The sequence below is a fragment of the Arcobacter venerupis genome (genome assembly GCF_013201665.1).
Lineage (GTDB): Bacteria > Campylobacterota > Campylobacteria > Campylobacterales > Arcobacteraceae > Aliarcobacter > Aliarcobacter venerupis.
In genome coordinates, this window is record NZ_CP053840.1 from 1,902,402 (window position 1) to 1,960,072 (window position 57,671).

Sequence of the window (57,671 nt, forward strand, 5' to 3'; positions counted from 1 at the left end):
TTAGCAAATATTGGAACTTGGTTTATAGGACGACTTCAAACAAAACAAGATAAAGAAAAAGTAATTGATGGTTTAAGCTCAGCCGTTGAGGGGAAAATTGATAAAAATGAGATAGAAAATCTTTTATCAAATCTTGAAAAAAGAACATTTATAATGAAAAATATAAATGAAGATGGAATAAAAGTTTTTCAAACAAGATGGGCTTTATCATATTTAAAAGGGCCAATCACAAAAGAGCAAATCAAGTTTTTAATGAGCAATAAAAAGGTAACCACACTAACCACTAAAGAAGAGAGTTCAACTTCTAAACAAAAAATTGAAACAACAAATAAACAAAATAGTGTAAAACCTCTAATTCCAAATATTTTAGAGCAAAAATATTTATACTTATCACAAAGTGATAGTTACTATTTACAAGCTTATTTACTTTGTAAATGTTCACTTCATTTTAGTGATACTGCAAAAAATATTGATTTAACATCTGAGTTAAATTATGGATTTTATTTACAAAAAGAGACTTCAAATATTAATTATGAAGAGTTTGAAGAAGTTAATAATTTTTCATTTGAGACAAAAGAGAGATTAAACTCAAACTATTATGAAACTCCTATTTTTATTCAAAATGAAAAAGAGTTAAAACAGATTCAAAAAGATTTTACAGATTATGTTTATAGAAATTCGAAATTAACTCTATTTAAAAATGAGGCTTTAAAAATCATCTCAAAACAAAATGAGAGTTTAACTGATTTTAAAATCAGAATTCAAGATAGATTAAATGAAAAAATAGATGAACAAGTTGAAAACTTACAAATAAAATTCAAAAAAACAAATGATTCAATTGAAGATAAACTAGATAACCTTTTTGATAAAAAAGAAAAAGAGGAACTACAAGCTAGTTCTACTACAACTGATACGATTATAGCAATAGGAACATCACTTCTAGGAGCTTTCTTTGGAAAATCAACTACTAGCTCTACTTTAGGTAAAGTGGCTTCTAGCGCAAGGGGAGCAACTAGAGTATTAAAAGAGAGAAATGATGTAAAATATGTTGAAAATGAGATTCAACAACTACAAATAGAAAAAGAAGAACTTCAAAAAATCCTTGAAGATGAAATAGAAAAAATAAATGAAGAGAATAAAATCTCAAATTTTCAAATAGAAGAGATTTTTATAAAACCAAAAAGAACAGATATTTTTAATGTAAAATTAGAACTATTATGGAAAGAAGAATAAATGGCAAAAAATTTAAACGAGTTTTTAGAAACTCTTAAGAGTCTTACAATTAGTTCACTAGATGAAAATAAAAATCCTTTTTCATCTTATGCACCTTTTGTAAAATACAATCATAAATATTATGTTTATCTATCATTGATGGCTAAACACTCGACAAATCTAACAAATAATGAAATGGCTTCAATTTTCTTTTGTGAAGATGAACAAGATTGTAAAAATATCTTTGGTAAAAAAAGAGTATCAATCCAATGTAAAACTAAAAGATTAGAACAAAATACAGAAAATGAAAAACTGATTTTAGATGAATTTAGAACTAAATTTGAAAGTGATATGGTAAATACACTTCATAAAATGGGCGATTTTTATCTTTTTGAATTTACACCTTTTTATGGTGAAGCTGTTTTTGGATTTGGAAAAGCTTATAATCTTGGTGGAGAAAACTTTGAAGAGTTTGTTGAAAGAACAACTAACTCTTCAGGTCATGGTCATGGAAGTAAAAAAGAGTAAGTTATTTACTCTTTTTTTTATTTCTTCTCTTCATATTTTTTAATTTCTGGACTCATGAATTTATTCTAACTTCTCTAACTAAAAACTAGAGAAAAATGTATATTGTAATTTTTTATATACAAGCATTTTTAAATTGTTTTCCATACTCATTAACATAAACAATACTTTCAGTTGCCTTGATTCTCAATTCTAATTGAGAGTTTACCTGTTTATATTCATCTAAAATTTTTATTAAAACTGGATGTTCTTTTAGTTGTTGATAACCATCTGTTCCAGCAGTTCTATCAAACATTAATCCAATTAATCCAAATTTACTAAGTCTTATTAAACTAGCTGAGACATCAAAATATTATACTCTTCAATAGTCCATCCTAAAAACCATTCAGGAGTCGCATTGACAAAAAATTCGTTTTTTCCCAATATTGATATATTTGGATTAATTGCTTTTTGATAACCTATTGCAATGGATAATTTATTAAATACTTTTGCATCTAAACAATTCATTTGTTTAATTAATTCAACAAATGATGGATGAACATCTTTCTCCTTATCTGTATTCATACTATTTGCTAATAAATTTAAATACATTTCTCTTAAAGTTTCATTTTGTGCAGTATAAGTTAATGCTTGCATAAGTGGAACAGCAATTTCTGGCTCTGGAGTTTTTCGCTTTTCTTCAGGTATTTTTTCAAATCTCTTTTCTACACCTTCTGTAACAACTTGCTCAATCTTTTCCCATCCCCAAAGAAAACCTCTTATTGGAACCAATAAAGCTTTAGCACTTCGACCTAAAACATTACCTATCTCTTTTGTTGCAGGCTGTGCTAAGTCTTTATAGACTTCAGGTAATAATTTTGACGCTTCTTTAATAACTTCTTCTTCCATGATTACTCCAAATCCTAAATTTAATATTTAATTATTTTATCTAAAAAGGATTTGATTGGGATTAATTGTTTATATGTATATTAGTTATTGTGAAGAGAAGAAAAACAAGGCTTAAAAGCCTTATTTTTTATTTACTTTTTTTTTGCTTTCGCATTTGGAAGGTCAGTAATACTTCCTTCATAAATTTCTGCTGCCATTCCAACTGATTCGTGTAGTGTTGGGTGAGCATGAATTGTAAGTGCAATATCTTCTGCATCACAATCCATTTCAAGAGCTAGTGTGATTTCACCTAATAACTCTCCTGCATTATCTCCAACCAAAGCTCCACCAATTAAAGTATGGTCTTTTTTATCAAAGATAAGTTTAGTCATACCATTTTGACTAACATCACTTGCTAATGCTCTTCCTGATGCAGCCCATGGGAATGTTGAAACTTCATAATCAATTCCAGCAGCGATTGCTTCTTTTTCAGTCATACCAACCCAAGCAATTTCTGGGAAAGTATATGCGATTGATGGAATAACTTTTGGTTCAAAATAGTGTTTTTTACCAGCAATTACTTCAGCTGCAACATGAGCTTCATGTACACCTTTGTGAGCTAGCATTGGTTGACCAACAATGTCTCCAACTGCAAAGATATGTTCTACATTTGTTCTCATTTGTTTATCAACTTCGATAATTCCCCAATCATTTACTTTTACACCAGCATTTTCAAGGTTAAGTAATTTACCGTTTGCAGCTCTTCCAATAGCAACTAATACAGCATCATAAACAAAAGGTTCAGCTTGAATTCCCTCACCTTCCATTGATACATGAATACCATCCTCTTTAGCTTCAACTTTTGCAACTTTTGTATTTAACATGATATTAAATCTTTTACTATTTGCTTTTGTGTACATTTTGATAACATCTTTATCAGCAACTGGCACTAATTGGTCTTGCATTTCAACAACATCAATAGATGAGCCAAGTTTTTGATAAACAGTTCCCATTTCAAGACCAATAATTCCACCACCCATAATAAGAAGTTTTTTAGGTATTTCTTTTAAATCAAGAGCGTCTGTTGAATCCCAAATTCTTGGGTCTTCATGGGGAATAAATGGTAATTTAATAGGTCTTGAACCAGCTGCAATAATTGCATTTTCAAAAGTGATTGTTACATCTTCTTTTCCAGTTACTTTAACAGTGTTTTTATCTACAAATAGAGCAGTTCCTTGAACAACTGTAACATTTCTCATTTTACTCATGGCACTTAAACCATCAGTTAATTTTTTTACAACACCATTTTTATATGCTGCAATTTTTGCTATATCAATAGTTGGTTCTGCATATGTAAGTCCATGAGCAGAAATATGCTCAGCTTCTTCTTTTACCTTTGCCACATGAAGAAGTGCTTTTGATGGAATACATCCAACATTTAAACAAACTCCACCTAAAGTGTTAAATTTTTCTACTAAAACAACATTCATTCCTAAATCTGCACTTCTAAACGCAGCTGAATATCCAGCTGGTCCAGAACCTATTACTAAAACTTGGGCTTTAATTTCTTTACTCATTCTAAAGTCCTTTATTATAGAAGTATTTTTCTAATATCGCCTAATAATGACGATAATGTCGTTACAAATCTTGCACCATCAGCACCATCAATTGCTCTGTGGTCATAAGATAATGATAATGGTAACATTAATCTTGGTACAAACTCTTTTCCATTGTATTTAGGTTTAAATTCTGATTTTGATAATCCTAAAATTGCAACTTCTGGAGCATTTACAATTGGAGTAAATGCAGTACCACCAATTCCACCTAGTGATGAAATTGTGAAACAAGCACCTTGCATATCATTTGCTGTTAATTTTCCAGCTTTTGCTTTTATAGAAAGCTCTTTTAATTCAAGTGCAATTTCTTCAAAACCTTTTTTATCAGCATCTTTAATTACAGGAACTACTAAACCATTTGGTGTGTCAACAGCAACTGCTACGTTTACATATTTTTTGAAAATCATTGATTGACCATCAGCAGATAATGACGCATTAAAGTTTGGATGTAATCTTAATGCTTTTGCAACAGCTTTAACAGCAAATACTAATGGAGATATTTTAACATCTGAATTCATTTTTGAATAAATAGTATTTTGTTCTTTTCTAAACTCTTCAAGATCAGTAATATCTGCTTCATCAAATTGCGTTACGTGAGGAATAATGATTGCATTTCTTTGAAGTGATGGACCTGAAATTTTTTGAATTTTTGATAATTCTACAACTTCAATTTCTCCAAATTTAGAGAAATCAATCTCTTTTAATGGTGCTAACTCAAATCCTAAACCACCTGCTGTATTACTTGAAGTAGTTAAATTTGCACAACTTGGATTTGATAATACAGATTTTATATATAATCTAATATCATCTTTTAAAATTCTATTTTTAGGACCTGTACCATTTACTAATGTTAAATCTACACCATATTCTCTAGCTAATCTTCTAATACTTGGTGATGCGTAAGCTTTACCAGTTGTTTTTGTAACATGAGATTCAACACTTACAGTTTCTACTTTTGATTCTACTTTAGCAGGCGTCTCATTTTTTACAATAACTTCTTCTTTAGCAACCTCTTTTGGTGTTGAAGCAACTACAGTTTTTTCAATTCTTGCAATTAAAGAACCAGTTTTTACTTTATCTCCAGCATTTACAAGAATTTCAACTAATTTACCAGAAATTGGTGTTGGAACATCCATTGTAGCTTTTTCAGTTTCTAAAGTAATTATTCCATCTTCTTCATTTAAAAAATCCCCAACTGATGCAATAATTTCAATTACATCAACTGATTCATCTCCACCTACATCTGGAACAAAAATATCTTCAATTACTAAAGTTGTCTCTTGTGAAGCTGTACTTACTTCTACAGTTTTTTCTTCAGTTTTAATTTCTTCAACTATTTTAGCAGGTGTTGCAATTGCAACTTCTTTTACAGTTTCATTAGAAGCTGATGAAGTTGTAACTAAAGTAGCGATTAAATCACCCTCTTTAATTTTATCTCCTGCTTTAACAATTAAAGATTCAATAGTTCCAGCAAATGGTGCAGGAATATCCATAGAAGCTTTTTCTGTTTCTACTACAATGATAGTATCGTCTTCACCAATACTATCACCAACTTTAACACTGATTTCAATAATTTCTACTTCTTCTCCACCAACGTCTGGCAGTTTTATTTGTTCAATACTCATAGACACACCTTATGCATATAATGGATTAATTTTATTTGGATTGATTTTAAATTTAGCAATAGCTTCATTTAATACTTTTTTATCTAATTTACCATTTTCTACTAATAAATATAGAGTTGTGTAAACAATAAAGTTAGCATCAACTTCAAAGTGTTCTCTTAAATTTGCTCTTGAATCAGATCTACCAAAACCATCTGTTCCTAAAGTTTTAAATGAACCTTTTACATAAGCTCTAATTTGTTCAGAATAAATTTTCATATAATCAGTTGCTGAAACAATGATATTATCTTTATCTTCACCTAATACAGTTGTTACATAAGGAGTTTTATCCTCTTCATCTGGATGTAATAAGTTGTATCTTTCTACATCTTGTGCTTCTCTTGCAATTTCATTATATGAAGTAACAGAATAAACATCTGATTTTACACCATATTCTGATGCTAAAATATCAGCAGCTTGTCTAACTTGCTCTAAAATTGTACCTGAACCTAATAATTTAACTTTATAATCATTAGCTGCATCAACAGTATCTAATTTATAAATACCTTTTAAAATTCCTTCTTCAACACCTTCAGGCATTGCAGGTTGTTTGTAGTTTTCATTCATTGTTGTTAAATAATAGAATACATCTTCTTGTTTTTCACCATACATTCTATTAATACCATCTTGAACAATTACTGCTAACTCATAACCATAAGTTGGGTCATAAGAGATACAACTTGGAATTGTATTAGCTAAAATATGAGAATGTCCATCTTCGTGTTGTAAACCTTCACCATTTAATGTAGTTCTACCTGCAGTTCCACCAACTAAGAATCCTCTAGCTCTTAAATCACCTGCTGCCCATGCCATATCTCCTGTTCTTTGGAATCCGAACATTGAGTAATAGATGTAAAATGGAATCATAGGAACATCATTTACAGAGTATGAAGTAGCTGCTGCTGCCCATGAACCCATTGCTCCAAGTTCATTAATACCTTCTTGAAGTACTTGACCTTCTTTATCTTCTTTATAATATGCAACTTGATCTCTATCTTGAGGAACATATTTTTGACCCTCATTTGAATAAATACCAATTTGTCTAAACATACCTTCCATACCAAAAGTTCTAGCTTCATCAGGAACAATAGGAACAATTTGTTTACCGATATTTTTATCTTTTACTAATATATTTAAGATTCTTACAAAAGCCATAGTAGTAGAGATTTCTCTATCACCACTTCCTTTTGTAATAGATTCAAATTCAGCTAAAGAAGGAATTTCTAATTTATTAGTAAATTTCTCTAATCTTTGAGGAACAAAACCATGAAGTTCAGCTCTTCTTGCTTTCATATATTTCATTTCAACAGAATCTTCATCAAAAGTATAGTATGGTAATTTTTCTAACTCAACATCTGAGAAAGGAATTCTAAATCTATCTCTAAATTGTCTTAATGAATCTAAATCAACTTTTTTAACACCATGAGCAATATTTTTACCTTCAGCTGCTTCACCCATTCCGTAACCTTTTACAGTTTTAGCTAAAATAACTGTTGGTCTATCTTTTGTTATTTCTGCTGCTTTATATGCTGCATAAACTTTTAATGGGTCATGTCCACCTCTGTTTAAAGCAAAAATATCTTCATCAGACATATTTTCAACTAATTTTGCAGTTTCAGGGTATTTATTAAAGAAATGTTCTCTTGTGTAAGCTCCACCTTTTTGTTTAAAGTTTTGGTACTCACCATCAACTGTCTCTTCCATTAATTGTAAAAGCTTACCAGATTTGTCTTTTTGTAATAAAGCATCCCAGTGTCTTCCCCAGATTACTTTAACTACTCTCCATCCATTTCCTCTAAAGTTTCCTTCTAGTTCTTGAATGATTTTTCCATTACCTCTAACTGGTCCATCAAGTCTTTGTAAGTTACAGTTAATTACAAATACTAAGTTATCTAAACCTTCTCTACCTGCTAAAGAAATTGCTCCTAAAGATTCTGGTTCATCACACTCACCATCACCCATAAAACAATATACTTTTTGCTCGCTACAATCTTTAATACCTCTATTTGTTAAGTATTTTAAGAATCTTGCTTGGTAAATTGCTTGAATTGGTCCAAGTCCCATAGATACTGTTGGGAATTGCCAATAATCTGGCATTAATTTTGGGTGAGGATAAGATGATAAACCGTGTCCATCAACTTCTTGTCTAAAGTTATCCATTTGCTCTTTTGTAATTCTTCCTTCTAAGAAAGATCTAGCATAAATACCAGGAGCAATATGCCCTTGGAAGAAAATTAAATCTCCACCATCTTTTTCATTCGGAGCTCTAAAAAAGTGATTAAATCCTACATCATATAATGTTGCAGAAGATTGAAATGATGCAATATGTCCACCAAGCTCTAAATTCTTTTTAGATGCTCTTAATACCATCATTGTTGCATTCCATCTAATTGCAGATCTGATTCTTCTTTCGATATCTCTATCACCTGGCATCTTAGGTTCATCTTCAACATCAATACTATTTAAGTATGCTGTTGTTGCTCTAAACGGTAGATACGTACCCTTTCTTCTTGCCTTATCAATTAATTTTTCTAAAATATAGTGTGCTCTTTTAGGTCCACCTTCTTCTATAATATTGTCTAAGGCTTCAAGCCATTCATTTGTTTCTTCTGGATTAATGTCTTTTAAATATTCATTTTGCATTGATATCCTTATTGTATTTATTAAAATTATTATTATTTTCTATGGAGGTAGAAAACTAATATTTATTATGATACAATTATAAACTTATACTAATTTTAATTTTTAAGATAAATATAAGAAAAATTGCTTTAAAGTGATAAAATTACACTTTAGGAATAAATTAAATGCTTGATAAAAAAGAATTTAGATTAATTTTAACAAATATTAACAATGCAAAAATGAATATGGCTATAGATAAAGCGTTAACTATTTCCTATGAAAAAGATGACATGCCAATTTTGAGATTTTATACTTGGGAAAATTCATTTACTATTGGCGCAGGTCAAGAATTTGAAAGCTATGAAAGTTTAAAAGACTTATATAAAGATAATTATTCAAAAAGAATAACTGGCGGTGGAGTTTTATTCCATGGTCATGATATATCTTATAGTTTAGTATTATCAAATACTGAATTTGGAACTTTAAGTGTAAAACAGTCATATGAAAAAATATGTCAATTTTTATTAGAATTTTATAGAAAAATAGGATTAACCCCTACTTTTGTAAAAGATTCAGAATATATTAAATTGAAAAAGAATGAATTTTGTCAAGTTGGATTTGAAGCTTATGATATTATCGTTGATGGTAATAAAATAGGTGGAAATGCCCAAAAAAGAAATAAAAAATTAATATTTCAACATGGCTCAATTCCCATTGTAAAAACAAAAGAAGATAAAAGAGTAGGAATATCTCTTGAAGATTTAGATATTCATCTAAGTTTTGAAGAAGCGCAAAATAGACTTATTGAGGCTTTTAGTGAGTGTTTTGATGCAAAATTAATATTATCAGAATTATCGCAAATTGAAAATGAAAATTTAAAAAAAATATTAGAAGGTAAGTAAAAATGACAGTACCACAAAAAATAGATTTTAATAAACCTGTTTGGTTAAGAAAAAAACTATCTAATACTGCCCAAAAAGATATGGAGCAACTTCTAAAAGATGGTGGCTTACACACTATTTGTCAAGAAGCAAAATGTCCAAATATTAGTGAATGTTTTTCTAAAAAGAATGCAACATTTTTAATATTAGGGGACACTTGCACAAGAAGATGTACATATTGTAATGTAAAAACTGGAAAACCAGATGGTGTAAATGAAGATGAAATAGAGCAAGTTACAATAGCTGTTCAAAAACTTGGTCTTAAATTTGTAGTAATTACAAGTCCTGCAAGGGATGATTTGGACGATGGTGGAGCTTTACAGTTCTACAAAGTTACAAAAAATATTTTAGAAAATACTACAGATGCACAAGTTGAGTTGTTAATTCCTGATTTTAAAGGAAAAATTGAATCTATTCAAAAAGTTGTAGATTCAGGAGCTGTAATTATTGGACACAATATTGAAACAGTTCCAAGATTATACAGAGTAAGAAGAAATGCAACTTATGAAAGATCATTAGAAGTTCTTCAAAAAATAAAAGAATTAGGTGGCGATGCTGTTAAAACAAAAAGTGCTTTAATGGTTGGACTTGGTGAAACAGAAGAAGAAATGGTTCAAGTATTTAAAGATTTAATTGCTGTTGGTTGCAAGTTTTTAAGTATAGGACAATATCTAGCACCATCAGGTGACTATGAAAAAGTAATTGAATTTGTAAAACCTGAACAGTTTGAAAGATATAAAACACTAGCTTTAGATTTAGGGTTTGAGTTTGTACACAGTACTCCTTATGCTAGAAGTTCATATTTAGCACATGAGTATTTAAGTAATAATAAAAATAATAATTTAATAAAAGGATAATTTTTGAGTAATAATAAAAAAGTTGGAATAATTGGTGCAGGAAATGTTGGAGCTACTTTAGCTTTTAGTTTAGCAAATAAAAATATTTGTACTGAAATCGTATTAAAAGATTTAAGAATGAATGTTGTTGAAGCTATGGCTTTAGATATTTCACAAGCTGCAAGAGCTGCAAAATCATCAACAAAAGTTAGTTTTGCAAGTAACACTGAAGAATTTAGTAATTGCGATGTAATTGTAATAACTGCTGGAATTCCTAGAAAACCAGGTATGAGTAGAGATGATTTATTACTTACAAATGCAAAAATTATGACATCAGTAATAAATGAAATCGCGCCATTTAATAAAGATGCAATTTATATGATCGTTTCAAATCCATTAGATGCAATGGTTTACACTGCTTTAAAAGCTACATCTTTACCAAGAAATAAAATTATTGGAATGGCAGGAGTTCTTGATAGTTCAAGAATGGCTCACTTTATAAAAGAAAAATTAACATTTACTCCAAATGAAATAAAAGCAGCTGTTATGGGTGGACATGGTGATGAAATGGTTCCACTAGCAAACTACTCTAGCGTAGATGGAAAAGCTTTAAGTGAATTCTTAACAGCTGATGAGATTGAAGAAATTATAGTAAAAACTAGAAATGGTGGAGCTCAAATCGTAAAATTACTTGAAACTGGTTCTGCATATTATGCACCTGGACACTCTACTGCTTTAATGGTTGAAGCTATTTTAACTGATTCAAAAGAGACGTATCCTTGTGCTGTAATGTTACAAGGTGAATATGGATATGAAAATATTGTAGCTGGTGTTCCTGTAGTTTTAGGAAAAGAAGGGTTTGAGAAAATTGTTGAACTTGAACTAAATGAAGAACAAAAAGCTCAATTTGCAAAATCAATTGCATCAATTAAAGAATTAGTAAATATAATAGATAATAACTTTTGATTAAAAGTCTAAACTCTTTCAAATATAACTATTTGGAAGAGTTAGATGTTCCTAAAATATTTCCATCTGCTGAAATTAAAATCGCTAATTTCTTAGTACTTTCAAACTGAGATAAAACAATCAACAAAATCATCATCATAGGAACTGATAAAAACATTCCAATTGTTCCCCACATAGCACCCCAAACAACTAATGATAAGATAACTATAAATTGAGAAATATTAAGTTTATTTCCCATCATTCTTGGTTGGATAATATTTCCCAAAACAAACTGAATGATTATCAAAAGTGTAAATAAAATTAAAACATCTGAAATCAAAGGAAACTGAATAAGTGCAAAAATTGTTGGAATTAAAACAGCAATAATACTTCCAATAGTTGGAATAAAATTTAAAACAAAAGCTATAAATCCCCATAAAACTGCACCTTGAAGTGAGAACATTTCACATATAAAATAAGTTAAAAAACCTGTTGATAAACTAATTATTGTAGTGATTGAAATATATGTTCTAATTCCTTTTGAAATTGAAGTTAAAATATGTTCAACCCTATTTTTATTCTCTTTTTTAGGGAAAAGTGCATTTAATTTTGCAGAAAAAAACTGCTGATCAATCAATAAAAAAAGCACATATAGAAAAATCTGAACAAGATTTCCAAATATTGCACTAAAGGCGCTTATAACTTTGTTTATCACACTTGAAAGACTAAACTCTTCAAAAAACTTTTGTAAAGGTGTAGCTAAATCAAAAGAAGTAAGTAAAGATAATTTATCTATTAATTCATATACTTTACTATCAAGTTGTGATATTGTGGAACTCAATTCCATCATACTTGAAGCTATAAAACTTCCTATTTCAACCATTGAATAAACAATAAAAATCAAAGATAAAGGAATAGCTATATAATCCCCTACTTTTGCATTTAAAAAAGGTAATTTTTTTATCTGATTTGCAAAGGCATTTATTAAAAACCAGATTAAAACTGCTATTGCAATTGGAGTTAAAATATTACTTAGACTATTTAAAGAAAAAATAAATAAAAACATAAAAGCAAAAAAATAAAAAGCATTTGCAAAATTTGTATTTCCTAAATTTGAGAAGGCTTCTTTATTACTATTTTTTTCCATCTTTAATCCTTTTTTTAAATAATTCAATTTCATTTTTCATTGTATTTGAGTAACCTTTTAGACTTGTATATAAATAAAAAGCTGATTGCACCATAAAGAAATAAAAGGCATTTGTATAACCAATATATACAAAAATTACATCCGCCACAAAAAAACAAATAAACGCATATGATCTTATTACATGATTATGACTTGAAAGTAAAAAACTTCCAGTAATAGCAATTAATGAAGCTATAAAATCAACTAGCAATATCTTAAAATCAGTTTGAGCCATATTTGGAACAACTGTAAAAATAAAGATTAAGATATAAATTACCAATACAAAACTTATAATTTGAACATCTCTTTTTCTATTTTGTGTTAATTTATAAATTCCTATTATTGCTGTTACAAAAAATAGAATCATTTGAATAATTACTGGAATTTTTCCTGTTAATGTGAAAAATGTCAAAAGTGCAAGGTTTGAAACAAAAAAACAGATAAATCCCAAATAGAGTGGTTTTGTATTTCCTTTGCCACTCAAAGACATCAAATATGCACCTAATATTGAAAAAATTGCCCCTATTGCTTCTAAAATAATCATCATTTCTCTTATATAAATTTTATGCAATTATAATCATATAATCAAAATTATTAATAAATATAATGAGTATTTCACTATAATTGCCAAAAATAAAAAAGTAGAAGAATTGCAAGAGTTTGAAAATAGAGAAGTATGTTATAAATGTTATAGACCAAAAAGTTCATGTGTTTGCGAATACATAATAAATCCAATACAAACTAATACAAAGTTTGTTATTTTGATGCATCCAAAAGAGTATAGAAAAACAAAAAATGGAACTGGTCATATGACTAATAATTCCCTAAAAAATTCCGAGTTATATGTGGGCGTTGATTTTACAAACCACAAAAAAGTAAATGAGCTCTTAAATGACAAAACCTATGAAGCTTATATCTTATATCCTGGAATTGATAGTATAAAATTAAATACTCAAAAACTTCCAAGTGAAAAAAAAGCACTTATTTTTATAATAGATTCAACGTGGCCTTGTTCAAAAAAAATGCTAAGACTTAGTTCAAATTTACATGGTTTGAATAAAGTTAGTTTTGAACATGATAAATCATCACAATTTAAAATAAAAACTCAACCAAATCAATATTGTCTTTCTACAATAGAATCAACTTTATGTATACTTGAACTCTTAAATTTACAAAATGTAGAAAATATTTCATCAGAATCTTTAGAAAACTTTTTAAATCCTTTTGAAAAAATGGTAGATTATCAAGTAAAATGCGCCTTTAATGAAAATGATATTAGATATAAAATTCCCTATAAAAAACCTATTTAGTGTATTAACTCTACTATTTTAAAAATTTTATTTTCAAGAATATTATTTGTTCAAGTTTTTAATGGAAATTTGGGTATTTTAAAATCTTTAATTAGATTACTACTACGGAGATTGTGCATATGCTAAATTTAAAATTTATTATTTTATTAATAATAATTAACTGTTCCTTATCTGCTAATAATTCAAAACTACCTTTTGAACTAGAAGTTAAAAAAGATATAAAATCACTTTTAAACAATAATTATGAAGATTTACTAATAAGTAAAAAAAATCTTAATGACTACTATGTTAAAAATGATTATTCTGCTTATTGGATAGATAAAAATGGTATAAAAAGCATTGGACTTTCTCTTATAAATAGAATCAAAAATGACCCTGTATTAAAACCACATATAAATAAAATATTCAGATTAGATGAAGTTGAAAAAAATTTAAATTCATTGGATAAATCTGATAGTAAATATCTTGAAAAAATAGTAAAAATTGATTTTATGTTAACTGAATTATTTGATAGATATGTTACATATATTTCAAAAGGCTCTATAAAATGGAATGAATTTGAAGAAAAATTAGCAGAACGTGAAAAACAAACAGAAATAAAAGCTACTTGGGATAAATATAGTTTAAAAGAAGACCCAAAACAATTACTAAAAAAAGTTGTTGAAAAAAATGATTTACTTGATGTTTTAAACGGACTTGATTTTAATTATCCTCAAGTAAAAGAGTTGATTTCTGCAATTGATGAACTAGAAAAAATCTCTGCAAATGGTGGATATACAAAAGTTCCAGAATCTAAATCTTTAAGAATTGGTGATGTTTCAGAGGTTCTTCCAATTTTACGAAAAAGATTAGCACAGAGTAAAGATTTAAATACACAATGTGAAAATACTCAAAATGAACAAAGTATTATTAATGATAATACAAATACAATAAATACATCAACAGAGCAAGAAAATAGTGAAAATGTAAAATTAAGAGCAAATTGTGAAAATATTTTTGATGAAGATTTAAAAAATGCCGTTATCTCTTTTCAGAAAAAACATGGTTTATTTGCAGATGGAATAGTTGGAACTCAAACTCAAAGATTTATAAATATCTCTGCAAGTAAAAAAATTGCAATTATAAGACTAAATCTTGAAAGAATGAGATGGCTTCCTAGAAATTTAGGTGAGAAATATCTACTTGTTAATATTCCTGAGTATAGATTAAAACTATACGAAAATGATGAAGTAAAATTAAATATGGCAGTTATTGTAGGTGATGCAAAATTCCCAACACCAATTTTCTCAGATAAAATGTCTTATGTTGTTTTAAATCCAAACTGGAATATTCCTGATAGTATTGCAAAAAATGAACTTATTCCTAAGCTTTTAAAAGATCCAAACTACTTAGCCGATAAAGGAATAGATATTTATGCTGGATGGAATGGAGGCACTGAAAAAATAGATTCAAAAGATGTTTTAGATAGTGCAATATTACAAGATGAAGAGTATTTGAAAAGTTTTAGATTCTCTCAAAATTCAAATAAAGATAATCCACTTGGGAAAATGAAATTTATGTTTCCAAATAAACATGCTGTTTATCTTCATGATACACCAGCAAAGTATTTATTTGCAAATGCTAGAAGAGCTTTTTCTCATGGCTGTATTAGACTTTCTAAACCTCAAGATCTGCTAACAACTATTGCAGATGAAGATTCTAATTTAGATATAGATAAAGCAAATGATATTTTAGCAAATGTAACAAGTGAAAAAGCTATTGGATTAAATAAAAAGATTCCTATTCATATAGTTTATCTAACTTCTTGGGTTGATGAAAATGGAGTTTTACAATTTAGGGAAGATATTTATAACTTTGATAAGCTTCAAAAAGAGTTTTTGTTATAACTCTTTTTGATTAAAGGATAGATTAGATTTGTTTAGACAAATCTAATTTTTGTAATCTCTTTTTTTCTACTAATAATTTATCTTGGAATTGTTTATTTTTATCTTTTGCAAATGCTTGCATATCTTCAACTTCATCCATTTCATCAACTATTTCAACACCTAATAGCGTTTCAATTGCATCTTCTAGTGTTACAACACCACTTGTTTGTCCATAATTATCATGAACAATAAATAGATGTGTTTTTCGTTTTACAAATAAATCTATTAACAAAGAAACTGGTACATTCTCTGAAATCTTATGAACTGGAACAGTAATGTCTTTTAATAAAGTATTATCTCGTTCTTCAACACTCTCTTCTAAAATAGTTTGATTAAATACTATTCCTATAATATCATCTATTGATTCATTATAAATTGGTATTCTTGAGTGAATATACATTTTATCATTTTCAATAGCTTCTTCAACTGTAACATTTTCATTAAGTGCAAACACTACACTTCGAGGAGTCATTATCTCTTTTGTTTTAATGTTTTTTAATTTGAAAAGGTTCTCAATTAAAACACTCTCTTTTGAGTGAATTGAACCCTCTTTTTCACTTAATGAAACAACTGCCATAATTTCATCTCTTGAAAAGTTAATCTCATCTTTTCTGCCTTTTGAAATATAGTTTGTTATAAGACTTGAAAACCAAACTAAAGGATAAGTTACTTTTATCATAAATGATATTATATAAGCAGCTGGAATTAATAAGCCTTTCCAATAAATAGCACCAATTGTTTTTGGGATTATTTCAGATACATAAAGAATCAATAAAGTTAAAATAAAAGCAATAGCAGTTTGCCATTCATCCCCAAATAATATTTGAGCTTGCGCACCAACACCTGCTGCTCCCATTGTATGAGCAAAAGTATTAAGTGTTAAAATTGAAGATATTGGTTTATCTATATTTGATTTTAACTCTTTTAACAATCTAACAGCTTTTAAACTATCACCATTTTTTGACAATGTTTCTATATAAGAAGAAGTACTTGATAATAAAACAGCTTCTAAAACAGAACACATGAAAGAAATTAATAACGCTATTGAGAGATAAGTAAGAAGAAGGGTCATTTTGAACACCCCATATGAGAAAAGTTTAAAGTACGCCTATAATAGGAGTCATTTGAGTTCATTTTTTTTGTCCTTTTTAAATTTTGAGCGATATTATAGCATAAGTTTAGATAAAGTTTTCACTTAATTAAAGAAATATTATTTAAAACATGGTTTATATTTTCTACACTTAAGTGATGTTTATCTTCGAGTATTTTCATAAAAAATCTAACTTCTGCATTAGTAAAACCATCTAATTCTTTATCTTTTATTGAAATACCGTTTTCTTCAAGTCTCACTCTTTTTAGTTTTCCATTTGTCTCTTTTGCATAATAAACAATATCAAGTTGAGTTTGATTTACTTTTTCTATAGTTACAATTATCCTATCAAATCTAATTTTTAGTTCAAATTCTGGATATAAAACTAAAAACTCATCTGTGTTTATAAAACCAATATAAAGTTTGGTAAAAATATCAAAATAAAGTCCAAGTTTTGGCGAAGAAAAGAATTTTAAATCCACAGGAAATTTTGGATTTTCTCTTGATTTATTTAAAATCCATTCTAATGTAGGAAAATATTGGAACTTCTTATATTTTACTTTATAAGCTTCAATATATTTAGAATTTCTTGGAGCTTTTAGAGTCTGAACATCATTTTTTACTTTTTTAGCAAAAATGATTTTTTCGATTAACTCTTCATCTTCTAAATCATTTGTAATCCAAATAGTTGCATATTCAGGGAAGTTTTTAAGTCCAGTTGACCCAACTGTTACAACTATTAATGCTTTGATTATTAAAGTTGGGAAAATCATTTTTAAAAGAGCATATTTTTTTGTAAGTCTTTTATTTAAACTTGAAGTTTTTTTTGAAGTACTCATCTCAACAAAGTAAACACTATCTTTTGTAAAAAACATAGCATCAAACTCACTAATATCTTTATAAGCTGATTTATAAACTATTTGAGAACTTCTATCTATTAAAAGTCCACTTTTAATAAAAAGATTTTCTTTATCTTGATAAGGCCCTTTTAGTACAAATCTTGTGATTTCATCTTGGGTAAGTGTATATTGAAGTAAAAGTTCGTAAACTATGTTTTCGTAAACTTCGCCTTTGAAGCTGCTGTATGCTGAAATATATGATAAATCTTCTTTTGAAGTATTGTTTTTAACTAAGGCTTTTAAGCTTTTACTATCGTATGAATAATGGAAAAGATTTTCTTTTATATCTTCTATATTTAATTGTTTTATTTTTTCGTTTATTGTAAATTGCAAGTGTTCTCTTCTATTTCTATAATAGCTTAGATTATAGCCAAAAAAATTTTAAATAGCTTAGATATTATCTTTAGTTTTGAAAAAACTTATCTTCCCCATATCATCAAACTTCATAAAAAGTTTTAAATCAGAGATAAACTCTTCATCTAAACTATCAAAACTTCTTTTCATACGACTATATCTTCCCATATGATTTTTCTCTTGTGCTTTTTGCATACCTCTAAAAAGATAGTGATAACGCACTAATTTTTTTGTATATTCAGAAAGTTTCCAATTTTTAATAATGTGATAACTCATCTCTTCGTGATTATGAAAAGAATATTCATTGGTAATTTTGTCCTTTTCATTTTGAAAAGCAACATAAGGTTTTCCAACATCGTGTAAAAATGCAGCAGGAATCATCTTGTATTCTTTTGCTTTTAAAACCTGCACTACAACTGCTAAAGTGTGAACTAAAACACCAAATCTATGCCACTTATTTTGTTTGATAAATAGAGTTATGAAAAACTCTTTTTTAAATACTCTTTTTAATTTCATGTGCAATGATAGCATTAAGTTGTTTTTATATCATTTAGATAGAATATTTTGTTTAAAATTATTTTTCTATATGTTTCAGAGATTATTTATTACACTATCTAATAAAATAAAAATTTAATGGCTAATTCAAAATTTTTAAGCTAATACTTATGAATTATTTTGAGATTTTAGAAATATTAAAATACTATTTTATTTCTTCCTGTCTGTTTTGCTTCATATAGATTTATATCTGCTTGTTTAATAAGTTCCAAAAGAGTTTTTGTGTTTTCATTTTTCAATGAAATACCAATACTTATGGTGATATTTATAGAATTTACATTATGAATTATTGTTGTTTCTTGAATCTTATCTTTTATTCTTTGTGCGATTTTTAAAATTTCTTCCAAAGTGCTATTTAATAAAAAAATACCAAATTCTTCGCCACCTAATCTTCCTAAAATATCTTTATCTCTAGTTTGTTCAACTAAAATATTTGATACTTCTTTTATAACAACATCTCCTGTATCATGTCCATAAGTATCATTTATTTTTTTGAAAAAATCAATATCCAACATAATAAATGAAATATTGTCCATTTTTTGAAAAAAGAATTCGCATTTTTCATACCAAGTTCTACGATTTAAAAGACCTGATAAACCGTCTGTAGAAGAAATAATATACATACGATGGGCATTTGCATATGATTCTTCACCATTTTTTCTATTTAATGCAACCACAGCATAAACATAAAAAACTAAAGAAAAAGAGACCATACAATACAAAAAAATATCTTCAGAACTTTTTGAAAAATATAACATCAATAAAATCACAATTGATATTTGAAAGCTTTCCATTATGATAAAAATCTTTTTTGTCATTAAAGCACCCAACATCATGGTAGCAACCAAATAAAAAAACCAATTATACATAACAAAAAAAGATGGTGCATCATAACTTACATAACTAATTGTTAAAACTGCATATCCTAAAGTCCCAAAAGTTGTAACAGCGATTACTCTTTTATTTGCAAAAGAATCTAATTTTACAGCTAAGACAACCATTATTGCAAAAAATATTGCAATACATCTTAATACTAAAGCACCAACTAAATAAGGAGTATTTTTATAAAAAGAATAATCAAAAGGTAAATATAAAACTGCTAAAAAAAGACCTAAATAGCTAAATATAAGAAATCTTGGAAAAATTCTTTTCTCAAAGAAAATATCAAAAGTATCAAATTTTTGTATATTCAAATTAGTCATATTTATTTCTTTTTTCTAAGGTAATTTATTATTACAAATTTTTACTATATTTATCCTATAGAAAATCAGAGAAAATATATAACAATATTCTTTATTATTAATCAAACCTTTTAAAATCATCATCTTGGCTTCCATCTTTTTTTCTATTTTTAAATTTCCACATAGTTATAAAATACTTTACACTTGCAAAACTTAGGACAAATGCTATAAGAAACATTACAAGATAGATAAAAAAAGTTACTATTTCCATGGAAAATCCTTTTTTTACAGTATAACTTAATTTTAAAATTTAAGTAAAAAATCTATCAAAGATAATCTGCTATAATCAATACTATGAAAACATTTATTATACAAAACTGGAACAAACTTTTATTAGTTACTCTTACCCTATTCGCCCTTTGTTTTGCTTTGACTTTTACTATTGATGACAATGCAAAAAGACTTGTTGATGATTCATTCAAACAATCTGTTATTGTATTTGGAAGTGCAAAAGCTTTAAATGCTGTGATTTCACTAGCGCAAGGAACGGAGTTAAATCTGCCTTTTGTAATAGTTGCAGTTGGAGAAATACTTGACCCTATAAATGACTTAGTTGAGCAATTTTCCCTTGTGATGTTAGCAAGTATGGTTTCACTTGGTATTCAAAAAATCTTGCTAAATTTTGTGACAAATGATATTTATAACTACATTTTATTTACTTTTATTATAGTTTTTAACATTTGGCTTTTTAAGCGATTTACAAATGATGAAAGATTAAGAGATCTGTTTTTTAAAATTACTTTTATTCTTCTATTTTTAAGATTTGCAATTCCAATGATTGGTTATGTAAACGAAGTTTCTTACAACTATTTTGTAAAACCTCAATACAACATTGATGAGTTAAATCAAGATATTTTAAATGTAAAAGATGATGTTATTAAAATAAATCAAGAGACAATAACTCAAAAAGAAGAGAGTTCATTTTTCAATAAAGTTATGGAAAAATTTGACAGCAGTTATTATGAAAAAAAGGTTAATGACTACAAAGAAGCAGTTGATAATTCAAGCCAATATATTATTGATTTAATCATAGTTTTTATTTTTCAAACTATACTTTTACCTATAATATTTTTGTATCTACTATACGCTTTTGTAAAATCAATATTTAATATGAGGAAAAACTAATGAAAAAAAATATTTTAATCACAGGTTGTAGTTCTGGACTGGGACTTGCACTTACAAACTACTATTTAGAAAAAGGTTTTAGAGTTTATGGTATTAGTAGAACTAAATTAAACATTGAAAATATAAATTTCACTCATATTGTTTTTGATTTATCAGAAGTTTCAAAAATAAAAGAAATTTTAAGCCCAATTATTCAAGATATTTCGCAAATTGAAACCGTTTTCCTAAATGCTGGAATGTTGGGAAAGATTAGAGTTTTAGATGAGTTATCAACAAGTGAAATGCAAGAAGTATATAATGTAAATGTTTATGCAAACAAAGAACTTCTTGATATCTTAGAAAAAACAAAAGTAAAAAATATTTTAGCTATCTCTTCGGGAGCTTCAATAACTGGTTATAAAGGTTGGGGTTCATACTCTTTGTCAAAAGCAGGAGTAAATATGCTAATAAATCTTTACTCATATGAGATGTTAAATACAAAACTTCTAGCAGTAGCTCCTGGGGTTATAAAAACAGCTATGACTGATTATATAAGATTTGAATTAGATGAAAATATTTTTCCATCTGCAAAAAAATTAAATGAAGGAGTTGTTCAAACTCCTGAAGAAACGGTTATTAAACTAGATAATTTAATAGATAGAATAGATGAATTTGAATCTGGCTCTTACGTGGATGTAAGAAAAATCTAAATATCAATGATGGGTTACTTCAGCTCTTCCAGCTTTTAATCCAAATAAGATTAATAATATAATAGCTACTATTAAAACTATTATTGAACTTGTCCATGATTTTGTTATATCGAACATAAAACCCAATAAAATTGGTCCAACAGCTGCTAATAAATATCCAGCTGATTGGGACATTCCAGAAAGTTCTGCTGCTTTTTTTGCATGGGGAGTTCTTTGTGTAATAAATCCTATTGCAAGACTTATAGCTCCACCCATTCCAATTCCTATAAATACCATTGAAATAATTATTCCAAATGAAGATGTTACAAATAAAAATATTACCATTCCAGCTAAATAATTTAAAGAAATAATCGTAGCAATTAACTTTTGATGTTTGATTTTATTTGCAATTATAGGGACTAAAAGAGTTGCAGGTAAAGCTACTAATTGAAATAATAATGCCATCATTCCAGCAAAATGACTATCTAACCCTTTAAAAATTATAATAGAAGGAATCCATGCAATTAATGTATAAAATAAGAATGATTGAGTTCCCATATATAAAGTCACCCACCAAGCAAGTGGTGATTTCCATATTGTTTTACTTTGAATTCTTTTTTCTATTGCTAAGTCATCATTATTGTTATATTCTTCACTTTTTTTAAGTTGTGGTAACCATATTAATAAAGCAATAAAAGCTAGAATTCCCCACATAGCTAATGAAGTATTCCAACCTAAAACATTTGTTGCAGGAATACTAATTCCTGCTCCTAAGGCTGCAAATATACACATACTTGTTATATAAATACTTATAATATTTCCAACATTTTTCTTAAATTTATGTTTTATTACACTAGGAATTAAAACATTACCAATGGCAATACCAAGTCCAATAAACATAGTACCTATAAATAATCCATAAACATTTGTATAAGAACGAACTAGCTCTCCTATGATTATTAAAATAAGCCCACCTAACATGGTTAAACCATGTCCAAATTTATGATTCATTTTTGCAACAAAAGGAGAAAATATTGCAAAAGCTAATAAAGGAAGTGTAGTAATAAGACCTGCCACACTATTACTTAAAGAGTATTCATTTTGTATCAAATCTGTAATAGGCCCAACTGAAGTAATAGGCGCTCTTAGATTAAATGAAACAAGAAGTATTCCTAAAAAAACCATAAATAAATGTGAATTAAATTTCATATAGTTTCCTTTATTAAATTTCAAAAATTTTATTTATTACTTCTTCTGCTTTTTTACTATCTTGTGAAGAAATAGCTTCATAAAGGTCTTTATGTAATTGGAAGATTAACTCTTCTTCCATTTGAGTTAACTGCAATTTTTCTTCAATTGAAGTACAAATATATGAAGATATAGATTTATACAAATCATAAAAAATAGAATTATGAGAAGCTTTTGCAATACTTAAGTGAAACTCAATATCAGCTTCACTATTTTCTTTGAAAGAACCATTTGTTAAACTCTTATTTTCTAGTGTTTTTTTAATCTCTATTAAATCACTTTGAGTTCTTCTTAAAGCTGCTAATTTAACAATTTCTCTCTCTAAATAAAATCTTACTTCATCTACTTCTGAAATTTTTGAATTACTTAAACGATTTAAAATATTTGCTTCAAATCTGCTAGTTGCTAAAACGTAAGTTCCATCACCTTGTCGTGATTCTAAAACTCCTGCTTGAATTAAAGATTGAACTGCTTCACGAATTGTGTTTCTGCTAACTTCAAAGGCCTTAACTAAATCAGGCTCTGAGGGAATTTTTTCTCCTATTTTAAAAGTGCCTTTTTTAATAGCTTTTTCTATTTCAATTGATATTTGTTTTGGTAGTGATACTTTTATTGGTTTATTAATTTCCATAATTTTGCCTAATATTCATAATTCATCCAATCATTGGACAAGTTGAATAATAATAGAAATTTGCAGAAAAGTCAAATGAATGTAAAAAGCAGGAGTTACCCTGCTTTTTTTAGTGATTATGATGTTTTAATTTTTTCTTTTGAATTGATTTGATGTTTATAATCATAGCAATTGAAACTATAAATGCAAGGATAAAGAATCCTGCAAATACGTAAAGTGTTTGAGAGTATGAACCAGTTGCATCTTTTACCATTGAGATAATTAGTGGTCCAACAAGCCCAGCTGCTGCCCATGCTGTTAAAATATATCCATGAATTGCACCAAGTTCTTTTGTTCCAAAAATATCTCCGATATAGGCAGGAATTGAAGCAAATCCTCCACCATAACAAGTCATAATAAAGTATAAAACTACTTGAAATACAACTATCTCTTTAATTGATGGCAACATATAAAATGCCACAATTTGAGTTGCAAAAAATATTACATATACAATTGGTCTTGTTAAATAATCACTTAATGATGCCCAAATAAGTCGCCCTGCTCCATTAAAAATTCCCATTAAACCAACGGCTGCAGCTGCAGCGATTGCAGTCATTCCTAAAACCTCTTGTAAAAGTGGAGAAGCAACTCCAATAATTGCAATACCACAAGTGATATTTATAAATAACATTATCCAAAGACCATAAAATCTAGGAGTTTTAACAGCTTCATTTAAACCAATGAAAGCTAAATCTTCTTTAATTTTCTTTTTACCCTCTTTGATTTTTTGCTCAAATCTTTTTGGTAAATACTCATCATGTGGTTTTTCAAGATATAAAGCAGAAGCAAACATTATCACAAAATAAGTTGCTCCCAGAATAAAAAATGTTCCAGAAATTCCAACAGCTTCAATCAAAATCTTAATCGTTGGTCCCCAAACAGCAGAAGCAAAACCAAATCCCATGATTGCAAGTCCTGTTGCCATTCCTCTTTTATCAGGAAACCATTTTACAAGTGTTGAAACTGGCGAAATATATCCAATTCCCAAACCACAACCACCTAAAACTCCATAGAAAAAGTATAACAACAGTTTTGATTCCATCATTATTGCTAGTCCTGAACCCATAGTTCCAAGACCAAAAAGTGAAGCTGCAATTATTGCAGAAACTCTTGGACCATTTTTTTCAACAAATTTTCCCATTAACGCAGCTGATAGTCCCAAAAAGAAAATGGCAACACTAAAAGCAATAGTAACATCTGTTAAATCCCAGTTCATTTGAGCTTGGATAGGTTTTACATAAACACTCCAAGCATAAACAGAACCAATACATATATGAACACCAACAGCACTTAAAGCCATTAGCCAACGATTTTTTTCTACCATTAATTAATCCCTAAATATAATATAGTTAGGATTTTAACGATTTTTTTTTATAACTAGATAAAAGTATTAAATTAATTTACCTTTTATTCATTCTTATTAAAAAAGATTCAAATATCTGAATCTTTTTTATGACAAGCAGCTGTAAAAATTACATCAGTTGAAGAATTAAGTGCTGTTTCCATAGAATCTTGAAGAACACTAATTACAAATCCTATTGCCACAACTTGAAGGGCAACATCATTTGAGATACCAAATAAAGAACAAGCAAGAGGAATTAAAAGTAAAGAACCACCAGCAACTCCTGAAACTCCACAAGCAGCAATAGAAGCGATAATACTTAATAAAAGTGCCGTTCCAATATCAATACTAATTCCTAAAGTATGTACAGTAGCCAAAGTTAATACAGTAATTGTAACAGCTGCTCCAGCCATATTTATTGTTGCACCCAATGGAATAGAAATAGAATATGTATCTTCATTTAAGTTGAGTTTTTTACATAAACTTAAATTTACAGGGATATTTGCAGCACTACTTCTAGTGAAAAAAGCTGTGATTCCACTTTCTTTAATACAAGTAAAAATCAAAGGAAATGGGTTTGATTTTGTTTTTAAATATACAATAATTGGATTAATAACAAAAGCTACAAATAGCATTGTTCCAACTAATACTAGTAACAATTTAGAATAACTTAAAAGTGAAGTAAAACCTGTTTGGGCAAAGGTATCAGCAACAAGTCCAAAGATACCAAAAGGAGCAAGTTTTATTATGAAACCAACAATTTTTGTAATACCTATTGATACATCTTCAAATACTTTTTTTGTTTCATTTGAACTATAATGCATTGCAAAACCAATTGCAATTGCCCATGCTAATATACCTATAAAATTTCCACTTTGAAGTGCATTTATTGGATTATCAACAATATTAAATAAAACTGTTTTTAATACTTCTATAATATTTGTTGGATGAGTTAATGACTCAGTAGTCCCTTCTAATAATACAAGATTAATAGGAAATAAGAAACTTACAACAACAGCAGTTAATGCAGATAAAAATGTTCCAATAAAATACAAAGTTAAAATTGGTTTCATACCAGTTTTTACACCAACTTCTTTTTTAATAATTGCAGAAGCAACTAAAATAAAAACCAAAATTGGAGCAATAGCCTTTAATGCTTTTACAAAAAGTGTTCCTAAAATTGAAAAAGACATAGCTAAATCTTTTGAAATCATGGCAACAACAACACCCAATACTATACCAACCAATATTTGTAATACTAAATTACCATTTACATATCTTTCGATAATCCCATTTTTACGTTCCATAAAAAAATCCCCTACTTAATAATTTCTAAAAGTTTCTAAGTATAGCTAAGATATTTTTTAATATTGATTATCTGTTAATTATTTATTAATTATCTATTAATTTCATTTTAAACACTAAATTTTTCAAGCTTTTTTCTTCATCTATTGCTACAAATTCTTCTACATTTTCAAGTCTTTTTACAAATTTAAAAGATGGTGCAAACTCTGAGAATTTATTTTTTATAAAATCAGAATCAAGTTCAGGAGCATTTAAACACGATAAAATTGTACAGTCTGGAGCTGCTAATTCGTTTAATCTTCTGATTATTTTTTCATAATCTTTGCTAGCTTCAAAACTTCCCTTTTGAAAAGATGGTGGATCAATTACGATAATCTCATAAGGCCCTTCTTTTTTGATTCTATTCCATGATTTTAAAATATCATAGGGTAAAAATTTTACTTTTTTTGTGTCTAAATTATTTAGATGATGATTTATTCTTCCCGTTGTTAGTGCATTTTTAGCCATATCAACATTTACAACTTTTAAAGCTCCACCACTTATAGCACTTACTGAAAAAGCGCAAGTATAAGAGAAAAGATTTAACACATTTTTATCTTTTGAAATCTCTTTTATAAAACTTCTTCCATTTTTCATATCTGGAAAAATTCCTATATTTTGATTTGAAAAATTCAGCGCATATTTTAAACCATTTTCATAGGCAATGGGATTTTCAGGGATTTTTCCCCTTAGAATTTCATAAAGATTATCTTTTTTATATCTTCTTTGAATTATAAAAGTTTTAAAACCTTTTGTTGCATAAACCTCATCAAGTATTTTTGTTATCTCTTTTTGAGTATCAACATCAACTTCTTCAAAAAAAGTAGCCATTAAAATATCATTTATACTATCAACCACTAAGTAATTAAAATCATCATAAAAGTTCCCACGACCGTGAAAAACTCTCTTAAAATCTACACTTTTATTTTCAAGATTTTTAAGAATTATCTCTTTTAATTTTTCTATATTTATACTATTCAAACTTATACTCTTTTATTGAAATTATTTTGTATTCGAAGAAGTTATCATTTATAGAAAATTCAAACTCTTCATTTAAAGTTTTATTTAACAAAGCTCTACCAACTGGAGATTTATTTGATATTTTATTTTCATTTGGATTTGTTTCGTGTGTTCCTAGAATTATAAAAGTTTTCTCTTTTTGAGTATTCAAATTTTCAACCACAACAACTGATCCAAAATTCACTCTTGTATGTGGAATCAAAGATATATCAATAACTTCACTATTATTTATAATCCTATCTAAAAAACCAAGTCTTTTATCGGTATTTCGTATCTGTTCTTTTGCAGATATATATTCAGCATTTTCACTTCTATCGCCAAGTTGAGCGGCGATTTCTTTCTCTTTCACCCAATAGGTTTTCTCTTTGAGTAAACCTTTGAACTCTTTTACTATTTTTTCGAAACCATGTTTTGTAATTAAATCTTTTTGCATGGCGCAATTATATTAAGTTTTTATATATTTCTTTGTTAATCTTGCATAATCGTAAAAATCACTTAACATTAAATATCTCATTTGAACATCTTGGAACTTTTGAACAAGCATAAAATTTCCCTCATTAAACAAACTTACATCATGGATAAACTCTTTTGGATATTTTAATTTTTCCTCTTTTATTGAGGGAAAGCACTCCATAAAATCTAAAAAAAGAGCATTTATTATCTCTTCTTTCTGTGAAGTAGTATCTGTTAGAAAATCTTTTACAGTTTCAAACTCTTGGCAAATTTCAATTAAACATTTGTGCATGAGTCACTACTTGAACAGGTATTTAGTTTTTTGTTTGTATCTATATTTGTATTTAATAACTCGTTTATTTTTTCAATATCAAATCCACAAACTTTAACTCCATTTATATCTAACAATGGTCTTTTTATTAAAATTGGATTTTTTATCATAAGAGTTATAGCTTCATCTTTTGACAAAGTGTTTATATCTATCTCTTTATCTCTTATTTGTGGAGCAAATGGATTAAATATATCAATTACATCTAAACCTTTGAAAAACTCACTTAGAGTCTCTTTTGACCATGAAGTATCAAGCAGACTTTTTACACTAAAAGATATGTTATGACTTTTTAATAACTCTTTTTGTTTAGCATTACCGCTACAACCAGTTTTTTCGTAAAACGTAAAATTATAGAATGTGAAATTGCTCATAATCTCTCTTTTTTACAGACTTATATGCAAATTCTATACCTTATTATATTATTCATATTTTGTACCTTTTAAATTATTAATAATTAAATTTATATATTTTAAAATCTTAATTGCATTCTCACACTCTGCTTTATAGATTTCTGCATTACTATCATCATGAGAAGTTGAATTAAGAATAAAGTTTTTATAAAATTCACCTCGCTTTATTATAGATTGAATATTATCTTTAGATATTGTTCCATCTTCATTTTCAATTTTATCTATAAAACTAATCTCTGTTTGATTAAGTGGCTTAAATGCAGACTTAATTCTATTTAATTTAATTTCATCAGATTGATTATTATCTAAAATTTCTTCTATCTTCTTATAAAATGAATTTATTAATTTGTGCGAATAAATATAATGTTTATCTGTAGATTTTAAAGCATCAATCATATTTTGTAAATCTTCTACTCTTCCTAATTCTAAAAGTTGCTCAAATTCAGTAACAATTCTTTCAAATTCTTTTCTTATAAAATTACCTGCAGAATGTTCATCTCCTCTCTTCAAACTATCATTTGCATCTTTTAGATAACTAACATCTTTATCATATAAAAAAGCTTGATTATTATATACAAAAAGTTTTTTTACTTCCCATTGTTCTTTCTCTTCATTATCTAAATTAATCATCTTCCTAGTCATATTAAAGAATTGTAAATTATGGGTCAAAATCAGTTTTTGATAATCTTTAAACTCTTCTAAAATGTATTTCATAATCAACTTTCGATTTGACATATCCAAAGATGTCAAAAAATCATCTAAAACCAAAAGTTTAAAATTATCACTTTTATCTTCATATTTTTTAGCAAGAGCAAAATAAATAGCTACACCAATGAGCTTTAATTTTGCTTCATTATAATGTTGAGAAAGTTTTCCATTACAATTTATATCATCAATTTTTATTTTTATAATTGGTGGATAAAATTCTAAAACTTCACTATTTCCAGATTGGGCAGGAGTAATTTCAAATGAAATTTTTAAATTCTCACTAAAATACCCATTTATTATTTTATTGATTTCATTGGTTGGAAACTCCGTATCAAATACAAATTGTAATAATTCATTCTCTGACTTGATTATTTTTTCAAATTCATCCCTAATTTTATGGGCATCATCACCACTTTTTTCAATTATCTTTTTCTTTAATATTTCGAGATTGTTAAATTGGCTATAACGCTTAAAATGATGATTTTCATTTTCACTTGTGTATTTGCTTTTCATTTGTGGAAAATGTTCAAATAATGTCTCATTTAATGCAATATAAAAATTTTCTTTTACTATACGATTTAAAATCTTTTCATTTGCGAAATATATACTTGGCTCAATAAGCATATATTTTGATAAAGGTGTTTTTCCAGATAAATTTTCAACATTTAGAATATCAAAAGGTGATAATTCTTGAGAATTTCGATTCAAAAATTTTTCATTATCAAAATCTATATTTATTTCTAAATCATTTGTAATAAAATTTCTATTACGATAAGTTTCTTGTATATCTATACCCTTATCTAACCTTTTTTGATGATAAAAATTTGAATATAGAGCTTCATAAATAGAACTTTTACCTGTTCCATTTTCTCCATAAATAAGAACATTTTTACCATTAAAATTGATAGTTAAATCTTGATGAAATTTAAAATACTTAAGTTCTACTTTTTTAATTTTCATTTCTCACCTTTGAAAAATTGTTCATATCGTGCTGTTAAATCTTGAATTCTTTGAATATTCAAATTTTCACTTAATTTATCATCATTATTTCTATTATTTAACAATAAATTCACATCAAGAAAATTTGAACTTTTATTATCTATTTCTTTTTTTGTTAAATCTATAGGTAATATCTTACCAATATCATAATCTGATTCATCAGAACAATAAATAATATCTTTTGTTTTTATAAAATTAAATGGATAAACAGATAACTGTTTAGGATTAAGATATACACCTAAAAGTCCAAAACCTTTATCTAATTTTCCAAATAAATTTGGTAAATTAAAATTTATTTCAAAAGAATTATCCAATTCTTTATGAACAATTTTTACTATTAAATCATACATATCATATTTAATTTGTGCAGTAGAACCTTTAGAATAAGATTGTCGGACAAGAAATTTTGAAAAATTTATTGTCATTAATTCATCATTTAAATCATTTTCTACAAGATATATTATTATTGTATCTTTAGGATAAGAATTTGTATATAAATCTATAAGCTGAAACCATTTTGCAAGTTCATCTCCTGCTTGTTTTTTTCTTTTTTCAAAAAATTCAACTGCATCAACAATACTATTTAAATCTTCCATTATTTCATAATAAGATTTATTTTTAAATTGTGAATATTCCATTTTTTCAAAAAAATCACGAAGTCCTATTTCAGAACCTCTAATGCCTTTTAAACCTCTTGCCAAATGTGAATAAATCCTAAAAACTCTCAATTTCAATTTATTTTCTTTTGACTCATCAAGTGCATCACATCTTTCATCAAAAGTTTTCCATAATTCTATAAATTTATCTGTATCATTTTTACGATTTGCCATATAGTAAAGATTTGATTTAAAAATATCAGTATCATCAAGAGGAATACCTCTATTATTCATCGTTTCAAATATTTTTAATGCTTTATCTCTTGCTTTTGCTGTATCTTCACCTTCTGTAAATATTGGTAATAAAGAAACATCATAAAGAATAAAATCAATAAAATCTTTTATGTCATTTCCATCTTGATAAACAAATTCTTTTATTTTTTTATAAAAAAACTGAATATTAGTTTTAAATTTATCTTTCTTTTCATTTTTATTTAGTAGCTTTTCATATTCATAATTTTCATTAAGAACTTCATTGAAAGATAAAGAATCTTTTTCAATGAAAATATTTGTTTTAACCCTTTGTTCTATAACAGCATCGGTTCTATCATCAAGTATCCAAATAGTATTTTTTAATTTTCTATTATTTTGATCAAACGCAAACAAAACTTTTAAAAACATGATTAAAGTTGTAAGTCTTTGTTGTCCATCTATTACTTCATACTCATCTCTAACAGATGTAGTTAAAATAATATTACCCAGAAAACACCCTTCAGTTTTATTTATATAAAAAGCTGTTTTTAAATCTTCAAATAATTTATCGCATTCACTTTCTGTCCAAGAATAAGCTCTTTGATAAGGAGGAATAATATATTTAGTTCTATCTCCAAAAATTTTTAATATATATTTTTGTTCTGCATTTAATTGTAAAGCCATTTTTAACCTTTAAAATTTATATTAATTATTTTAACTAAATTGTTATAAATAAGGTATTTATAACTATTCACTTTAAAATATAATTTTAAAACAACTCACTTAAAAGCTTTTTTATAGCCATCTTTTGTAAGAGATGAAGAGAGCTTTTATCACTCCATTTCTGTACTTCTTTTTTATAGTGTTCAAGTATTAAAATATCTATTTGCTCTTTTTTTTCTATTAGATACTCTAAATGTTCTTTTAACTCATCTTGGCTTAATTCACTTACATCTTTTAGTTTATAAAACAGAGCCTCTTTAAAGTCTTCATCTATATACTCTTTTGCTCTTTGCAAAAATATTGTAGCTTCTATTTCATCAGCAAAAATGTCATTCCATTTTCTTCCATTTTTTAACTGATCCACTGCTACATCTAAAAAAACTGGAACTATTTGTAATACTTTATTTAACTCTTTAAAATCATCATCAATTAAAGACCTAAAAAGCATTCTAGTTCTATTTTTTATTTTTACTCGTAAATCAACTTTTTCTACAACATCTCTATGTAAAAGTGAAAATCTTTTAAAAGCATTTAATTTTGAGTGGTTAAAAGCCATAATAGATACAAGAGGTTCAACATCTTCTATTTGTGCTTCACAAGAACCATTTGGTCTACAAAAAGCCCAATAGAGTCTTGCTTCCATATCTGGATGATTTAGATACTTTTCATCCCCTAAGGCTTCAAAGTCATCTTCTTCTTTTAACTCTTCAACTTCTTCTTTATATGTTAAATTGAATAACTCTTCCATATTGCTCAAACTTTCTTAGATTTTTTTTATTGCTTATTATAAAAAGCGTATTACATAGTAGTGACTCACTTATATCAAACTCTCCATCTGTTAGAGCAATAAGTAAACTATCATTTCTTACTTCACTAGATTTTTTTAAATAATTTAATAGCTCATCAAAGTTTGTTCCACCATTTGATTTGGGAATTAATAACTCTTTACTACTCAATGGATTAAAGCTATCAAAACTAATGATATATTCATTTCTAACTTTTAAATCAAAGGGTAAAATATCTATTTTATACTCATAAAAACTCTCAGCAATTTCACTTATGATTCCCAAAAACTTTTTATACTCATCAAGGCTAACACTAGATGAACTATCAAGTGCTACAAAAATATTAAGGTTATCATTTAATTTTTTAGTTCCTGGCATATAAATGCCTCTATCTATAAATCTTTTATTGGGTCTTTCATAAGAGATTTGTTTTTCAAAAAATGAACTTATTAAATACTCTTTTAACACATCATGTAAATCTATCTCTGGTTTTATTAATGTATCTATTTCTATACTCATTCCCTCATATAAATTTGATGATTTTTTTGCAAGACTTAAAGCTTGGATTATTATTCCATCTAGTTTCTCTTGGTTTACTTTTTCGCTTTTTGTTAAAACCTCATCTAAATCCAGTTTTGATTTATCATAAGTATTTGATTCTATCTTTCCATTTTTATCAGGAGTTGTTTTACTTAACTCCTCTTTTTTCTTTTTATATAAAATCTCATAAACCTCTTCAACACACTTATCTTTTAAAGTTACATCAAGTATCTCATCAGCTGGTCTTGTTCCCACATTTTCAAAAGTAGTTAAGATATTGTTTATTACCACATCACAAGCTTGATTCCAAGTATGTCTATCTCTTGTTTTTTGTCTATATGGATGTTTTAAAACAATATGAAGCAAAGTGTGAGCATATAAATATGTAATCTCATCCCTCGAATATTTTGTTAATTTTTCTGTATCAATTGTGATTTTAAAACCATCTGTTAAAAAAGCACTATTCATATTCCCTTTAAACTCACTATTTATACTTAAAGCTAAAACTGATAAAAAAGGATGGTTAAATAAAAAACTTATCCTAATTTTCTCAAAAATATCTTTATAATATGTAGTCTCCATACTTCTCCATCCATTTATCAAACTCATCTAAGAGTGCTATGTTTTCGTCTTTTACTATTAAATCTTTTATTAGCATAACAGCAAACTCTACTGGTAAACTTTTACTATAAGCAAAGATATTTATAGCTTGATTTGTATTTTCATATTTTTCAATTACCGCTGAACATAAAGCGTATAAAGCACTTGGTTCACTAGGAATAATTTCACAAGTACCATTTAAAATATCATCAATATTTGGCAGAGTCTTATAAACTTTTATAAATGAAATAAATTCAACAGCAGCTGCATACCCCACAGTTCCATAAATAATTGGAGAAATAAGATTAACATTACTCTCTGTTTTTAGAATATTTGACATCATACTCCAAGCCCTTGGTGTGCAAAAAGCTGGATTTGTTTCAGTTGCATTTGGAACTTCACTACTTAATAAATCTGGTCTAAATCCTAAAAATCCTAAAATATATGAATGAATCCCATTTAAAATAGCCCAATTTTTAAAATCATCATATTTTGCTTCTAAAAGCAAATGAACCATTCTATTTACAAGTGGACTAGGAAGTTTAAAAACAATTCCTTTATCATTTATCTTATTTCCAGCACACACTATTTTCCAATTTCGAGGAAGTGAATACTCCCCTATTTTTCTATCAAGAACAAGCTGATATATTGCTGCTTGAACAGACAAAGAAGCTGAGTTTAACTCATCTAAAAAAAGAATACCCGATGAATTTTGGTCTAAAGGCAAAAAAACTGGTGGCATCCAAACTGTTTGATTATTTGTAATTGTAGGAATTCCTCTTAAATCAACCGCATCAAGTTGAGAAAGTCTTACATCTACTAACTCTAAATTATTCTTTTTTGCAATATCATTTACAATATAAGATTTTCCAATTCCTGGACTTCCATGAATAAAAACTGGCATATCACTTTTTAGTAATATTTGAAGTTGTTTGTATAGTTCTATTGTTCCAATTGAAGGAGTTACCATTTTATAACCTATTTTTTAGACTTTGTATGCAATTTTTATGCCTTTACAGTAATAGCTTTCATATTGTATACTTGTGCAAAAATTTAGGAATTTAATTTGCCATATATAAAAAAAGAGTTTAAAACAATAAAAGGGAAAAAAATTGAGGAGTTTTTGCAAACTCTAGCTATTGATTTAAAACTTTGTTTGACTCTTTTAGAAAAAGGCAAAATCACAGATGAAAACAATAAACGCCTACAAAAAAATCAAATTATAAAATCAGATTTTATTTATATAGTTATATTTGAGCCCCAAACAAAAGGTTTAAAACCGATTTTCGACTCTTTTCATTTTGCTATTTTTGATAAACCAAGTGGAATAATGGTTCATCCCTCTTCTCACCAACTAAATATTTATACCCTTTTAGATGAAATAAAATATCATTTTGGTGAAAAAGCCTCTTTGGTTCACCGAATCGATGCTGAAACTTCTGGTTTAGTATTGGTAGCTAAAAATGCCTTTAGTGATATGGTTTTAAAATCTATGTTTGAAGAAAAACTCTATACTAAAAAATATAAAGCTTTAGTAGATGGAGAAATAAAAGAAGAATTGACAATAAACACTGCAATCACAAATGATACTGGTTTAATAAAACTAAAAATGAAAACAGATATTAATGGAAAAGAGTCAACAACAATCATAAAACCAATCCTTTATGACGAAATAAATAATCAAACTTTAATAGAAGCGATTCCCTTAACAGGAAGACAACATCAAATTAGAGTTCATTTGGATTCTATTGGTCATACAATAATTGGAGATCCACTTTATGGAGTAAATGAAAAGTTTGCTGATGATTTTTTGAAAAATAACATTTCTTTAGAAAAAAGAGTAAAAATAACAAAAGCTCCAAGACTGATGCTTCAAGCCGATTATTTAGAATTTGAATTTTTAGATGTTATTTACAAATTTTCTTCAAAACAAAAATTTATCACTATTTAAATAATAATTTCTATTTAATAAAAAAATTTATCCTTTTTATCCAAAATAAAAAATCCTTAGTTATAATCAACTATTAAATAAATATTAGGTTATAGATTATGAATACACTATCAAATGAAAATTTAAAAGAAAAAAATATAAAAGGTGCTTTTTTTGCAGCAATAGTAGGTGATGCTTTATGTTTAGGAACACACTACGAATATGATGCTAAAAAAATCTATGAAGCTTATGGACAAAAACCAATAGAAAAGTTTATGAGTCCAGGTGAAAAAATGGGTGGACAAACCCACGGTATTGGTTGGGGTGAGAGAAACTATCATCCAGGAAAAAGTGCTGGTGGAACTACTGATTATGGTGATTACAATATAGTAATTCTTGAACACTTAGTTGCTACTTCAAATCCGCCTAGAGCTTTTAGCGTACAAGATTTAATTCCCCATTGGATGAATAGACTTGAAAATGGTTGGGGTTCTTGGATTTGTACTATGACAAAAGAAACATACTCACAAGTAAAACATGGAACAAAAATCGAAAACTTAGGTGGAATATCAAATGCCATGGCAATACGTCATGTTGCAGCTCATGCTTATTATGAAAATGAAGATGAGTTAGTTGATGTTGCAAGAAAAGCTATGTTTACACACAAGGACTTTTCAGCTCTTGGTGGTGGTGAGTTTTTTGCAAGGGTTACCCACAGAGTTTTGAGAGGTGAAAGTCCAAGAGATGCTATTGAAGAAGTTGCTGTTTTAATGGGTGGATTTTTTGAAGATAAAACAAAACAAGCAATAGCAAAATATGAAGAAGAAGCAAATCCTCAATCACAGCTTTCAAAAGAGCAATTTTCTGATGATTTAGCACTTACATCAATGGCTAGACTTTGGGATATTGGAAGAAGTGAACCAATAAAAGTAGGAAAAGCAAGTCCAACTGAAGGCACACTTCCAGGAAGTATTTATTTCATACTAAAATATGCAAACAAAGAAGATGGACTAAAAAAAGCCCTACAAGCAAATGCAATGGTTGGAGGTGATAATGCCTCAAGAGCAATTGCCATTGGTATGGTTTTAGGAGCATATTTTGGAGTTGATGCAATTCCACAAGAGTGGAAAGAAACATTAACTCAATGGGAATATTGTGAAGATTTATTGGATAAACTTCCTTTGATTAAGAAGTTGAAAGAAGCGTAATTTTTAATTAAATTTATTCTCAAACGCTTTTGTTTGAGAATAAATAATATAAAGAAAGTTCCTAAGAAAAAAAATCTACCAACTCACAACATACATCATTAAAATAGTTCTTTGATTTATTTAAAAATAATACTTTTAATTTACTTCTTGTTTTAATTTTTTTGTTCTGAGATTATAGTTATTTAAATATGCTACTAAATCACTATCCATACTTGCTAAATGGTAATCAAACCAATAAGGGATTTTTTCTATGTAATATGATTTTAAAATATTCATACCAAATGCACTATGAGATTTATCAATAAAAAATTGTAGCTCAGCTAAAACTTTATTGTGCTCATTTTTATGTTCCATACTTCTTGAATAATTATATCTATCCATTAGTTTTTCTTCTTCCATGAAGTGTCTTTTTGTATGAGCAAGTAGTTCTGTAGCTTTTGATTTAATACTTGCGTTTGATGTAACTTCTACACTATTATAAATTTCTAAGAATTCTTTATGTAGGACATCTATCACTTTATTGTTCAACACATGTTTACTTTTGTCAAATGCTTTTAGCTTGCTCATAATTAACTCCTATGATTTTGGAATATACAATGCAATAGCCATTCCCTTAATAAAAATTATTGACTATTTTTTCCTAGAATATAACCAAGAGAGAGATTTAATTGTAGATAAAGTAACAAAATAAATAACAATACCAGTTTATCAACTATTTCTCTTTTAATATCATATAAGATTATGGTTACTTTTTAAACTCTTTTTGCATTTGACATAAAAATTGCAGCTAATATAAGTAAAGTTCCCGTAATTCTATTTTGTATTTTTATTGCTTTTACATCTTTTAGTAAAAATCTCAACTTTGAAGCAAGTGAAGAATAGCCTGTCATTACAAATATATCTACAGCACATAAAGTTGCAGAAATAATTAAAAATTGTAAAAATATTGATTCATTTGGATTTATAAATTGAGGAATAAATGCTACAAGAAAAATCGTTGCCTTAATATTTGTTAGATTAATTAAACTTGAATTCAAAAAAGCTTTTTTTGCATTATATGAATTTAGATGTTCTTTTTCATCCACTATTTCAACTTTTTCAAAAATTTTGCTTAATCCAAAATAGACTAAATATGCAACACCTATCCATTTTATAATAGTAAAAATCATAACTGATTTAGCAATAATCGCTCCTAATCCAATAACTACTATAAAAGCTTGTGTTAGGTATCCAACTTGTAATCCTAAAATTGCTGGATAAGATTTTTTAAGACCATATTTTAATCCATAATTCATAGAAACAACTGCACCAGCTCCAGGTGAAACAGAAATTGCAATTGCTGCTAAAAACATAGTTAACCAAACATTAAATTCCATATAAATTCCTTAATTGATACTCGAAAAAAGAAGATTACAATATTATTGATAAATTTATAATTTTGAAGTCTAAATCATATTTATATTAAAATTTTCTAATATAATAGTAAATAATGAATATATTTAAAAGGTTAATAAATGCAATTTGAGAAATTAATAAAAGGTAAATTAGTAAAAAGATATAAAAGATTTTTAGCAGATATTATTTTAGATAATGGTGATGAAATTACAGCTCATGTTCCAAATAGTGGAGCGATGACTTCTTGTATAGAAGAAAATTGTGATGTTTGGGTTACTTTTCATGATAACCCAAAAAGAAAACTAAAATATACTTTGGAACTCACAAAAATGAGTGAAAATCTAATCTGCACAAATACAGGAGTTGCGAATAAAATAGCAATTGAAGCTATCCAAAATGGCGTGATAAAAGAACTTCAAGATTATGAAAGTTTAAAACCAGAACAAAAATATGGACAAAATAGCAGAATTGATATTTTATTAGAAAATGAAAATGAAAAATGTTATGTAGAAGTAAAAAGTGTAAGTTTAAAAATAGACGATTATTTAGCTTTTCCAGATGCTGTAACTTCAAGGGGAACAAAACACTTAAATGAATTAGCTCAAATGGTAAAAGATGGTCATCGAGCTGTGATGTTATATGTTATTCAAAGAAGTGATAATTTACCTTTTAGATTAGCTTGTGAAATTGATAAAAAATATTGTGAAGCCTTTAAAGAAGTGATTAAATTTGGAGTTGAAGTATTAGTTTATCACTCATACATAAATTTAGAACAAATTTATATAGAAAAAGCCACAACTATCAAATCATTTTGATACAATTGCAAAAATAAAAATAGGACGATTTTGAACTTAAAACAAATTAGCATTGCAATATATGCAACTTACTTAACAAACAAATATGGCTTTAAATTAAAAAAAGCCAAATCTTCGGAAGAAAAAAAAGCCTTAAGAATTGAATATTCTCAAGTACTTTTATCAAAATTAAATATCAGCGTTGAAGTTTTAAATAAAGAAAAACTTCCAAAAGATGGAAACTATTTACTAATATCAAATCATAGAAGTATTATTGATCCACTTATTGTTGAACTTGCTTTAAAAGAGTCTTTGATTCATGGTTTCTGGGTATCAAAAAAAGAACTTTTTAACTCTTTTTTCTTTGGTACTTTTACAAGAAATGCAGATGCAATTTTATTAGATAGAGAAGCTTCTAATATGAGCTCTTTTTTCAAAGAGACAAAAGAAGTAGTAAAAAAAGGCTATTCAATCTTTGTTTTTCCAGAAGGAACAAGAAATAAAACCTCTAATCCTATCAGTACTTTTAAAGAAGGTGCAAAACTAATGGCATTAAAAAATAGAATTGATATTTTGCCAGTTTTTATAAAAACTAATGCAAATCAAGTTTTAAAAGAAGCAATAGAAAAAAGAACAAAAAATTTAAAAATTGAGATTGAAATTGGCGATATAATTGATTATAAAGATAAAGAACCACTTGAAGAGATTTATAAAAAACAATTTATAAAATAACTTATTCTTATTTTATTAAAATAAGTTTTTCTTATTTATATAATATTAAGTTTACTTATATGATAATGATTTTACATAAAAAAATCATAGGAATTAAGAATGAACATATTTGATAAAATAAGAAGTTTTTGTAGACCATTTAGAGTTGTTATAGGTTTAATATTAATTATAATTGGATTTATAACAGGAAATGCTTGGTTTTATTTAGGAGTAATTCCACTTGTAATTGGAATTGTAGGTTTTTGTCCTGTGTGTATTATTAGTAAAAAGTGTACGCCAAAAGTAAAATAATCATAAATAAAAAAGGAACTTTTCCTTTTTTATTTATTTCTTATCTGCTATAAAATTTAAAATAATCATTCCATAAAATTTACCATCTTTATAAAACTCTACTCTATATTTATTATTACTATTATCTATTGAATAATTGTCTTGAATATCACTTTTTTTGATTAAAATATCATCTTCACTATCAACACCATTTTTACTAAAGCCAATAATATTTACTCTAAAATCTGATTTAAGAATTTTAAAATCATTTTTTATATCTACTATATTTGCAAATGAAGTTTCAAGCTCTTTTCCATCAATTAATATTTTTATTTTTTCTTTTGTAGTTGATAAATCAAATATTTGAGGATATAAATCACAAACTTTTATGTTTCCTATATAAATCTCATATTTATTATCACTATTTTTAACTCTTGCTAAACTATGTGTAAAATCAAATTTATTATCATTTTTTTTCAAAGGAACAAATCTCATATTACTTTTAATATCTGTTAAATCAAAAGATATATTATTATTTATTGTAACTTTTCCAAAATCATAGATTTTGTTTTTTACTTGTTCATAATTATTTATGTCAAAATCTCTTTCAAATTTAATATCCATAATTTTCATAAACTCTTCAATAGATTTTAACTGATAGATTACTTTATATGTTAATTCCGTTATGTTTTTGCTAGTTTCTATAGCCATTGCTGGTTTATTATTTGTTACTGCAAAATATGTTAAAGATAGTTGCATTTGCTCATCTTTAAATTTTGTTTCAGTATTTTTTACCCCAAAAGAGTGATATTCTTGAAATAGACTATCGTTATTTAATATAGAAGTTACTTTATTTGCAAGTTCATCTAAATTACCAAACTTTTCAAGTCCATTTATTTTTTCTTGGTCAATGATAGTTGCTTGTCCCCAAGCATTTGGATTAAAAATAGCATTTTCATATTTATTTCTATAAAAACCATGTCCATCATGTAGATTTAATATCAAATCTACTTTTTTATCGAGAATTATTTTTTTTATTTTTGTTACAGTTTCAAAATCATTATCATTTTTATCAACAGAACTAAATTTTCGGTTCATATCACCATAAATCCCTCTGTTATCTGCCATAATACTATCAGTATTTAAATTTGGAATTATCCATAAATTCCCTGATTTAATTTTGTAATATTTTTCTAAAAATGCAGGTGCAAAATATCCACCTGGTTCATCACCATGAATTCCACCAATAATTAAAAGCGTATGACCTTTAATCTCTCCTTCTTTTTTATATAAATCAAAAGGTGTATTTGAAGCAAAAAGTTCAACAATAAAAATAAAAAAAACAATAATAGTTCTCATAATTCTCCTAAAATAATTTGCGCCGAATCATAACATATAGCTATTTAGACTAGTGTTAAAAGGAGAAAGGGAAATAAAATAAGAATTATGATGTAAAATTTATAATCTTTTTATAAATCCAATAACTTTATTTGCACTCTCTTTTGAACCATATAATGAACTATCAATTGTAAAATGATAATTTTTAGCATCTCTCCAATTTTTGTTTGTAAAATGTACACAATAATTAGCTCTTTCTTCATCTGATTTTTCTAAGTCATAATTAGTAACAGGTGGATTTGCACCATAATCTTTATTAATTTTTTCTATTCTATACTCATCATTTGCATGAATAAAAATATTAATACAATTTGGGTGATCTTTTAAAATAAAATTAGCACAACGCCCTACAATTACACAAGATTTTTGTGCACAAATATCTCTTATTATTTTACTTTGGACTAAAAAAAGTGCATCTTTTGGTGGTAATTCATCATTTACATAAGCATAATTTTGTTCATACAAATCATATATCAGTGAATTACTAAGTTTTTGTTCATTTTCTTGAATATAATCCAAAGTATAACCTGTTTGTATTGCAGTTAAACGAACCAATTCGCTATCAATAAATGAAATACCTAACTGCTTAGCTATGATTTTCCCTATTTCATGTCCACCACTTCCAAACTCTCTTGAAATAGTTATAACAAAAGTATTATTATATTTATCAACTATATCTTCAGTAGAAATATCTTTTACAGTTTCTTGTAAAAGCCATTTTTCAATATTAGGCATTTTAATACTATAAAATTTAATAAGAGTTCCAATTAATAAAGCAGCAATAATACTACCTTCTCTTATTCCTTCAATCTTAGATATAAAAGCATAAGAACTAATTAAACCTATAACTACCATCAAACTATCCATAGAAATTTTTATTTTACCAAACTCTTTTTTGAAAGTTTGAGAAATAACAATAACTAAACCTTCCAAAGGAAGATATGTTAATCTAGTTTTAATAACAAGAAATATTCCAAAAGCTAAAATAACACAAGCTAATAAACATAAAAAAAGTTGTTCTATATAATTGCTAGGTTGTAAATTTTTACTTAAAGTCATTGCAATATCAATACAATAGCCAAATAATATAACAGCAGGAAGTTGTACTAATTGAAAAATATTGTACTTTTTACGCAATATTATTATTTGTATTAAAATAAATAAACTATTTAAAATAATTGTCAATTCACCTATTGTTAGAGAAAATCTCAAACTATATATGTAAGGAACACAAGAAATTGGAGATACACCAATATCTGCTTTTACAGATAGGGAAACACCTAAAGCCATTATAAAAAGTCCTATTATAAAAACAAGAACTCTCTTTACAAAATTTATATTAATAATCTTTTCTTTTTGCAATACCAATTTATCTTCTTTCAATCTTTTAATAATAATTCAATATGACTTGTAATATAAACGAGAAGTTAAAACAAAGGCTTATTTATCAAGCTTTTTTTAAATTAAAATGAGTTAATTAGAGGGGATTGTACTACTAATTAGCTTCAATTTAAAAAAGAGTAAATATAATTACTCTTTTTTGTTGTTAGTGTCCAGATATTCCTTTAGGAACTTTTATAGGCTTTGGAGCTGCCCAAATTATAAATGCTGCAAAAAGAAATACAACTGAAAGTGTTATCATCACTTGATTAGTTGCTAACATAACACTTTGTTTATCAATCATTGAATTTATGGTTTGATTAATCAAATCTGTACTCATTCCTGAGTGTTCCATTGATATTCTAATACTATTATCACTATCTGTAATGGCTACTAAATCTGCATGATTTTCAATGGTTTTATTACTCCATGCAGTTGATACAAAGGATGTTGCAAAAGCACCTGCTAAGGTTCTTACAAAATTCAATAACCCTGCTGCTGAATCTACTTCATTTTTATCTACACTTGAAAGGGATAAACCCATTGAAGGAATAAAAAAGAAAGGTAATCCAAATCCCATAAAAAATAGAGGTAACATAACATCTATAAAAGCCATATCGGTATTTGCAATACCTCTCCAAAAAGTCATAAGACCAAGCCATAAAACACCCACAAAAACCAATTTTCTTGCATCTGTAGTGGTTGCAGCTTTTGCAACAAAAGGAGCTACCATTAAACCTGCAATTCCTGTCCAACAAGCAGCAAGCCCAGCTTGAGTTCCTGTATATCCCATCAAAGTTTGAAGCCAAAGAGGTGTTAAAACATTTGCACCAAAATATGCACCAAAAGCTAAACTTACAGTTAAAACACTTATGGTAAAACCCCTATGACGAAAAACTTTTAAATCAACAATTGGATGTTCTTCATAAAATTCCCAAATTATAAAAGAGACAAAACAAACAAAAGAGATTATTGATAAGATTATGATTTTAGAGGAACTAAACCAATCAAGATCTTTTCCCTCATCTAATACTAATTGTAAACATACAATCCAAACAATCAATAATGTTAAGCCAGTCACATCAATTGGTTTTTTAATTAAAGGCTCAACAAAATCTTTTAGTATTTTCCAAGCAAAAAATCCACAAATAATAACAATAGGAGAATTTAAGAAAAATACCCAAGGCCAACTATACTCATCACAAACATATCCTCCCACAATTGGTCCAAGAACTGGTGCAACAAGTGTAGTCATAGACCACATTCCAATAGCAACTCCTGCTTTTTCTTTTGGGAAAAGTCGCAAAAGTAAAGTCTGAGAAAGTGGCATTAAAGGTCCACCAGAAAAGCCTTGAAATACCCGAGCAACAACTAATAAACCCAAAGAATCTGCAAGTCCACAAACTATTGAAAACAATCCAAACATAATCATGGATACTACAAATACTTTAACTGCTCCAAACCTAGCTGCAAACCAACCTGTAAGTGGCACAGTTATAGCTTCACCAATTGCGTAAGCTGTGATTACCCAAGTACCTTGAGATGCTGTAGCACCAAGATTTCCTGCAATATGTGGAACTGATACATTTGCAATGGTCATATTTAAAACTGCAATAAAATTTGCAGTTGTAAGCATAAGAGCTGCAACCCAAAACATTGTAGGAGATAAATTAAATGCTCCATCTACTTTAGCAGATGAAGTTTCATCTTTTTTCATAATAAATTCTCATTTTATTTTTGTGTAAAAGTATCTATTTCTACATCCATTGAAAGACCTACTTTTAAAGGATGAGTTTTTAACTCTTCAGGAAGTAGTTCAATACGAACTGGCACTCTTTGAACAACTTTTATCCAATTTCCTGTAGCATTTTGCGCAGGAATTAATGAAAATGCAGCACCTGTTCCACCAGAAAAACCTTTTACAACTCCATGGTAAGTAACTGAATCACCATAAATATCCGCATGAACCTCAGCTTGTTGTCCAATTTTTACATTTTTTAATTGACCCTCTTTGAAGTTTGCATTTACATAAATATTATGTGTAGGTACAATTGATAATAATGGTGTTCCCTCTTGAACTCTTTGACCTAACTCAACTTGTCTTTTAGCAATTATTCCATCTATTGGGGCTTTTATAATTGTACGATTAAAATCTACCATTGCTTTGTCTAGTTTAGCTTGAGCCAAAAGAACTTCTGGATTTTCTTCTACACTTACATCATCAATTTTTGTAGCATTTTCATTTCTTGAACCAATTGCTGAATTGATATTTGCTTTTGATTGGTTTACTTCTGCAATTGTTGATTCCAAACTTGCTTTTGCATTTTCATAGGCATTTTTAGCCTGAGTTAATTCTTCTGCTGAAATAGCACCTGCTGAGATTAAAGCTTCTCGTCTTTTTAAATCAATTTTAGCTTTTTCAAAATCAGCTTTTACAGAACTTAGTTTTGCATTCATTTTAACTTCATCTGCTTCTCGCGCAACAATTAGTGCATTTAAACCATTATTATTAGCCACATAACCTTTTACTCTACGAATTGCTAAACTTAAATTTGCTTTTGCTTCTTCTAATGCTAAAGAAGTATCTGTTTGGTCGATTTTTACTAAAATATCGCCTTTTTTTACAACTTGCGTATCTTTTACTAAAACTTCACTAATTGTTCCACCAATAGAGGGAGTTACTTGTGCAATTTCAACATCTGTATATGCATTATCAGTTGATACAAAATGAGAAGCATATAAATACCAATATGCACTAAAAGATGCTCCCACAATAATTATTAATGCAAAGAAAATAAAAAGTACTTTTTTTCGTTTACTTTTGTTTGTTTCATTTGCTTTATTATTTTTTTCCATCATTATTTCCTTTTTCAATAATAGGTAATTTTGTGGCATATCCACCTCCAAGTGCATACTTAAGTGCAATATCTAAGCTTAATGCCCTACTTTTTTGATTTATTAAATTTCTTTTTACATCTATTAGAGTCTCTTGAGAATATAAAACATCTAAATAATTACTAAGTCCACCTTCGTACCGTTTTGTTTTAATATCATATGCCTCTTGTGAAGAATTAAGTTCTTCAAAAGATTTTAAAAGTTGTTTTGCTAGTGATTTTTGGCTAGTTCCTGCATCTGCCACTTCTTTTAAAGCTTGAGTTATTACTCCATTATAATTAGCAACAGCTTCTTCGTATTTACTTATATTTGAACGCAACTCACCTTGTAATCTTCCTGCACTAAAAATTGGTAAAGAAATAGCAGGCCCAACTGATCCTCTATATGAATCTTTTTCATTAAGTAGATTTAATCCCAAAGATTGAAGTCCAATAAATGCAGAAAGATTTACATTTGGATAAAACTCAGCTTTTTTCTCTTTTATCAGATATTCTTGTGATTCAACTTGCATACGAGCAGCAATAATATCTGGTCGTCTTCCCAATAAATCAACTGCAATTTCATTTGGCAATCCAAAATCACTTTGATTAAAGTTAATACTTGGACGAGTTATTTTAAGACCTCTATCAGGTCCAGCTCCCATTAAAGCAGCTATTTTATTTTTTTGTAAAGAAATTTGTTCATCTAAAGATAAAATTTCACCCTCAGTTTTTGCTAATACACTTTTAGAATCTTCCACCGTAGCTTTGTTTTCAAGTCCATTTTCAAACCTAAGATTTAACAACACAAACAATTTATTTTGAACTAATAAATACTCTTTTAATTCATCCCTATCAGAAAATAATCGTGCCAATTCGGCATAATCACTTGCAATTGCAGATGAAAGTGTTAATCTTGTTTGTGCAAGTTCAGCTTTCATAGCTTCAACATCTGAAATACTTGAAGCTATTGCAGCACGATTTTTACCCCAAAAATCCAATTCCCAAGAAAAATCCAAAGTCACTTGCCCATAATCATTCCAACCTACTGGTGTAGATGAACGGGGAGTTATATAGTTATAACTATGTTTTTCTTCTGTCACTTGTGCATTTGCACTTACTTGTGGAAGATTTGATGATTTATTAACTTGTGTAAAAGCATCTGCTTGTTTTAATCTTGCTTGTGCTGAAATAATATTTGGGGCATCAGCTAATGCTTCTTTTATCAATTCATTTAATTGTAAATCATCATATATTGTCCACCAATCTTCTTTTGGCCATAAAATACTGTTTTTATTTTCAAAAGAATTTTTTGTTTCATATTGTGATAATGTTTTTGGTTTTACTAATTCTTCATTTGATGGAAACATTGCACAGCCGCTCATAAAAAAGCTCAAAGTTGCTAAAGTTGTGGTTGTTTTTAAATACTTAGATAATAAATTAATTTTAATATTTTTATTCATTTATTCCTCATTTTTCTAAACAATACTGTACTGTACAGTACATTTAAAGGAATATTATCAATTTTAATGTTAATATTGCTTTAAATATTTAAATGGGACAAACTTTAATGAGAATAAAAACAGAAGCAAAAAGACAAGAAATCATTCAATCAGCAGCAGAAATCTTTGAAGAATTTGGATTTGAACGAGCTTCAATGTCAAAAATTTGTTCTAAAGTTGGTGGGTCTAAAACGACTCTTTATAACTATTTTTCTTCAAAAGAAGAACTATTTTTTGAAGTTGTATCAATTTCAAATTCAGATGATTTTGACTTTGCATTTGAAGTATTAAATAGTTCAAAAAACATAGAAAATGTACATGATCAATTGTGTGAATTTGGGAAAAGGTTTCTATCTTTTTTATATTCTCCAAAACTTATCAAACTAAGAAGACTTACTATAAGCCAATCTGGAATAACAGATTTAGGTAAAATTACCTATAACAATAGAATATTAAAAAGTCGAGATTTAGTTTCAAAATATTTAGCAAAAGCCATGGAAGCAAAAAAAATAAAGCAAACAGATACTGTTGTTGCAGCAAGACATTTATATGGACTTTTGGAATCAGAATTAATGTATCAATTTCTTTTTCAAATTGATGTAGAACATTCAAAACAAGATATGAATGATATGGTGGATAGAGCAGTTGATGTTTTTATGTCTGCTTATGGTATTTAAAATTTAGAAAAAATTCCAAAAGATAAGATATAAATATTGGACATTTTAAGATATCAACTGCCCTTTTTCATGATTTTGGAAAAAAGATATAAGGTCATCTTTCAGTAATGGTTTTGAAAAGTAATACCCTTGAAATCTATCACATCCAAATGCCTTTAGTAAAGCGCTTTGCTCTTTTGTTTCAACACCTTCAGCTAAAATATGCATATTCAAGTTTTTACCAATAGCAATAATATTTTGAACCATCTTTTGAGCAGCAATCTCTTCAACGATAGTATCTACAAAACTTTTATCAATTTTAAGCTCATCAATAGGAAGTCTTCTTAGCATACTTAAAGAAGAGTAACCTGTTCCAAAATCATCCATAGAAATTTGAATTCCATAACCTCTAATTTCCTCCAAAAGGGGTAAAATATACTGAATATCTTCTATTAAAAGATTTTCTGTAATCTCGATTGTAATAGAGACTTGATACAGTTCAGCCGATTCAATTGCATTTAAAAAATGTGTTAAAAACCCTACTTCCATAAACTGACGAACAGAAATGTTAATAGAAGTTTGAAAAGTAATATTCAATATTTTTTGAACTTCTTTAATCTCTCGTAAAGTATAATCAATAATAAAATGCCCTATTTTTAGCATTTGTCCTGAAGTTTCAGCAACAGGGATAAACTTATCAGGAGGAACGCTTCCTAAAATTGCATTATTCCATCGTACAAGTGCTTCAATACCATGAATATATCCTGATGCATCTATTTGAGGTTGATATACCATAAATAACTCATGATTATCAACAGCTTTTTTAAGCTCTTGTTCAATGATTATATTCATTAAATAACTCTCTTCCATAGAATTGACAAAAAGTTTAGCATTGCTTTTTATCTTCTTTGACTCATACATCGCAATATCTGATGCACGCAGAAGCATATCTAGAGTTTCTCCATGATCTGGATATTTTGCAATACCGATACTTGCACCAACACTCAAAATCAAGTTATTAATTTTATAAGGTTTAGAAATAGCCTCTATAATATTATTTCCAAGAGTTAAAAGAGCATTGTCATTTGTTAAGCGAGTAAAAAGAACAAACTCATCGCCACCATATCGGATTATAACTCCATTTTCAGGGATGAGCATTTTAAGTCGTTTTGAAAGCTCCACTAAAAGAAAATCACCGTATTGGTGACCAAAATTGTCATTAATATTTTTGAAACGATCCATATCAATATAAAGAATACTAAAAGCAGGAGCCTCTTTAAAAAGCCAATGATTAATATTTTTTTGAAGGTACATTCTATTTGGAAGAGAAGTAAGCGGATCATGAGTTGCTTGAAATATTAAATCTTCACTACGTTTAACCTCTGCTTTATCAATAATTCTAAAAAGAAAAAAGAATATACTTTCAATCAAAATAAAGATACTAAAAAAGATACCTACCCTTATAAAAAAGTCATTTTGAAGCAACGAATAAGGTATACGAGCACTAATCCAAAGTTTATGCATTACATCATATTGCATAGATGTAAAATATTTATTTGAATCTGAATCTTTATGAACAAAAGAAACTAAAGTCTCTTTTTGTCTCAAATCATCCATTGTAAGATGATGAGTATCAAGAATTGATTGACGAATACTCTCTATTACTTTATTAGAAATAGGAGATGAATATATTGTATGATTATCTGTTTTATTATTAGATATATATTGAAAATAATAATCTCCATCTCGAATAATAGAAATTTGATGATTATGATCTTTATCAAAATTAATACTAAGCTTTCCAAATGAATCATTAACTCTTAGCGCTGCGGTAATAATTGTTATAATAGTACCATTTTCATCTCGAATTGCTTTTCGAATAGGTGTTATCCACTGCTTGATTGCAGCAAAGTAATAGGTACGACCAAAAACCATTTTATGGCTTTTAAGTGTCTCTTCAAATGATTTTCTACTTTCTTCTTGTTGTAAAAGATTAGGAAATGTTGATACATCATACCCACCATTTACAAATGTCATCTCACCAGTAGGAGATACTAATGCAATTGAAAACATAGAGGGATTGTCTTTAAGTGTAGCATTAAGAGTTGATATAGCTTTGGGATTATCTTTGTAATGACTATCTTCTAAAAAACGATTACCAACAATATTAAGAATAGTTTCTTGTGTTTTAAATAAAGAATTAGTTGAATCTATTATAAGCTTAACCATATTTTCTTGTGTTGTTTGATACCTATTATGAATAGTTTTCCAACTTGAATAACATAAAATGGTAAATAGAAGAAGAAAAAATAATGTCAATACATAAAAAATAAGCCAAACATTCTTCTTTAATATTGCCATGCTATGCCTTTTAGTAAAATTCTACTTACATATAATTTTATCATATATGAATTCAAAATGATAATTTTTTTAATACAATTTGTATCATCAAGTAGAATTTTTTTGTATTTACTAAATTACCAATTTCAAGTATTTCACATTTGATTCAAAAAAAATTTCTATTATTATAAAAAATAAAAAGTTATTCTTCATGCTTTTTATCAGTAGATATAGAAATTTCTTCTACTATTTCATTATTATTTAAAGCTTCTTTTTTCTTTCGTTTTTCTTCTTTTTTTTTCTCTTTTTCTATCTCTCTAGCTCGTTTTTCAAAATTGTAATTTATTTTAGCCATTTATTATCCTCTTTTTTATATTGATTTATTTTCCCATACAATAATGCTATTTGCTGATTGCGAAGTTAAAGAAATTATCTTTGTATATTATTTCTTTATGGGTTAAGAGTTCCATTCTAGCAGAATTTTTAGATTTTAACTTGAGAGAGGAATTTTTTATCTTATTAATTTAATTCTATTTTGTAAGAGAATCCCATGTTCCAGCATTATGAACATTTTTAAATCCATTTGCCATTAAAATACGCTTTGCGAAACTACTTCTACTTCCACTGGCACAACAAAGAATTACGGGTTTAGTATTATCTAGTTCACTCATTCTACTTTTTAGTAAATCTAATGGGATATTTATACTTCCTACTTTATGGGCAAAGGCGAACTCTGATTCACTTCTAACATCAACAATTTGACCACCTTGAGAAAGTAGAGTTGGTACAAGTTTTAATACCTTATGTTGACTATATTTTTTATAAGCTATATAAGCCACTAATATAATAAACGCATAAATTATGTTTTCGTTCAAATTTTTTCCTTATTCTAATTCATCTTTATAAACGATAGAGTTATACTCTTTTGAGTAAACAAGTTCACCTGAATATAACTGTTTTACATACTCTTCAAACCATAAAGAGAAACTTTGAGATACGATTTCTCGCTCATCTAATTCATACCATAAAGTAATAATTTGCCCTTTTGTACCAGTTTCTGTAGGACTTAAATCAAGACAATAATGATCTCCACAACCATCACTCGTAAATGGTATCCAGTTTACATTCCACCACTCATTTTTAACTCCATCATCAGGAGTTGATATTTTGCCTTGAAGTTCATTTTCCAATAAGTTTTTCCAAATATTAAACTCTTCAATGATACGGTGCGTTGATAAAAACTCCTGAGAATCAAAAAGCCAAGCAGCTTCACCTTTTTGACCATTATGTATTTTTAATACACTTATAAAATCATCTGGTAAATCAACACCAATAGTAGTTGTAAGTTCTTCTATTTCATCATCAGTAGCAGGTGGATTTAAATCTAATAAACCATCACAATAGTTGTCAGCAAGCCATTGTTTAAACTTGTCAAATTCTTTTTTCATTTAAATCCTTTAAATATTTTCGTATTCTAATGGAATTTGACTTATATCCTTTAATAAGGGTAACTTTTATAATTTTTACACATCATAATTTAAAAGTTGCCAGTACTTATTTTATCTTTTATTTTAAATTATAATTAGTTAAGTATACTGTCCTTAAATTTAAGAAAAACAACCTAAGGAAAATAAATGAAGAGATCTATTGGAATGAAAAGTTCTTATGCTTTAATAGCTAGAAGTGTAGATTCTGAAATCACAAAAATATCAGCTGGTAATTTTGCTTTAGGATATGAAAGTAAAAGTGGACTATTTGTAGTTCAATATTATGGTCGTTGCGATACTGATTTAAATCACGAAATTAAAAATTGGATTGGAAAATATAAAAGATTTAAATTTTTCTATGCTTCAAGCCCAAAAAGTGCTTTTGAGAAAGAGTGCAAAAATTATCATACTTTTGATAAAAATAAAATAGATAATAAAATCCACCCCGAAAAACCTGAAAATACAGATTATACTTGTCCTTATTGTCACTAATAAAAATAAAAAAGAGCAGTAGTTTAAAGTTGCCTGTCCCCTTTATTTTTAAGTCTGAGTTAAGAAAAATTACTAATTGATTCCTGACATAAATTCTATTTTAAATAAGTCAAAATCTCTTCATTAATATTAAGTGATTTTGGTTTAATATCTTTCATTAAATTTTTAAAATTTAACACTACTTCATCTTTATTTTGGAAAGTTGCTTTTTGATTAGATTTAATTAAATAAACAGAAAAATCACTTAGAAATGAATTGATAAACGACATCCATTGGGCTATTAACTCTGTAAAAGTTAAAGATTTTATATTTATATCAACTTTATAACCAATAACAGTTTTATATTCTTCTAATTCTAAGTAAGATCTTAAAAAACTTGAAGCTCTGTTTTTAAGTTTATTTTTTAAATTTTTGTTATTTGAAATTTCTGCTAAAACTAAAAAATAACCCATATGATAAAGAGGAGTTAAAAATGAAACTAGATTTACAGGGTACTCTTCCCACGCTTTAAATATATCTTCTATGCTTGAAAACTTATCTGATTCTTTAATCTCTTTTTCTGCCACCTCAAGGTTAAATTCTTGAGCTTCTGTGTTGAAAAAAGACGACCTTGATGACATATCAGTTATATTTTTAATAGAACGCTCAGAAAAATATAATTCTTTCATTTTGTCAAAAAAGGAAATTATATTAATAGAATTTCCATTGAGAACTATCTGGGGCATATATCTTGTTGAGAGGGATATAAGTGCAAATTTTTCTGCTGATTCCTTCATTACACTCTCTTTAAATTCAGAAGATTTAAATAAAACACTAGTGTTAATTTCTTGATGATTTTTTTTTGAATAAATTGTTTCCATTTTAATATTTCCTTAGTATTTATATTTGCTAATATATTTTTTGATTTTCTTTTGAAGTATATTATCCAAATTCACTTCTTAATAGTCTCAGGATGGCAATACAAGACTCTTTAGAGTACAAAAAGGTAAAAGGTTGATTGAAAATTCTGGGGATGTTAAATTCACTTATTTTAAAGCACAGCTTTTTCTTTCGATAATAAAGGTGCCTGTCCCCTTTATTCTGTCGCTTTTATTACCTGTCCTTTATTAACATTTACTTTTCTAACTTGTTATTCATAGCTTCAGATATTTCTATTTCAATTTGATTTACAGAATTTAATCTATCTTCAGATACTTTATATAATCTATCAAACTCGAATCTTCCAAGATAATCTGGACTATCTAGTTCTTCATAACATATTTTCCAAAATTCTAATCCTACTTGAATTGATAACTTTGCAAATTCATTTGCATTTTTTACCCAGTCTTTAGGCTTCATCCATATAGCTTCTTTTGAAGGAGAATAATGTACTGATGCATTTCTAATTTCTTCATATTTATTGAAAAAAGAGAGAAATGGCTCTTTAATTTGATGTTTATCAGATGTTATAATTTTAATTGTTTTATCTTTTCTTATAACTTTTTGATATTTTTCTATTTTAGATTTTAAAGATAAATAACTATTTTTCTTTAATCCTTTTAAAATATCAACTTCTATATCTTCTAATACTTCTATATTTCTTTCTAAATAACTAAAACCAATACTATTAACAAAACATTCTATAAAAGAATAAAAAGAAATAATTGTCAATCGACTACATGAGCATATTTCAAATTTCAAATCAGAAATTTTTGTATATATTACTTTATCAATTTCTTTATTTTTATCATTTAAAATATTTTTATATCGTTCAAGAATATTATAATTATAATTTGTTTTTATAAGAGTACTGAATGCATCTTGAAGCAAAAAAGTTTCTTCAACTGATCCAAATCCTGAATGGCAATATAATCCAATATTAAAATGATAAGGAACATAATTATAGTTATAAAGTTTTGAACAATCCATTTGTTTTTCAAGCCAACCAAATGTAATTCCATAAGTAAATGGGTCATTACCCTCTTTAAATAATTTATTCCAATTAAATGCAATTTCATCAATTGTTTTTTTTAGAGGAAATCTTTTTATAAAATTTTCTGTCATTTGATGCAAAATCATTTCCATTTGTGGTAATTTTAATGCAATTTCTTCTTTAGATGATACCTTTAAAAATTCATGAGTTGAAAATACAACATCTTTTATTTTTTCAATATCAGAATTTGGAACTAATACACCCATTAATTGTAAATAGATGGCAAGATTAAAAACTTCATTTATTTTTTCTTCACTTAAATTCATTTTATGTGGTAATGTCCTCTATATAGTCTAACTATTATTGATACTAAATTTAATATTTTTTATTCTTGAGAATATTGTGCTTGAAAAAACATCGGCATCATTTTCATAGCAAAAGGGTATTGTTCTAGGATTTTATTCATTACATCATATACGACAGTTGCATCCTCTGAAGCGTATTTGATTTGTCCAGAAGTTAGCTCTTCATTTTCCCAATTTGATCTTGACATATTTTTTGATTTTTGTAATTTTTCATTTAAAATTATTGAAGCTGCTTTTCTAGCTCCTATTTGGTTTTTTGATGAGAGTTTTTTGAATATATCTTCAAGGTCGATTGTTGATTTTAGTCTTAGGTTAAATTGTCTAAAAAGTGCTACATTATCGCCTTTTAATCCAGTGCCTATTTTTATTATTTTGTCATCTTCCAAAAAGTTTATAAGTGGTTTTAGATTTTTAATTTGTTTAGTTTGAATAAGATAACATTTATCTTTTGTAGCTAATTGAATAAGGCAAACACCATTATCTGCTTGACCTTTTTTAAATGTTGGTTTTTGTTCACTATCAAAGCCAATAAAAGGAGCTAACTCGATTGTGTTCATTGCCTCTTGCAGTTGTTCGCAAGTGTTAATAACTTCGATTGTTCTATTTCCAATTGTATAAGGAGCTTGTAAATCACTATCAAGTGAATTATCCATTAAATCAAAAAGTTTTATCATTGATTTTAATTCATAAGAGCCATTTTCTAAAATATTTTTCAAAACATTTTCAACTTCATTTTCTAAATCATCATCACAAAAAGTTCGAATTAGATTTAATCTATCTTGATTAGAAATCACATTTATTATTTTAATTTTAAACTCCTATTTAATTACAACCATTTTTAAAAAAGTATTGTAACATAAAGAGCTTAGACGACTTGTATTGCTTCTAATTTTTAATTAGCATTTTCTCTTCATCAATTGAAAGATAACGCCATTTGCCTATTTCAATATTAGGCTTAAAACTGCCAATACTAACTCGATTCAAATCCAAAACTTTTAATGGTGTTCCAAATTTGGGGTCTTTTAATGCTCCAAAAAGTCTGCGAATATGGCGATTTTTGCCCTCTTCTAGTTCAACTCTAAGTTTTGTTTTTGCTCCGCCATTTCCTATTTTTTCTACTTTTGCTTTCAGTATTCCATGAATACTTTCAACACCATTTTTAGCTTCCAAAATATGTTCATCTGTTACATAACCTCTAACCCAAACTTCATATATTTTAATGCAATTTCCCGGTTTTGTTAAAGCATCATTTATTTTTCCATCTCTTGTGAATAACAAAAGCCCTTTAGATTCTAAATCAAGGCGTCCAATAGGCATCCAGCCATCTTGAAAAAGCCAATCAGGTAAAAGATTGTAAACAGTTTTTCGCCCAAGGTCATCAGATCTTGTGACTAAATAACCTTTAGGTTTATTGAGTGCTAAGAGTATTTGAGAATCGTTTGTTATTATATTCATGGGCTACATTCCTTAAGTATGTTTGATAAGCCCGTAGTTTCAGGGACAGGATACTTGTAAAGTATCCCCGCAATTTCTTAAGTTGTAGTTAAAAGAAAGATGATAATTATTGTAAATAGTTTAGATAAACCGTTCACATTATATGATAAAAATTGAGGAATTCAAGTGAAAGCTATTTTATTATGCTATTTATCTATCCTATTTAAAATAGATTTTACATAAGGTGATTTTTGTTTACCATAAGATTCTTGATCAGTAAAACCACTGGCTAAAATCTGTTTTTTAGAAAACTCTTACTCTTCTCTAGCAAGAGGATTGTTTAACATATAATTTTTGTATTCAATCTGTTTTTTATGTTCATCACTTCCTTTTTGAATAACATGAACATGTAAAAAGTATTCTTTATCATTTACAATAATCATACCATCTTTTCGTGGTCGCTCAGCAGGAAAAGGTTTTTCACTGATTTGATTTTGAAAGCCAAGTTGTAACAAATGATTAACTGCTTTTTCTAAATCATCATTTTCATATAAAATAGATAAATCTATTATTCCTTTACCACCAACTTTAAATGAGGTAGAACCTATATGAATAACTTCAAATTGTTCTATACAAATAAAGTCAATAACACTTTGAGCTACTTCAAAATATTTAACCGACCAAGGATTAAAATCAGCTTTTATTTTTTTATATTTTAAGATTTTCATATATTATTTATCACTCCAAAAATTGTATTTTCACTAAATCTTATAAAAAAACTAATATCAAGCTTTTTCCACAATTAAGTATGTATGTAATTCTGGATATTGATCAAATTCTAAATGTCTTATGATACAACTTAAATCTAAAAAACATTTTAGAAAACCATTTATTCCAAGAGAAGAATAATAAACTTCTGGCCCCATATAATCATTTACATGTTCACCAGAATCAATTGTACCACCAAAAGAGAATATAAAAATACCGCCAACATTTAAGCTATCAACTATTTTTGCGATTACTTTTTTTTGTTTTGATAAAGGAATATGCCAAATACTATCCCACGCTGTAATAAAATCATACTTATCAGACAATTCATATTCGCAAATATCTCCATAATAAAAAGCAATAGAAGGATGACGTTCTTTTGCTAATTCTACCATCTTACTAGAAATATCTATTCCACTAGGAGTGAAGCCTTCATCTATTAGTAAATCTATAAATCTTCCAGTACAACCACAACCGATATCTAGTGCTTTACCTCGATTTTTTGCAAAATCTATTGCTTTTTTATGCTGAATAATTCCATTTATTTTATCAAATTTTTCATTTTCCCATATATGTGTAATTTGATTGTAAGAATTACCAATATCCAAAGGCTCCATATTATTGAAACTTCTCACCAGCAGCTGCTGTGAATGTCATTTCAACTAACAAAGTTGGGTCAACTAATTCAGCTTTTACACAAGCTCTACTTGGCGCACAATTTTCAGGAAACCATAAATCCCAAATTTCATTTAAACCATCAAAATTTGCAAAATCTGTTATATAAATAGTAACCGCTAAAATTCGTGATTTATCACTATCAATCAAAGCTAAACTAGCTTCAGCTTGGTCAAATATTTGTTGAACTTGTCCTTTAATATCTACATTTGTATCTGTGTCTGCTACTTCTGTAAAAGTTGCAATTCCATTAAAAACAGTCACATCTGACCATCTTTTGCAGGGGTTGATTCTGTGTATTTTCATTTGTTATTTTCCTTGATAGATAAAATTTATATAATTTATTAATATTAGATTTTATCTATTAATTGCTTTAAGTGCTGCAAGTAAATATTTTGGATTGTGTGTTGCTTCATACATTGGATGCACTTCTTTATTTGTATCAAATAAACCATAAA

General features: G+C 27.5%; 60 protein-coding genes (2 of these 60 cut by a window edge). 16 read left to right on the plus strand and 44 right to left on the minus strand.

Translation table 11 applies throughout. The features are described 5' to 3' along the window. Both AVENP_RS09515 and AVENP_RS09520 read left to right on the plus strand, forming a co-directional pair. Window positions 1-1,233: the 3' portion of an ATP-binding protein gene (locus tag AVENP_RS09515; protein ID WP_128357998.1), read on the plus strand. The gene continues 1,134 nt to the left of window position 1, outside the view; 1,233 of the gene's 2,367 nt are visible here — the last part of the coding sequence; its start codon lies beyond the left edge, outside the window; its stop codon occupies window positions 1,231-1,233. After that, on the plus strand, window positions 1,234-1,740 hold the full coding sequence (locus AVENP_RS09520) for a pyridoxamine 5'-phosphate oxidase family protein (protein WP_128357997.1): 507 nt from the start codon (window positions 1,234-1,236) through the stop codon (window positions 1,738-1,740). 112 nt (window positions 1,741-1,852) lie between these two features. Here the strand turns inward: AVENP_RS09520 and AVENP_RS09525 are convergent, their stop codons facing one another. The 5 genes from AVENP_RS09525 to aceE all read right to left on the minus strand — a co-directional run bounded on the left by AVENP_RS09525 (window position 1,853) and on the right by aceE (window position 8,527). Next, window positions 1,853-2,032 carry a hypothetical protein gene (locus tag AVENP_RS09525; RefSeq protein WP_128357996.1) on the minus strand — a complete coding sequence of 60 codons (180 nt, stop codon included), beginning with the start codon at window positions 2,030-2,032 and terminating at the stop codon, window positions 1,853-1,855. Between the two features lie 32 nt (window positions 2,033-2,064). Further along, on the minus strand, window positions 2,065-2,625 hold the full coding sequence (locus tag AVENP_RS09530; protein WP_128357995.1) for a DUF4393 domain-containing protein: 561 nt from the start codon (window positions 2,623-2,625) through the stop codon (window positions 2,065-2,067). A gap of 131 nt (window positions 2,626-2,756) precedes the next feature. Further along, the gene (gene lpdA, locus AVENP_RS09535) at window positions 2,757-4,181 is read right to left on the minus strand and encodes a dihydrolipoyl dehydrogenase (protein ID WP_128357994.1); all 1,425 of its coding nucleotides are present in this window, start codon (window positions 4,179-4,181) and stop codon (window positions 2,757-2,759) included. A gap of 14 nt (window positions 4,182-4,195) precedes the next feature. Further along, the gene (locus tag AVENP_RS09540; protein WP_128357993.1) at window positions 4,196-5,845 is read right to left on the minus strand and encodes a 2-oxo acid dehydrogenase subunit E2; all 1,650 of its coding nucleotides are present in this window, start codon (window positions 5,843-5,845) and stop codon (window positions 4,196-4,198) included. A gap of 9 nt (window positions 5,846-5,854) precedes the next feature. Beyond that, on the minus strand, window positions 5,855-8,527 hold the full coding sequence (gene aceE, locus AVENP_RS09545; protein WP_172664277.1) for a pyruvate dehydrogenase (acetyl-transferring), homodimeric type: 2,673 nt from the start codon (window positions 8,525-8,527) through the stop codon (window positions 5,855-5,857). A gap of 164 nt (window positions 8,528-8,691) precedes the next feature. Here aceE and AVENP_RS09550 point away from each other — a divergent pair, with 164 nt between their 5' ends. The 3 genes from AVENP_RS09550 to AVENP_RS09560 are packed head-to-tail and all read left to right on the plus strand — an operon-like array spanning window position 8,692 to window position 11,249. Then, complete coding sequence (locus AVENP_RS09550; RefSeq protein ID WP_128357991.1) at window positions 8,692-9,408, plus strand: lipoate--protein ligase family protein; 717 nt, start codon at window positions 8,692-8,694, stop codon at window positions 9,406-9,408. 2 nt (window positions 9,409-9,410) lie between these two features. Next, entirely contained in the window at window positions 9,411-10,304 is an 894-nt protein-coding gene (gene lipA / locus AVENP_RS09555; RefSeq protein ID WP_128357990.1) for a lipoyl synthase, read from the plus strand. A 3-nt stretch (window positions 10,305-10,307) separates the two neighbouring features. Next, window positions 10,308-11,249 carry a malate dehydrogenase gene (locus AVENP_RS09560; protein ID WP_128357989.1) on the plus strand — a complete coding sequence of 314 codons (942 nt, stop codon included), beginning with the start codon at window positions 10,308-10,310 and terminating at the stop codon, window positions 11,247-11,249. 28 nt (window positions 11,250-11,277) lie between these two features. On the opposite strand, the gene AVENP_RS09565 is transcribed toward AVENP_RS09560, so the two are convergent. Both AVENP_RS09565 and AVENP_RS09570 read right to left on the minus strand, forming a co-directional pair. Next, on the minus strand, window positions 11,278-12,375 hold the full coding sequence (locus AVENP_RS09565; protein ID WP_128357988.1) for an AI-2E family transporter: 1,098 nt from the start codon (window positions 12,373-12,375) through the stop codon (window positions 11,278-11,280). Beyond that, complete coding sequence (locus AVENP_RS09570) at window positions 12,362-12,958, minus strand: hypothetical protein (RefSeq protein WP_128357987.1); 597 nt, start codon at window positions 12,956-12,958, stop codon at window positions 12,362-12,364. Before AVENP_RS09570 ends, AVENP_RS09565 begins: the two co-directional genes overlap by 14 nt. A gap of 106 nt (window positions 12,959-13,064) precedes the next feature. Between AVENP_RS09570 and AVENP_RS09575 the strand changes: the two genes are divergently transcribed. Both AVENP_RS09575 and AVENP_RS09580 read left to right on the plus strand, forming a co-directional pair. Then, window positions 13,065-13,724, plus strand: coding sequence for a tRNA-uridine aminocarboxypropyltransferase (locus AVENP_RS09575; protein WP_128357986.1), 660 nt, complete (start codon window positions 13,065-13,067; stop codon window positions 13,722-13,724). Window positions 13,725-13,843: 119 nt separating this feature from the next. After that, window positions 13,844-15,610 carry a L,D-transpeptidase family protein gene (locus tag AVENP_RS09580; RefSeq protein WP_128357985.1) on the plus strand — a complete coding sequence of 589 codons (1,767 nt, stop codon included), beginning with the start codon at window positions 13,844-13,846 and terminating at the stop codon, window positions 15,608-15,610. A gap of 22 nt (window positions 15,611-15,632) precedes the next feature. On the opposite strand, the gene AVENP_RS09585 is transcribed toward AVENP_RS09580, so the two are convergent. The 5 genes from AVENP_RS09585 to AVENP_RS09605 all read right to left on the minus strand — a co-directional run bounded on the left by AVENP_RS09585 (window position 15,633) and on the right by AVENP_RS09605 (window position 19,999). After that, the gene (locus tag AVENP_RS09585) at window positions 15,633-16,721 is read right to left on the minus strand and encodes a CNNM domain-containing protein (RefSeq protein WP_128357984.1); all 1,089 of its coding nucleotides are present in this window, start codon (window positions 16,719-16,721) and stop codon (window positions 15,633-15,635) included. 119 nt (window positions 16,722-16,840) lie between these two features. Beyond that, window positions 16,841-17,971 (minus strand): hypothetical protein, encoded by a 1,131-nt coding sequence (locus tag AVENP_RS09590; protein ID WP_128357983.1) that lies wholly within the window; start codon window positions 17,969-17,971, stop codon window positions 16,841-16,843. A 57-nt stretch (window positions 17,972-18,028) separates the two neighbouring features. Beyond that, complete coding sequence (locus tag AVENP_RS09595; RefSeq protein WP_128357982.1) at window positions 18,029-18,508, minus strand: HD domain-containing protein; 480 nt, start codon at window positions 18,506-18,508, stop codon at window positions 18,029-18,031. Between the two features lie 176 nt (window positions 18,509-18,684). Continuing rightward, the gene (locus AVENP_RS09600; RefSeq protein WP_128357981.1) at window positions 18,685-19,749 is read right to left on the minus strand and encodes a GGDEF domain-containing protein; all 1,065 of its coding nucleotides are present in this window, start codon (window positions 19,747-19,749) and stop codon (window positions 18,685-18,687) included. A 97-nt stretch (window positions 19,750-19,846) separates the two neighbouring features. Continuing rightward, window positions 19,847-19,999, minus strand: a complete 153-nt coding sequence (locus tag AVENP_RS09605) for a hypothetical protein (protein ID WP_172664278.1) — start codon at window positions 19,997-19,999, stop codon at window positions 19,847-19,849. Window positions 20,000-20,082: 83 nt separating this feature from the next. On the opposite strand from AVENP_RS09605, the gene AVENP_RS09610 reads away from it, so the two are divergent. Together AVENP_RS09610 and AVENP_RS09615 are read left to right on the plus strand one after the other, a co-directional pair. Further along, window positions 20,083-20,913 carry a hypothetical protein gene (locus AVENP_RS09610; RefSeq protein WP_128357980.1) on the plus strand — a complete coding sequence of 277 codons (831 nt, stop codon included), beginning with the start codon at window positions 20,083-20,085 and terminating at the stop codon, window positions 20,911-20,913. Beyond that, entirely contained in the window at window positions 20,913-21,602 is a 690-nt protein-coding gene (locus AVENP_RS09615; RefSeq protein WP_118886621.1) for an SDR family NAD(P)-dependent oxidoreductase, read from the plus strand. The genes AVENP_RS09610 and AVENP_RS09615 overlap by 1 nt, the downstream gene beginning before the upstream one ends. A gap of 3 nt (window positions 21,603-21,605) precedes the next feature. On the opposite strand, the gene AVENP_RS09620 is transcribed toward AVENP_RS09615, so the two are convergent. The 13 genes from AVENP_RS09620 to AVENP_RS09680 form a co-directional block, all read right to left on the minus strand. After that, window positions 21,606-22,790, minus strand: coding sequence for a CynX/NimT family MFS transporter (locus AVENP_RS09620; protein ID WP_128357979.1), 1,185 nt, complete (start codon window positions 22,788-22,790; stop codon window positions 21,606-21,608). Between the two features lie 13 nt (window positions 22,791-22,803). Further along, window positions 22,804-23,460, minus strand: a complete 657-nt coding sequence (locus AVENP_RS09625; RefSeq protein WP_128357978.1) for a FadR/GntR family transcriptional regulator — start codon at window positions 23,458-23,460, stop codon at window positions 22,804-22,806. A gap of 109 nt (window positions 23,461-23,569) precedes the next feature. After that, window positions 23,570-24,823, minus strand: a complete 1,254-nt coding sequence (locus AVENP_RS09630; protein WP_128357977.1) for an L-lactate MFS transporter — start codon at window positions 24,821-24,823, stop codon at window positions 23,570-23,572. 107 nt (window positions 24,824-24,930) lie between these two features. After that, complete coding sequence (sstT, locus tag AVENP_RS09635; protein ID WP_128357976.1) at window positions 24,931-26,148, minus strand: serine/threonine transporter SstT; 1,218 nt, start codon at window positions 26,146-26,148, stop codon at window positions 24,931-24,933. An 85-nt stretch (window positions 26,149-26,233) separates the two neighbouring features. Then, on the minus strand, window positions 26,234-27,157 hold the full coding sequence (locus AVENP_RS09640; RefSeq protein ID WP_128358192.1) for a class I SAM-dependent methyltransferase: 924 nt from the start codon (window positions 27,155-27,157) through the stop codon (window positions 26,234-26,236). Window position 27,158: 1 nt separating this feature from the next. Further along, window positions 27,159-27,638 carry a GreA/GreB family elongation factor gene (locus AVENP_RS09645; RefSeq protein WP_128357975.1) on the minus strand — a complete coding sequence of 160 codons (480 nt, stop codon included), beginning with the start codon at window positions 27,636-27,638 and terminating at the stop codon, window positions 27,159-27,161. A 12-nt stretch (window positions 27,639-27,650) separates the two neighbouring features. Then, on the minus strand, window positions 27,651-27,950 hold the full coding sequence (locus tag AVENP_RS09650) for a hypothetical protein (RefSeq protein ID WP_128357974.1): 300 nt from the start codon (window positions 27,948-27,950) through the stop codon (window positions 27,651-27,653). Then, complete coding sequence (locus AVENP_RS09655; protein WP_128357973.1) at window positions 27,935-28,360, minus strand: ArsC/Spx/MgsR family protein; 426 nt, start codon at window positions 28,358-28,360, stop codon at window positions 27,935-27,937. The genes AVENP_RS09650 and AVENP_RS09655 overlap by 16 nt, the downstream gene beginning before the upstream one ends. A 48-nt stretch (window positions 28,361-28,408) precedes the next feature. Further along, window positions 28,409-30,067 (minus strand): ATP-binding protein, encoded by a 1,659-nt coding sequence (locus AVENP_RS09660; RefSeq protein ID WP_128357972.1) that lies wholly within the window; start codon window positions 30,065-30,067, stop codon window positions 28,409-28,411. Next, window positions 30,064-31,638 (minus strand): DUF262 domain-containing protein, encoded by a 1,575-nt coding sequence (locus AVENP_RS09665; protein ID WP_128357971.1) that lies wholly within the window; start codon window positions 31,636-31,638, stop codon window positions 30,064-30,066. The genes AVENP_RS09660 and AVENP_RS09665 overlap by 4 nt, the downstream gene beginning before the upstream one ends. Window positions 31,639-31,723: 85 nt before the next feature. After that, window positions 31,724-32,425, minus strand: a complete 702-nt coding sequence (locus AVENP_RS09670) for a hypothetical protein (protein ID WP_128357970.1) — start codon at window positions 32,423-32,425, stop codon at window positions 31,724-31,726. Next, window positions 32,397-33,584 (minus strand): vWA domain-containing protein, encoded by a 1,188-nt coding sequence (locus AVENP_RS09675; protein ID WP_172664280.1) that lies wholly within the window; start codon window positions 33,582-33,584, stop codon window positions 32,397-32,399. Before AVENP_RS09675 ends, AVENP_RS09670 begins: the two co-directional genes overlap by 29 nt. Further along, window positions 33,565-34,572: an ATP-binding protein gene (locus AVENP_RS09680; protein WP_128357968.1), complete on the minus strand. Its 1,008-nt coding sequence runs from the start codon at window positions 34,570-34,572 to the stop codon at window positions 33,565-33,567. The genes AVENP_RS09675 and AVENP_RS09680 overlap by 20 nt, the downstream gene beginning before the upstream one ends. Before the next feature lie 96 nt (window positions 34,573-34,668). Between AVENP_RS09680 and AVENP_RS09685 the strand changes: the two genes are divergently transcribed. Together AVENP_RS09685 and AVENP_RS09690 are read left to right on the plus strand one after the other, a co-directional pair. Next, the gene (locus tag AVENP_RS09685) at window positions 34,669-35,553 is read left to right on the plus strand and encodes an RluA family pseudouridine synthase (RefSeq protein ID WP_128357967.1); all 885 of its coding nucleotides are present in this window, start codon (window positions 34,669-34,671) and stop codon (window positions 35,551-35,553) included. A gap of 98 nt (window positions 35,554-35,651) precedes the next feature. Beyond that, on the plus strand, window positions 35,652-36,740 hold the full coding sequence (locus tag AVENP_RS09690) for an ADP-ribosylglycohydrolase family protein (protein WP_128357966.1): 1,089 nt from the start codon (window positions 35,652-35,654) through the stop codon (window positions 36,738-36,740). Window positions 36,741-36,875: 135 nt separating this feature from the next. Here AVENP_RS09690 and AVENP_RS09695 read toward each other — a convergent pair whose 3' ends face one another. Both AVENP_RS09695 and AVENP_RS09700 read right to left on the minus strand, forming a co-directional pair. After that, entirely contained in the window at window positions 36,876-37,307 is a 432-nt protein-coding gene (locus tag AVENP_RS09695; protein ID WP_128357965.1) for a hemerythrin domain-containing protein, read from the minus strand. 185 nt (window positions 37,308-37,492) lie between these two features. Beyond that, window positions 37,493-38,116, minus strand: a complete 624-nt coding sequence (locus AVENP_RS09700; protein WP_128357964.1) for a LysE family transporter — start codon at window positions 38,114-38,116, stop codon at window positions 37,493-37,495. Between the two features lie 138 nt (window positions 38,117-38,254). Between AVENP_RS09700 and sfsA the strand changes: the two genes are divergently transcribed. The 3 genes from sfsA to AVENP_RS09715 all read left to right on the plus strand — a co-directional run bounded on the left by sfsA (window position 38,255) and on the right by AVENP_RS09715 (window position 39,952). Next, a complete protein-coding gene (gene sfsA, locus AVENP_RS09705; RefSeq protein WP_128357963.1) occupies window positions 38,255-38,950 on the plus strand; it encodes a DNA/RNA nuclease SfsA in 696 nt (231 codons plus the stop codon). 30 nt (window positions 38,951-38,980) lie between these two features. Further along, entirely contained in the window at window positions 38,981-39,661 is a 681-nt protein-coding gene (locus tag AVENP_RS09710; protein WP_128357962.1) for a lysophospholipid acyltransferase family protein, read from the plus strand. Between the two features lie 99 nt (window positions 39,662-39,760). Beyond that, window positions 39,761-39,952 (plus strand): YgaP-like transmembrane domain, encoded by a 192-nt coding sequence (locus AVENP_RS09715; protein ID WP_128357961.1) that lies wholly within the window; start codon window positions 39,761-39,763, stop codon window positions 39,950-39,952. 33 nt (window positions 39,953-39,985) lie between these two features. Here the strand turns inward: AVENP_RS09715 and AVENP_RS09720 are convergent, their stop codons facing one another. The 5 genes from AVENP_RS09720 to AVENP_RS09740 all read right to left on the minus strand — a co-directional run bounded on the left by AVENP_RS09720 (window position 39,986) and on the right by AVENP_RS09740 (window position 47,045). Further along, window positions 39,986-41,290 carry a M99 family carboxypeptidase catalytic domain-containing protein gene (locus tag AVENP_RS09720; protein ID WP_128357960.1) on the minus strand — a complete coding sequence of 435 codons (1,305 nt, stop codon included), beginning with the start codon at window positions 41,288-41,290 and terminating at the stop codon, window positions 39,986-39,988. Window positions 41,291-41,389: 99 nt separating this feature from the next. After that, window positions 41,390-42,712, minus strand: coding sequence for a DUF6198 family protein (locus AVENP_RS09725; protein ID WP_346726419.1), 1,323 nt, complete (start codon window positions 42,710-42,712; stop codon window positions 41,390-41,392). A gap of 163 nt (window positions 42,713-42,875) precedes the next feature. Beyond that, the gene (locus tag AVENP_RS09730; RefSeq protein WP_128357958.1) at window positions 42,876-44,426 is read right to left on the minus strand and encodes a DHA2 family efflux MFS transporter permease subunit; all 1,551 of its coding nucleotides are present in this window, start codon (window positions 44,424-44,426) and stop codon (window positions 42,876-42,878) included. A gap of 14 nt (window positions 44,427-44,440) precedes the next feature. Next, a complete protein-coding gene (locus AVENP_RS09735) occupies window positions 44,441-45,565 on the minus strand; it encodes an HlyD family secretion protein (protein ID WP_128357957.1) in 1,125 nt (374 codons plus the stop codon). Beyond that, window positions 45,552-47,045, minus strand: coding sequence for an efflux transporter outer membrane subunit (locus AVENP_RS09740; protein WP_128357956.1), 1,494 nt, complete (start codon window positions 47,043-47,045; stop codon window positions 45,552-45,554). Before AVENP_RS09740 ends, AVENP_RS09735 begins: the two co-directional genes overlap by 14 nt. Before the next feature lie 107 nt (window positions 47,046-47,152). Here AVENP_RS09740 and AVENP_RS09745 point away from each other — a divergent pair, with 107 nt between their 5' ends. Further along, a complete protein-coding gene (locus tag AVENP_RS09745) occupies window positions 47,153-47,761 on the plus strand; it encodes a TetR/AcrR family transcriptional regulator (RefSeq protein ID WP_172664281.1) in 609 nt (202 codons plus the stop codon). A gap of 45 nt (window positions 47,762-47,806) precedes the next feature. Here AVENP_RS09745 and AVENP_RS09750 read toward each other — a convergent pair whose 3' ends face one another. The 4 genes from AVENP_RS09750 to AVENP_RS09765 form a co-directional block, all read right to left on the minus strand. Further along, on the minus strand, window positions 47,807-50,101 hold the full coding sequence (locus tag AVENP_RS09750) for a bifunctional diguanylate cyclase/phosphodiesterase (protein ID WP_128357954.1): 2,295 nt from the start codon (window positions 50,099-50,101) through the stop codon (window positions 47,807-47,809). 181 nt (window positions 50,102-50,282) lie between these two features. Further along, window positions 50,283-50,435: a hypothetical protein gene (locus tag AVENP_RS09755; RefSeq protein ID WP_172664283.1), complete on the minus strand. Its 153-nt coding sequence runs from the start codon at window positions 50,433-50,435 to the stop codon at window positions 50,283-50,285. Window positions 50,436-50,610: 175 nt separating this feature from the next. Then, window positions 50,611-50,955: a rhodanese-like domain-containing protein gene (locus AVENP_RS09760; RefSeq protein ID WP_204514118.1), complete on the minus strand. Its 345-nt coding sequence runs from the start codon at window positions 50,953-50,955 to the stop codon at window positions 50,611-50,613. Window positions 50,956-50,964: 9 nt separating this feature from the next. Beyond that, on the minus strand, window positions 50,965-51,528 hold the full coding sequence (locus AVENP_RS09765; protein ID WP_128357953.1) for an SMI1/KNR4 family protein: 564 nt from the start codon (window positions 51,526-51,528) through the stop codon (window positions 50,965-50,967). Window positions 51,529-51,714: 186 nt separating this feature from the next. Here AVENP_RS09765 and AVENP_RS09770 point away from each other — a divergent pair, with 186 nt between their 5' ends. Next, entirely contained in the window at window positions 51,715-52,059 is a 345-nt protein-coding gene (locus AVENP_RS09770; RefSeq protein ID WP_128357952.1) for a hypothetical protein, read from the plus strand. 95 nt (window positions 52,060-52,154) lie between these two features. Here the strand turns inward: AVENP_RS09770 and AVENP_RS09775 are convergent, their stop codons facing one another. The 8 genes from AVENP_RS09775 to AVENP_RS09810 form a co-directional block, all read right to left on the minus strand. Then, window positions 52,155-52,919, minus strand: coding sequence for a hypothetical protein (locus AVENP_RS09775; protein ID WP_128357951.1), 765 nt, complete (start codon window positions 52,917-52,919; stop codon window positions 52,155-52,157). Window positions 52,920-53,172: 253 nt separating this feature from the next. Then, the gene (locus AVENP_RS09780; RefSeq protein WP_128357950.1) at window positions 53,173-54,297 is read right to left on the minus strand and encodes a hypothetical protein; all 1,125 of its coding nucleotides are present in this window, start codon (window positions 54,295-54,297) and stop codon (window positions 53,173-53,175) included. Window positions 54,298-54,356: 59 nt separating this feature from the next. Next, a complete protein-coding gene (locus AVENP_RS09785; protein ID WP_128357949.1) occupies window positions 54,357-55,130 on the minus strand; it encodes a 3'-5' exonuclease in 774 nt (257 codons plus the stop codon). A 91-nt stretch (window positions 55,131-55,221) separates the two neighbouring features. Beyond that, complete coding sequence (locus AVENP_RS09790) at window positions 55,222-55,791, minus strand: pseudouridine synthase (RefSeq protein ID WP_128357948.1); 570 nt, start codon at window positions 55,789-55,791, stop codon at window positions 55,222-55,224. A 293-nt stretch (window positions 55,792-56,084) separates the two neighbouring features. Further along, a complete protein-coding gene (locus tag AVENP_RS09795) occupies window positions 56,085-56,498 on the minus strand; it encodes a GrpB family protein (protein WP_228201841.1) in 414 nt (137 codons plus the stop codon). Between the two features lie 57 nt (window positions 56,499-56,555). Continuing rightward, window positions 56,556-57,155, minus strand: a complete 600-nt coding sequence (locus AVENP_RS09800) for a class I SAM-dependent methyltransferase (protein ID WP_128358190.1) — start codon at window positions 57,153-57,155, stop codon at window positions 56,556-56,558. A 1-nt stretch (window position 57,156) separates the two neighbouring features. Next, window positions 57,157-57,519, minus strand: a complete 363-nt coding sequence (locus AVENP_RS09805; RefSeq protein ID WP_128357947.1) for a RidA family protein — start codon at window positions 57,517-57,519, stop codon at window positions 57,157-57,159. A gap of 51 nt (window positions 57,520-57,570) precedes the next feature. Next, window positions 57,571-57,671, minus strand: the 3' portion of a protein-coding gene (locus AVENP_RS09810) for an oleate hydratase (protein WP_128357946.1). 1,483 nt of this gene lie beyond the right edge of the window; the window shows 101 of its 1,584 coding nt (coding positions 1,484-1,584); the start codon falls outside the window, past its right edge; its stop codon occupies window positions 57,571-57,573.

Excerpts from the sequence above, each read along its gene's own strand:
- AVENP_RS09520 (WP_128357997.1), top strand. The coding sequence starts at position 1,234 with ATGGCAAAAAATTTAAACGAGTTTTTAGAAACTCTTAAGAGTCTTACA.
- AVENP_RS09525 (WP_128357996.1), bottom strand. The coding sequence starts at position 2,032 with ATGTTTGATAGAACTGCTGGAACAGATGGTTATCAACAACTAAAAGAA.
- AVENP_RS09530 (WP_128357995.1), bottom strand. The coding sequence starts at position 2,625 with ATGGAAGAAGAAGTTATTAAAGAAGCGTCAAAATTATTACCTGAAGTC.
- lpdA (WP_128357994.1), bottom strand. The coding sequence starts at position 4,181 with ATGAGTAAAGAAATTAAAGCCCAAGTTTTAGTAATAGGTTCTGGACCA.
- AVENP_RS09540 (WP_128357993.1), bottom strand. The coding sequence starts at position 5,845 with ATGAGTATTGAACAAATAAAACTGCCAGACGTTGGTGGAGAAGAAGTA.
- aceE (WP_172664277.1), bottom strand. The coding sequence starts at position 8,527 with ATGCAAAATGAATATTTAAAAGACATTAATCCAGAAGAAACAAATGAA.
- AVENP_RS09550 (WP_128357991.1), top strand. The coding sequence starts at position 8,692 with ATGCTTGATAAAAAAGAATTTAGATTAATTTTAACAAATATTAACAAT.
- lipA (WP_128357990.1), top strand. The coding sequence starts at position 9,411 with ATGACAGTACCACAAAAAATAGATTTTAATAAACCTGTTTGGTTAAGA.
- AVENP_RS09565 (WP_128357988.1), bottom strand. The coding sequence starts at position 12,375 with ATGGAAAAAAATAGTAATAAAGAAGCCTTCTCAAATTTAGGAAATACA.
- AVENP_RS09570 (WP_128357987.1), bottom strand. The coding sequence starts at position 12,958 with ATGATTATTTTAGAAGCAATAGGGGCAATTTTTTCAATATTAGGTGCA.
- AVENP_RS09580 (WP_128357985.1), top strand. The coding sequence starts at position 13,844 with ATGCTAAATTTAAAATTTATTATTTTATTAATAATAATTAACTGTTCC.
- AVENP_RS09585 (WP_128357984.1), bottom strand. The coding sequence starts at position 16,721 with ATGACCCTTCTTCTTACTTATCTCTCAATAGCGTTATTAATTTCTTTC.
- AVENP_RS09595 (WP_128357982.1), bottom strand. The coding sequence starts at position 18,508 with ATGAAATTAAAAAGAGTATTTAAAAAAGAGTTTTTCATAACTCTATTT.
- AVENP_RS09600 (WP_128357981.1), bottom strand. The coding sequence starts at position 19,749 with ATGACTAATTTGAATATACAAAAATTTGATACTTTTGATATTTTCTTT.
- AVENP_RS09605 (WP_172664278.1), bottom strand. The coding sequence starts at position 19,999 with ATGGAAATAGTAACTTTTTTTATCTATCTTGTAATGTTTCTTATAGCA.
- AVENP_RS09610 (WP_128357980.1), top strand. The coding sequence starts at position 20,083 with ATGAAAACATTTATTATACAAAACTGGAACAAACTTTTATTAGTTACT.
- AVENP_RS09615 (WP_118886621.1), top strand. The coding sequence starts at position 20,913 with ATGAAAAAAAATATTTTAATCACAGGTTGTAGTTCTGGACTGGGACTT.
- AVENP_RS09620 (WP_128357979.1), bottom strand. The coding sequence starts at position 22,790 with ATGAAATTTAATTCACATTTATTTATGGTTTTTTTAGGAATACTTCTT.
- AVENP_RS09625 (WP_128357978.1), bottom strand. The coding sequence starts at position 23,460 with ATGGAAATTAATAAACCAATAAAAGTATCACTACCAAAACAAATATCA.
- AVENP_RS09630 (WP_128357977.1), bottom strand. The coding sequence starts at position 24,823 with ATGGTAGAAAAAAATCGTTGGCTAATGGCTTTAAGTGCTGTTGGTGTT.
- sstT (WP_128357976.1), bottom strand. The coding sequence starts at position 26,148 with ATGGAACGTAAAAATGGGATTATCGAAAGATATGTAAATGGTAATTTA.
- AVENP_RS09645 (WP_128357975.1), bottom strand. The coding sequence starts at position 27,638 with ATGCAAAAAGATTTAATTACAAAACATGGTTTCGAAAAAATAGTAAAA.
- AVENP_RS09650 (WP_128357974.1), bottom strand. The coding sequence starts at position 27,950 with ATGCACAAATGTTTAATTGAAATTTGCCAAGAGTTTGAAACTGTAAAA.
- AVENP_RS09655 (WP_128357973.1), bottom strand. The coding sequence starts at position 28,360 with ATGAGCAATTTCACATTCTATAATTTTACGTTTTACGAAAAAACTGGT.
- AVENP_RS09660 (WP_128357972.1), bottom strand. The coding sequence starts at position 30,067 with ATGAAAATTAAAAAAGTAGAACTTAAGTATTTTAAATTTCATCAAGAT.
- AVENP_RS09665 (WP_128357971.1), bottom strand. The coding sequence starts at position 31,638 with ATGGCTTTACAATTAAATGCAGAACAAAAATATATATTAAAAATTTTT.
- AVENP_RS09670 (WP_128357970.1), bottom strand. The coding sequence starts at position 32,425 with ATGGAAGAGTTATTCAATTTAACATATAAAGAAGAAGTTGAAGAGTTA.
- AVENP_RS09675 (WP_172664280.1), bottom strand. The coding sequence starts at position 33,584 with ATGGAGACTACATATTATAAAGATATTTTTGAGAAAATTAGGATAAGT.
- AVENP_RS09680 (WP_128357968.1), bottom strand. The coding sequence starts at position 34,572 with ATGGTAACTCCTTCAATTGGAACAATAGAACTATACAAACAACTTCAA.
- AVENP_RS09690 (WP_128357966.1), top strand. The coding sequence starts at position 35,652 with ATGAATACACTATCAAATGAAAATTTAAAAGAAAAAAATATAAAAGGT.
- AVENP_RS09695 (WP_128357965.1), bottom strand. The coding sequence starts at position 37,307 with ATGAGCAAGCTAAAAGCATTTGACAAAAGTAAACATGTGTTGAACAAT.
- AVENP_RS09700 (WP_128357964.1), bottom strand. The coding sequence starts at position 38,116 with ATGGAATTTAATGTTTGGTTAACTATGTTTTTAGCAGCAATTGCAATT.
- sfsA (WP_128357963.1), top strand. The coding sequence starts at position 38,255 with ATGCAATTTGAGAAATTAATAAAAGGTAAATTAGTAAAAAGATATAAA.
- AVENP_RS09715 (WP_128357961.1), top strand. The coding sequence starts at position 39,761 with ATGAACATATTTGATAAAATAAGAAGTTTTTGTAGACCATTTAGAGTT.
- AVENP_RS09720 (WP_128357960.1), bottom strand. The coding sequence starts at position 41,290 with ATGAGAACTATTATTGTTTTTTTTATTTTTATTGTTGAACTTTTTGCT.
- AVENP_RS09730 (WP_128357958.1), bottom strand. The coding sequence starts at position 44,426 with ATGAAAAAAGATGAAACTTCATCTGCTAAAGTAGATGGAGCATTTAAT.
- AVENP_RS09735 (WP_128357957.1), bottom strand. The coding sequence starts at position 45,565 with ATGGAAAAAAATAATAAAGCAAATGAAACAAACAAAAGTAAACGAAAA.
- AVENP_RS09740 (WP_128357956.1), bottom strand. The coding sequence starts at position 47,045 with ATGAATAAAAATATTAAAATTAATTTATTATCTAAGTATTTAAAAACA.
- AVENP_RS09745 (WP_172664281.1), top strand. The coding sequence starts at position 47,153 with ATGAGAATAAAAACAGAAGCAAAAAGACAAGAAATCATTCAATCAGCA.
- AVENP_RS09750 (WP_128357954.1), bottom strand. The coding sequence starts at position 50,101 with ATGGCAATATTAAAGAAGAATGTTTGGCTTATTTTTTATGTATTGACA.
- AVENP_RS09755 (WP_172664283.1), bottom strand. The coding sequence starts at position 50,435 with ATGGCTAAAATAAATTACAATTTTGAAAAACGAGCTAGAGAGATAGAA.
- AVENP_RS09765 (WP_128357953.1), bottom strand. The coding sequence starts at position 51,528 with ATGAAAAAAGAATTTGACAAGTTTAAACAATGGCTTGCTGACAACTAT.
- AVENP_RS09770 (WP_128357952.1), top strand. The coding sequence starts at position 51,715 with ATGAAGAGATCTATTGGAATGAAAAGTTCTTATGCTTTAATAGCTAGA.
- AVENP_RS09775 (WP_128357951.1), bottom strand. The coding sequence starts at position 52,919 with ATGGAAACAATTTATTCAAAAAAAAATCATCAAGAAATTAACACTAGT.
- AVENP_RS09780 (WP_128357950.1), bottom strand. The coding sequence starts at position 54,297 with ATGAATTTAAGTGAAGAAAAAATAAATGAAGTTTTTAATCTTGCCATC.
- AVENP_RS09790 (WP_128357948.1), bottom strand. The coding sequence starts at position 55,791 with ATGAATATAATAACAAACGATTCTCAAATACTCTTAGCACTCAATAAA.
- AVENP_RS09795 (WP_228201841.1), bottom strand. The coding sequence starts at position 56,498 with ATGAAAATCTTAAAATATAAAAAAATAAAAGCTGATTTTAATCCTTGG.
- AVENP_RS09800 (WP_128358190.1), bottom strand. The coding sequence starts at position 57,155 with ATGGAGCCTTTGGATATTGGTAATTCTTACAATCAAATTACACATATA.
- AVENP_RS09805 (WP_128357947.1), bottom strand. The coding sequence starts at position 57,519 with ATGAAAATACACAGAATCAACCCCTGCAAAAGATGGTCAGATGTGACT.